The organism is Solimonas marina, assembly GCF_012241385.1.
GTDB lineage: Bacteria > Pseudomonadota > Gammaproteobacteria > Nevskiales > Nevskiaceae > Solimonas > Solimonas marina.
The window spans coordinates 1-56697 of record NZ_JAAVXB010000013.1; the positions used below are offsets into that span (position 1 = coordinate 1).

Consider the following 56697-nt stretch of genomic DNA (forward strand, 5'->3'; position numbering starts at 1 on the left):
CTGTCGGTGTGCCGCACATCGCTCTCCACCTCAACTCTACCCCCTCCCTCAGACACAAGCGGCGCAAGCCGCGACCAATGTGTCGCTCGCCCTGCCTGGGCAAAATCGAAAAACTGGAACCTCAGATCGAATCAAAAAAGCATCACCTTTCAAATCGCTTTTCAATCTGTGAAATCTGTGGTTCCCGCATTTTCCTCGAGTAACGCCGCCCCCTCATGAACTGGCCTGCAGGAAGCGGATCTCGCGCGCGGTCTCGATCGGGTTGGCGTCGGCGACCAGTTCGTTGAAGCGGTAGCTGGCGATGCGCGCGGCCTCGACGACGCCACTGGCGCGTTCGACGGCCACGGTGTTCGCAAGCCGAGACCAGCCCTGTGCGAGCAGCCGCTCGTAGCGCTCGACATCGCGCGCACACACCACCAGCGGAAAACCGAAGTGCATGCGATAGGCCTGCGCCAACGCGCGCACTTCATCGTGCTCGTCCTCACCCAGACTGCCGAGGCCGGCCTCGTCGTGATCGTCGATATAGGCGTTGCCTGCGTCGTCTTCGCTGCCGAGATCGGCATAGGCGTTGAGCAGTTCGAGCTGCTGCGCCTCGTCCCCCGACAGCAGCGCTTCCTGGAAGGCCGCACGCAGCGCGTTCGGGTCGGCATACGGGCGTTGCGCCCAGGCGCGTTCGAGCACCCACGGCGTCTGCTCGACGAGACCGCCGAAGGTCTGCGCGAATGCTTCGTACGGCATCGCGTTGACCTGTTCGAGCGTCACCAGCGCGTCGCCGGGACGGCCGGCGACGGCCGCATGGCGACCGCCGCCGAGGTGGAAGAACAAGGCATTGAGCAGAATTGCCGCCAGCGCACCGAGCGTGATGCCGCTGCCGAAGATGATCTGCAGCCAGTCCGGCATCGCACCGGCGACATACGGCTGCGCCGTCACCAGCATCGCCAGACCGAGACTGCTGCCGACGATGACGAGATTGCGATGATCGCTGAAGTCGACCTTGCCGAGCGTCTGAATGCCGACCACGGCGACCGCCGCGAACATCGCCAGCGCCGCACCGCCCAGCACCGGATGCGGAATACCGGCAACGATCGCCGCCGCCTTCGGCATCGAGCCGAGGATCAGCATGATCACACCGGCGGCGCAGACCACCCAGCGGCTCTTGATCTGCGTCAGCCGCACGAGGCCGACGTTCTCCGCGTAGCAGGTGTACGGAAACGAGTTGAGCACGCCGCCCAGCAGGGTCGCCAGACCGTCGGCACGCAGCGTGCGCGCGATGTCGTCGCGGCGAATGCGCTTGCGCACGATCTCGCCGGTCGCGTAAACGTCGCCGGTGCTCTCGACCATGGTGATCAGCATCACCACGATCATCGACACGATCGCCGTCACGCTGAACGTCGGCCAGCCGAAATAGAACGGCAGCGTATAGCCGAGCGCCGACGAGGTCTCGACCGCGTCGAAATGCGCGTCGCCGAGCAGCCACGCGACCAGCGTGCCGATGACCAGACCGGCGAGCACCGCGACCGTCGCCATGAAGCCGCGAAAGAAGCGCTGCATCGCGACGATCAGCGCCAGCGTGCCGAACGCGTATAGCAGATCCTTGAGCAGCACCGGGTTCTGGATCGCGTTCGGCCCCTTGCCGACCACCACATCGTTGGCGGCGACCGGCAGCAACGCCAGACCGATGATGAGGATCACCGAGCCGGTGACGACCGGCGGGAAAAAGCGCGCAAGGCGCGCGAAGTACGGCGCCGCGAAGAAGGTGAACAGGCCGCCGGCCAGCACCGCGCCATAGATCGCCAGCAAACCCGACGTGCCACCGCCACCGGCGACGCCGATGCTGATCATCGGACCCACTGCGGTAAACGTCACGCCTTGCAGCAGCGGCAGCCGCACGCCGATCTTCGGCCCGAGTCCGACCGACTGGATGATGGACGCGATGCCGCAGGTGAACAGATCGGCATTGATCAGATGGATCAGCTGTGCGGTCGAAAGGCCCAGTCCGCCGGCGACCAGGATCGGCACCAGCACCGCGCCGGCGTAGAACGCCAGCACGTGCTGCAGGCCATAGGCCGCCAGTTTCGGCAGCGGCAGGACTTCATCGACCGGGTGAATACGTTTCATTGCGGCTCCGCATGCCGTACGGCAAAAGATCGGAAGAGGCTCATGGCGTGCGGCCGGCAGCGTCCGTCGCTGGCTCCAGCGGCGCAAAATTCTTGCCGGAAGCATGATCGCCCTGCTTGAAATTGGGACCAATCAGCGTGCGCAGAAATGCCGGCGTCGCCCAGTCCGATGCACCGGCGTAACGCTCGACGAACGCCGCGCCCGCGCCGATGCGTACACGCTTCGGACTCCAGGCTGGCGTAACCACCGAGCCAACGAGCACGTACGGCGCACCGCTGCGCAACACGATGGCCTTCGTCGTATCGGCCGGAACCGCGACGAACGGCGTCTGCCCCGCAGCGACATCGTGCCCCATGACACGATGCTCGACGTGGCCATCCGGATAGAACAGATAGTAATCAGCCGGGCCGCCGTCGATCAGAACCTGATAGTCGTCGGAGGCGAGCCAGTGCAGGTGATTCTGCGGATCTTTCGGCGTCAGCAGGTAATAGATCGCATTGCTTGCCGGCGAGCGTCCGTCCGCGGCTCGGACTTCGACCCCAGACACGCGCAGCACGCGAAAGAACCCGCCTTCGCCATCCAGCGTCTGCAATCCGAGCTGACGTATCCACTGCGCCGCCGTCTGCGGCGGCCCGTCCGCATGTGCGGCGCCGCCCAGCGACAGGGCGGCGGCCAGCAGTGCCGCCGCCCCTTTCCTGCGCATCACGACGACGGCACGTGGTCGCGATACTGATCCCAGTGCTGGACGATTTCGTCGACGACCTTCGATCCGACCTTGTACGCCGCACCCGTCGCCATATCGAGCGCCGAATACCCCTCGCCCGGCGCACCGGCGTGATCTTCGAGCAGGCTTTCGGCGGCGGTCATGCCCGGCGGCTGCATCGAGTAGTTGCTGGCGGTACGCAGCACCATCAGGCGATTGAAATCGACCTTGCCGGTCGGCGTCAGGTAGGTCAGCGACTGCGCGGTGCCGGTGTCTTCCATCGCCGAGCTGACGAACTCGCCCTTGCCGTCTGTCCAGTACTTGACCCAGCGGTTGGCCCACTCGTTCATCAGCTTGCCGTGCCAGTAGGTCATCGCCGCCAGGTTGTCGCCCTTGAGCACGAACGGCGGCTTCTGCGCGTTCGGGAACCCCTTGTAGCGGGCCCGGCGCTGCTGCAGCACCGGGCTGTCGCCGAGGTCGACGTTCCTGGTCAGCTGATAGGCCCAATCGGTCAAACCGGCGTTCAGATGAAACACCTCGCCCATCGGCTCGGGCTTGGGCAGACCGTAGGGCTCCTTGGTCCCGAGCGGGAAATAACCGGTCGACCAGTCCTTGGGCATTTCGCGCGGGTCGATCTCATGCGCGAGATCGCCGTCGACCAACCATTCGGCCCAGGCGGCCGAACCGATCGACGCGTCTTCGGGGTCGAAGCCGGCAATGCCGGCAACCAGCCAGTAGGCATGCGACAGGTCGAAGCGCGGGTCCATACCCAGCTCCATGACCGCCGACGCCGAGTTGGCGGTGCCCATGCCGGTCACCATGCCCAGCACGCCGGTCTGCGGATTGAGGTACAGGTCGTGATGATGCGCGAAGGGAAAACGCTCATCGAGCTTCTGGCCCTCCTTCCAGTGCTGGAACTCGCCAGCCGTATCGCCACTGTCCTTGCCGATCTCGAACATCGACACCACCACCACCTTGACCGGAATCGGCTTCGGGGCGGCGGCGACCGCCTTGGCGTCCGACGCCGGCTTGGTGCAGGCCGACAGGCCGGCGACGACGACGAGTGCGACAGCAACGATACGAAACGGTGACTTCATCAGTAACTCCTTGCAGCCGGTCCGGACGGCGGCGCTGTCGCGCCCGCTCGCTACGCAACCGGCATCTCTCGATATTCAAAACGACAACGCCGCTGCCGGAATCTCCGTCAGCGGCGTCGCCGTTACCACCGGGAACCGACTTAGAACTTGTAGGCCAGCGACATCGTCCAGTTGCGCGGCAGCTCCGGCAGCACAACCGACGAACCGAACAGGTCCGGGAAGTTCGAGCGGAAGTACTTTTCGTTCGTCAGGTTCTTGCCCTGAAGACCGAACTTCCAGTGCTTGCTCTCATAGTTCGTACCCGCGTTGACCAGCGTGTACGACGGCAGCTTGACGGCCTTCGAGAAGCCCGAGTAGGTCGAATCGACATGGGTCATGCCGACCGTGCCGGTCAGGCCGTCGAGGATCGTGCCGTCGAAGCTGTAGATCAGGTAGATCGAGTAGACATTCTCCGGCACGCCCTGCTTGCGACCGTCGGTGGTCAGCACCAGGCCGTTGATGACACCGCCGTACATGTCCGCCGGATCGACGCCGGCCGGCAGGTCACCGGCACCGGCGAAGCTGAACTGCGAGCCGTTTTGCTTGGCGGTCTCGTTGTAGACCTTGGTGTTGCTGTAGTTCGCCGCGATGGCCAGGTTGTTGGTCAGCACCGCGCGCAACTCGGCTTCCCAGCCCTTGCCCAGCGTGGTGTTGTTGGTCACCGTGTTCTGCGCGCTGTAGTCGAGACGCTGCTGCCGGTAATGCGCGAACGACGCATAGATGCGGTCATCCCAGAAGCTGCCCTTGACGCCGATTTCGGTCAGCGTCGAGTTGGCGACGGCGTTCTTGCTGGCCACCGCGTCTGCCGGGATTTCACCGCCCTGACCGACGATCATGGTCGACTGCTTGGCGCGCGTGAAGTACGGGCTGATGCCGAGGACCGGGATGTCGTAGTTGGTGCTGAACGACCACGACCACGCGCCGTCGGTGTCCTTGTGCTTGTCGTTGTCCGTGCAGTCGACACCCGTGGTGCAGGTCGACGTCATGTGCAGCGAGTCGTAACGACCGCCACCGGTGAAATGCAGACTGTCGAAGAATGTGTAGTCCGCCATGCCGGCCAGGCCGTAGTCGAAGTAATCGCCCACCGTGCGCGACGACCACGGCTCGACCGTCGGGCCGTCACGCGTCGACAGCGTGCGGCGGTCGAAGGCCGAAGCCTGTTCGGTGATATCGCGACGATCGAAGTACTCATAGGCGAAGTTGTCGCCATGGCTGAACTTCTGGTGGCGCAACGACGGGCTGAACTGATAGGCCGACTTCAGCCAGTCGCCGACGTCCTTGTTGTAGGCGAGGATGATCTGATCCTCGAACGCCCAGGTGTCCGCCATCTGCGAGAAGCCGTAGGCGTTCTCGTTGTTGTTGTTGAGCGAATCGTAGAAGACCTTGTTGGTCAGCTTCAGATTGTCGGTGAAGCTGTGAATGATGTCGAAGTACAGCGTCTTGACCTGGTCGGTCAGGCTGTCTTCCGGTGCCACCAGAACCTGGCTGCCATTGATGTGCGCCGTACCCGGATTGACCAGCGCCATGTTCGGGTGGTTGGCCAGATCGGCGTTGACCGTGGCGGCGCTCTGTTCATTGACGGAGCCGAAGTTCACGTTCGGGTCGCTGCTGCCGAACGGATAGAAGATGCTGAGATTGGCGGCACCGGCCTCGGCCGCGGAAATCCGTCCGTCGCCGTTGGTGTCGATCGACGTCGGGTGGCCGGTCACGTACGTGCCGTGATCGATCAGATCCTGCGAAAGACGGTTCCAGCCGGCGACCTGGTTGCCTTCGTATTCCTGATACATGCCACCGAACTCGATGCGCGTCTTGTCGGTGAGATCGGCATCGAACGAAGCCTGGTAGATGCTCTGGTTGGTCGACGTGTTGTCGTAGTACGACCCGGCATTCTGCGCCTCGGCGTAGAGGTAGTAGCCGAAGGCCTGACCGAATACCTTGCCCGGGCCGCCGACTTCGCCGTGCAGGGTGTTGTTGTCCCAGCTGCCGCGCACCACACCGAACTCGCCGGCCGGCTTGGTCATGTACGCGCCGTCCTGCGCGCGCGCCGACTTCGGAATGAAGTTCAGATAGCCGCCGATCTTCGACGGACCGTAAATCGGCGACGCCGGGCCGCGGACGATGTCGATGCGATCCGACGCACCGATCGGCTGCGGATAGTTGCCGGGGTTGTCGACACGACGCACGCCACGGAAGTAGTTCTCGCCCGGCGTGCCGCGCACGTCGAGCGAGCCGGCCACGCCGAAGAACGACTGCGTGAACGAACCCGGCGTCAGCGCGACGATGTCGTTGATGTCGGTGATGTTGAACTTGGTCAGCATCTCCTGGCTGATCGACGTCACCGCGCGCGGCGTGTCCTTGATGCTCTTGTTGAAGCCGAACACCGAGTCGTTGGGCTCGGTCGGCAGGATGTTGACTTCACGGTTGACGCGCGACTTGACGATCACCTCGGCAATGCCGCTGTTGTCGGTGGCGGTCGTGGTGCTGCTGTCGTTCTGCGCCACCTGCACCGGTGCCGCGGCCGTTGCCGCCGCATCGTCGGCTGCCGCCGCGATGGCAGGCAGGCCCATGCCGCTGCCGAGCGCCATCAGCGCAATCGCCCGCATCTTGAAAGCCGGTTTCACACGTTTCATGCAACAGTCCCCTAGCAGAAGTCGAATCTCGAAAAAACGCCCGCGGTTCCGGCCACAGCGACAAGAAAGACAGGATTCGCACGAGTTGCGACATCCGCGTGACCGGCGGTCGATCAAACGGTTTCACTCCCTGTCTTCCCGCGACCCGGCGCGAGAACCCACCATTGCAGCTGGTCCAAACCTCTCCCGGAGGGATGGCTCACCCGATGCGGTTATCGCACCTCGCCGCTTGCTGCGAACGAGCGCACTGCCACCGCGAGCGGATCACCGTATGCAAAATTTCAGAAACATTGCATACAGACCTGAAGACACTGTGCGCAAAGGGCGTGCCATCGGCCGCCGACCCGCGCCGGGCCGTCAAATCCCCATTTCCGGGGGATATTCCGGGAAATCCCTCAGCACTCCGGACGGGGTCCGTGTAGATCGAGTGCATCGCAACGACACTTTTTGGCGCGCGTGCCCCGAGATATTGCATGCAATCTGAATATCGATTGCGTACGATCTGCCGGCCTTGCGTTCGTTAGCGCGTCGAGCTGCCGTCGGCAGGGGCCAAAGGCCGATTCATGAGCCGGACCATCAGTGCGTAGACGCCCTTGACGTCGACATCACGCACCACGGTTTCGCGCTGCTCGCCCAGATCGGGTTCATAGCCGGGCGACCACGACAGCGTGTCGCCATAACCCGGCCCGAACTGCGTATCGACGTCGACGTACAGCGACGCCGATTGCGCGATCAGCGTCGGATCGAGCCAGACCGCCACCGCCAGTTCGTCCCACAACGGAAAGCCCGGTTCGTTGTGCTTGAGCTGACGCGTCAACGGCGTGTCGGCGGCGGTCATGCGCTTGAGCAGCGCCGGCGTCAGCTCGGTCGCGGTCGACGGATCGGACGGCACCATCACGATCTTCTTCCACGGCGCGCGCAAGACGATGCTCGCCGCCTCCGGGTCGAAACGCATGTTGAACTCGCGACGTGGCGAATTGACGAACTCGCGCGCGAACTGCTGCGCCGAGACCGAGTCCAGGCGCTGCCGCGGGTTGAGGCTGCCGCCCATGTAGACCAGTTCCTTGGCCAGCGACGCGAACTGCGGATCGAGGCGCTGCGCCAGCGCCAGATTGGTCAGCGGTCCGGTGGCGACGATGCTGACCTGCCCCGGAAACTCGTGCACCTTGCGGATCAGGAAGTTCGCGGCGATCTCGGCCGACGGCCGGGTCGTCGGATTGCCTTCGGGCAAATCGGGCACGACGTCGGGGCCGTGATAGTGCGGCGGGCTTTGCTGGGTATCCTCGACCCACTTTTTCATCCACGCGCCCTTCCACACCAGCTTGCCGTACAGCGCTTCCCAGCGCTCGGTCAGCTTCTCGCTGTTGAGCAACGGATAGGTCGCGCCGGGCACGACGGGAATGTCGGTGCGACCGACGATCTCCAGCATGCGCAGCGCATGCGCGACTTCCTCGTCGCGCCAGGCGTTGCCGCTGACGATGGTGATGCCGAGCACGTCGACGTCCGGTGCCTGCAGCGCCATCAATTGCGCAGGATGAAAGCCGTCCAGATCGTCGTCGAGAATCACCAGGCGCTTGCCGTCGGCGGCCTGTGCCGTATGCACGGTCAAGGTCAACAGGACCAGCAACGACAGCACCGCTGCGCCGCACCCACCGATCCACCGCTTCGTCCCTGTCGCTCGCATCGTCGCCACTCCGTCAGAACTTCTGCTTGAGGACGTTCGTTTCGAACACGGCGCTGTCACGTTCCTGCAGCCACTGCAGACGGGCCTTGTCGTTGTCGCGCAGGAACGCGGCACAGCCGGCATCGGCATGCAGCGTCTTCAGGCTCGACGCGCAGACCTTCACCGGCGTATGGCCGTCGGCCTGCCACAGGCTGTCGCCGGCAATGAACGCATAGCTCAGGCCGTTGCGCGCAATCTGCTTGAGCGTCGGATAATCCAGCCCCTGCTCCTGTACGGCGCGGATGTACTCATAGGTCATGTCGCTGCGCGACACGCCCTCGTCGTCGGTCGACAACACCACCGGGACGCCGGCATGCAAATACAGCTGCAGCGGATGATCGTGTCCCTTGACGCCGAGGATCACATCGTTGCTGGTCAGATTGATTTCGACGGCGATGTGGTCGTGGGCCATCTTCGCCAGCAGCGCCGGCGCGTCGTCCTCGTAGGCGATATCGACGCCGTGGCCGATGCGCAGCGCACCGGCCGCCACCGCATCGCGAATATGAAAGCGCAGGTCGGCCTGCGGCACCAGCCCCAGCGTCAGCTCGCCGGCGTGCAAGGTCTTCTTCACCTGCGGCGCGCGCTGGCTGAAGAAGCGAAACATGTCCATGTGCACGCGGTAATCGGCCAGCGCCGTCGGATTGTCCTCGGGGTCGACGATGTTGATGCCGACGAAGCGCGGGTCGGCCTGCACCACCGCGTAGCCCAGCGCCATCTCGGCGAATGCGAACGGCTGCGGCTGCGCGCGATCGACGTAGCTCAGGTAACGGTACTGCACGCGGCAGGCCTCGTCGGCCTGCGGCGTGCCGCAGTGCAGTTCCCGCCGCACCAGCGCGTCGGCGGCATCGAACTCGGCACGTGCCTCGGCGACCAGTTGCGGCAACTGCCCTTCGATGCGCGCGTAATCGGCGGCGTAGTCGCCCGGCGTCCACGGCATTTTCGCCACCTTCGGCGCGAACACATACGCGTTGCTCGGGTTGACCATCAGCTCGACATAGCCGACATGATCCTGCGCGGCCTGGCGCAGCGTCGCGACTACCGTATCGCCGAGCCGCGTCGCGGCCAGCGGCATGAATTTGCCGAACACCGAAAAGAAACGATCGTGACCGGACAGATAGCCGACGCCTGGCACGAAGTTGCGCATCGACATCGCGTCGATGGCCTGTTCGTACAGCGCCGGATCCTTTTGCGACAGCCCATGCGCACTGACCTCGCCGGCCTTGCACGGCGGCGCGACCAGGCCCTTGTCGTCGAGCTTGACGCAGTAATTGTCTTCGTCGGCCCAACGCATGAAGTCTTCGGCGTAGACGCTGCCGACCAGATGGTTGTGCAGGTCGCCGCCCTTGGGCATCTGCTGCAGGAACACGCGCAAGCGCGCGGTCTGATCCTTGACTGCCGCCATACGCTTGGCGACCCGCGCTTCGCGATCGGCCGCATCGTCGGCATGCGCCAGTTCGGTGGCCAGCAGGCCGGCGGCGCACAGCGTCGCCAGCGCGACGCGCGCGACCCTGGCGGAACGGAATGGATTGGACATCGGGTTCTCCTTAGTTCGCCGCCGGCGTGCCGGGAATGTGATCGGCATAGCGGTCCCAGTGATCGAGGATTTCGTGCACGACCGGCGCGCCGACACGGTAGTTGGCCTCGTAGGCGGCGACCTGACCGGGCGCCTCGTCGCCGACCGTCGCCAGCGGATCGACGCCCGGCGGCGGCATCGACGGATTGCTGGCGGTGCGCAGCACCAGCACGCGATGGGGATCGACGAAGCCGAGCTTGCCGAACTTCTTCATCATCTCCGCCGCGTCCTGGCTTTCCATGTTGGTCATCACGAAGCGACCCTGGCCGCGCGTCCACAGCTTGACCCAGTCCTCCGCCCATTTCGTTCGCAGCGGGCCGTGCCAGTAACGCTTGGAACCCAGGGTTTCGCCGAGCAGCACGAACGGCGGCTTTTGTGCGTTCGGAAATCCCTTCCAGGCCTTGCGCTGTTCGGCCAGCGCCGGCGTATCCGGAATCTTCACGTTCTTGGTCAGCGCATACGCCCATTGCACGAACGACGGATTGATCGGATAGGCCATGCCCAGATCGTCCGGGCCGGTCGCCTCGCCGAAGCTGTTCGCATCGGTCGGCAGCGTGTCCGGCTTCATCGCGCCGATCGCGAACAGACCGTAAGGCCAGTCCTTGGGCAGCTCACGCGCGTCGATTTCACGCAGCTCGTCGCCGTCGACCACCCAGCGTGCCCAGGCCGCGCTGCCGACCGACGCGACGTGCGGATCGACACCGGAAATACCGGTGAACAGCCAGTAGGTCTTGCTCAAGTCGAAACGCGGATCGAGCACGAACGCTTCGAGATCGCGCAGCAACAAACCGTACAAGCCCTTGTCGTTGCGGCGCAGGCCACGCGTCATGCCGCGCACATCGCCGATCTTCTGATCGAGGTGTTCGCGCTCGACCCAGAACTGGTATTCGCCCGGTTTGTCGCCTTCGTCCGCACCGTTTTCGAAATTGGCGACGACCACCATGCGTACCGGAATGCGCGCCTCGGGCGGTGCCGGCGGCGGAATGGCCGGCTGCGCGGCACTCGCCGCGCTGCACAGCCCCAGCAACACCGCAAAGGCGAGCGCGCGCGAGAAAAACTTGGGCGACATCAGATTCTCCATTGCATCGACGCGACGCATCAGGGCGCCGCGCTGTGGTCCAGGAATGGGCGCAGCGCCGCCAGCCAGGCGTCCGGCTGCTCGGTCATCGGCACATGCGCACTGTCGGCAATCAGCTTGAGCTGCGAGCCGGCGATACCCGCCGCGTACCAGCGGCCGTCGGCGACCGGCACCAGTCCATCGTGCGCGCCCCACAGCAGCAGCGTCGGAATCCGGATCGCGTCGAGTTGACCGTCCACCGCTTCGTCGAGCAGCGCCGGATTGGTCGTCACCGAATGCACGGTCCAGCCATCGTCCTTGCCCAGTGCCCAGGCCAGGCCATCGCGAATGTCCTGCGCGCTGGCATGCTGCTGCGCGCGATAGAACACCGCGCCGATCGTCGCCTTCTGACCGGCCAGCGACAGCATCGGCGGCATCTTCACATTGGCCGGACGCGGCGCGAACAACTGCGCGAATGTCGAGCGACGGCCGGCGGCATCGCAGAGCACCAGCCGCGACGGCTTCGGCAACGCGAACGCCGGGTCGGCGGCGATGCCCTGCAACGCCTGAATCGTGTACTTCGCGGAAATCCAGCCGCCCAGCGATTCGCCGATCAGCGTGAAGTCGTGAATCTGCTTTTCACGCAAGAACTCGCCGAGCGTGTCGACCCACAGCTGGATGCTGTAGTCGACCATCGGCTTCGACGAGGCCCCGAAGCCGAGCTGATCGAGGGCGACGACGTGATGGTCCTTGGCCAGCTTCGGCATCACCGCGTGCCAGTCGCCGAATGCGCTGCTGCCGAGACCGTGCACGAGCACCACGGTCGGACCGCTGCCCATCTCGTAGTAATGAATGTCGGTGCCGAAGACCTTGATCGTTCGCCCATCCGGCAGGGCATCGGCATGCGCCAGCGGCGCGACCGCCAGCCACAACAGCGCCGCCAAGCGGCACATCATGCGCATCGTTATTCTCATACTCTGTGCTCTCTTGCTTCGTGCTGCGATGACACGGGCGCGCTTGTCGCCGACCGTGTACAACCGCGATGATCGGCGCCTACCAACTGCAAGCCGCCATGACCGACGATCTGATTCGCGCCCTGCCGAAAGCCGAGCTGCACCTGCATATCGAAGGCTCGCTGGAACCCGAAATGGTGTTCCGTCTGGCCGACCGGCACGGCGTCGCTCTCGCCTACGACAGCGTCGACGCCTTGCGCGCCGCCTACGACTTTCACGACCTGCAAAGCTTTCTCGACCTCTACTACGCCGGCGCCGACGTGCTGCGCGACGAGGCTGATTTCTACGACATGACGCGCGCCTACCTCGCGCGCGCCGCCGCCGACGGCGTCGTCCACAGCGAGATCTTCTTCGACCCACAGACGCATACCGCGCGCGGCATCGGCTTCGACGTGTTCATGCCGGGCATGCTGCGCGCGCTGGCCGACGGCGAGCGCGAACTCGGCGTCAGTGCCAAGCTGATCCTCTGCTTCCTGCGGCACCTGAGCGCCGACGACGCGATGGCGACGCTCGACGCCGCCCTGCCGTGGCGCGACGCGATCTGCGCTGTCGGCCTCGACTCGTCCGAGCGCGGCCATCCACCGTCGAAGTTCACCGCCGTCTTCGACCGCGCGCGCGCGCTCGGCCTGCTGACCGTCGCCCACGCCGGCGAAGAAGGCCCGCCGGCCTACATCGTCGAAGCGCTCGATCTGCTGAAAGTGCGCCGTATCGACCACGGCGTGCGCTGCGTCGAAGACGGCGCGCTGGTCGAACGACTGGCGCGCGAGCAGGTGCCGCTGACGGTCTGCCCGCTGTCGAACGTCAAGCTCTGCGTGTTCGAACGCGCCGCCGACCACAACCTCAAGACCCTGCTCGAACGCGGACTGTGCGTGACCGTCAATTCCGACGACCCGGCGTACTTTGGCGGCTACGTCGCCGACAACTACCGCGCGATGCAGACCGCGCTGTCGTTGTCCGACGCGCAGATCGTGCAACTGGCACGCAACAGCATCACCGCGTCGTTCGCCGACGACGATGCCAAGGCGCGCTGGCTGGCGCAGATCGACGAGGTCGCGCAGCGCTTCGGCGTTGCGGGCTGAGCGAACGGCGGTCGCGGCTTGCGCCGCTCCTACAGCAGCGGCCGCCGCTTTGTAGGAGCGGCGCAAGCCGCGACCTCCAAACGCCACCTGGCCGATGCAGCGCTGCATCATGCCGCCAGCATCTCGGCGAGCATGCACGCGACCACTGCCGTCGCCCGCTTCAGATCATTGAGCCGCAGCTTCTCGTCGGCCGCGTGGCCATTGGCCTCGCCCAGCGTGCGCGGACCGGCGCCGTAGAGCACGGTCGGAATGCCGGCCGCCGTGTAGTGGCGCGCGTCGGTGTACAGCGGCACGCCGTGTTCGATGATCGGCGTGCCGAACAGCGCCTCGCCGTTGCGCTGCAGCGACTCGGTCATTTTCTCGGCGCCCGGTAACTTGACCAGCGGCAGCGCCTGCAGCACGCGACGCACCTCGACGCGGATGCCCGGCAGGGTCGCTGCCGTGTCGCGAATCAGCGCGCGCAATTCGGTTTCGACGGCGTCGAACGATTCCTCGGGGATGATGCGGCGATCGAGGCGGAAGCTGACCAGGTCCGGCACTACATTGGTGTTGATGCCGCCGCGAATCAGGCCGATGTTGAGCGTCGGATGCGAGATACCCGGCGTCTGCGAGCGCGTCTTGGCGATTTCCGCGCGCATCGCGTAGAGCACGTTGAGCATCTTGTTCGCCGCTTCCAGCGCATCGACCCCGGACGACGGCATCGCCGCATGGCCCTGCTTGCCATGTACCGTGACCTCCAGATGCAGGCAGCCGTTGTGCGCCGTCGTCACCGCGTATGAAAACCCGGCGCTGAGCACGTAGTCCGGCTTGCTGATGCCCTGTTCGAGCAGACGCCGCGGACCGATGTCGCCGCCGGTTTCCTCGTCGTAGGTGAAATGCAGCTCGACGCTGCCCTTCAGCGGGTGCGACGCGGCGATTTTCTGCAATGCACGAAGCGCAAAGGTGTAGGTCGCGAAGTCCGACTTGCTGACGGCGACGCCACGGCCGTACATCGTCGGCCCGAACGTCGCGTCCTCGCGCACCGTGCCGCCGTACGGATCTTCGGTCCAGCCCAGCCCCGGTGGCACCACGTCGCCGTGTGCGTTCATCGCGATGCACGGTCCGCCGGCGGCAAAGGCCTGTCGCACGATCAGATTGGTCGCGGCGATCATGCCCACCGCCTCGACCTCGGCCTGCGGCACTCCGTCGGCTTCGACCGCATAGCCCATTGCTTCGAGCAAGGCCTTGGCCCTGGCCGCATGCGCGGCGCAGTCGCCCGGCGGATTGTCGCTGGGCACGCGCACCAGCTCGGCGAGAAAGGCGCAGGATTCGTCGAAGCTCGCATCGACCGCCGCGACGACGGCGGCCTGCAGATCGGAGAGCGGGGTGGCGGCTGAGGTCATGAACGGACTTCGTCGGCGAGGTTGGTGAGGAAACGCGAGAACGCCGCGGCGGCGATCGCCGCATCTTCCTCGCTCAAGGTTTCTTCCGGGTTATGGCTGACGCCGCCGGCGCCGCAGCGCACGAACAGCATGCCCATGTCGGTGAGGCTGGCGAGCATCATCGCGTCGTGCCCGGCGCCACTCGGCAGGTGACGCACATCGGGGTCGCCGCTGACCGCACGGATCGCGGCATCGAAGCGACGCTGCATCACCGGGGCGCACGGCACCGCGTCGGCGTGAACGATTTGCTCGTGGGTGATGCGCACGCGGCGGCGCGCACCGATCGAGGCGATTTCATCGAACACGGCCTGCACCGCGGCGTCGCGCAGCGCGTCGTCCGGCGCACGAATGTCGATCGTCAGCTCGCAACGCCCCGGCACGACATTGACCGCGCCGTTCGGCACATCGAGCTTGCCGACCGTGCCGACCAAGCCGGGCTGAACGCCGCAATGGCGCTCGACCGCCAGCACGATCTCGGCGGCGGCGGCAGCAGCGTCCTGACGCAGATTCATCGGCACCGTACCGGCGTGACCGGCGCGGCCCTCGACGCTGACACGGAAACGGCGGCTGCCGGCAATCGCCGTGACCACCCCGAGCGCGCGCCGCTCGTCGAGCAGCACCGGACCTTGCTCGATATGGACCTCGACATAGCCCAGCGTCTGCTGCGGATCGCGCGCCAGCGCGTCGATGTCGCCGGGATCGTGACCGGCGGCGCGCAAGGCCGCATCGAGCGTCACGCCATGTTCGTCGACGCGCGTCAGCAGTGCCGGATCGAAACGACCGGCGACGGCGCTGCTGCCGAGGAAGGTCGAGCGAAAACGCACGCCCTCCTCTTCCGAAAAGCCGATGATCTCGACGTCGAACGGCAGCGTCACGCCGGCGCGACGCAACCGGCCGAGCACAACGATCGGCAGCAGGATGCCGAGACGGCCGTCGTAGCGGCCGGCGTCGATGACGGTGTCGTAGTGCGAGCCGGTGATCAGGGTGCGCGCCGCCGGCGCGTCGCTCTTGCAGCGCCCGACGACATTGCCGATCGCATCGATCTGTGCGTCGAGGCCGGCCTGCAGCATCCAGTCGCGCAGCTTGCGCGCCGCCGCCTGATGCGCGTCCGACAAGTACGTGCAGACCAGCGCGTCCGGGTCCTCGCTGAACGCCGCCAGCGCATCGGCCATCGCCAGGATTTCGGCACCGGCCGGCTCGTCGAAGCGCTCGGCGAGGCGGAAGTCAGCGATGCGCGCGATCTCGGTCAGCGCCGTGCGCAGCTCGGCGTCGGCGTCGTGCGCCAGCCGCCGCCGCAGCTCGGAAACGATCTCGCCGCGTTGCCGGCCTTTCACCGAAATCACGAACGGAAAACCGAACTTCTGGCGATACGCGGCGTTCAGCGTCTGCAACTCGGTCAGTGCGTCGGCCGGCGCCTGCGTCAGACCGGCACCGGCCTGCTCGGACGTCGACGCGGCGGTCAACTCGCCACGCATCGCCGCGGCGCCGGCCAGCTCCGGATGTTCGCGAACCAGCGCCAGCTGCTGGTCGGCGCTGGCATCGAACATCGTCGCGCACAGCGCATCGAGCAATTCGAAACGCGTCGCGAACGGGCGCTTGGCAACGCTGCGCTCGGCGATCCACGGCGAGTGCTCGAAGATGCCGTCGAGCGCCGCGACGAAATCGGCGGCGGCGCACTGGTTGAGGGTGGCGAGCGCGATCACGACAGCGGCGCCGGAAAATGTTGCTGCCAATGCCGCGCGATATCGACGCGCCGGCAGACCCACACGTGTTGATGCGACAGCACGTAGTCGACGAAGCGCTGCAGCGCCGCGTAGCGCGCCGGCCGGCCGACGATGCGGCTGTGCAGGCCGACCGACAGCATCTTCGGCGCGTTCAGGCCGTTGGGATCGCCCTCGGCGTACAGCGTGTCGAACGCGTCCTTCAGGTAATCGAAGAACTGCGTGCCGGAATTGAAACCCTGCGCCGCGGCGAAGCGCATGTCATTGCTGTCCAGCGTATACGGCACGACCAGTTGCTGTACGGTGCCGGCCGCGGTCTCGACCGGCGTCCAGTACGGCAGATCGTCGGCGTAAGAATCGGCGTCATAAAGAAAGCCGCCATGTTCGACCACCAGCCGCCGCGTATTCGGGCTGTCGCGGCCGGTGTACCAACCGAGCGGCATCTCGCCGGTCAGCTCCTTCATCAACGCCACGGCTTCGTGCAGATGCGCGCGCTCGGTCGCTTCGTCGACCATCTGGTAGCTGATCCAGCGCAGGCCGTGACAGGCGATCTCGAAATCCAGCTCACGGGCAGCGGCGATCACGTCCGGCGTACGCGCCAGCGCCTTGGCCACCGCGAACAGCGTCAGCGGAATGCCGCGCGACTCGAACAGGCGCAGCACACGCCAGAAGCCGGCGCGCGAGCCGTACTCGTAGATCGACTCCATGCTCAGGTGCCGGTTCGGAAACGCCTGCGCGCCGATGATCTCGGACAAAAAGGTTTCCGACCCCGCATCGCCGTGCAGCACATTGTTCTCGCTGCCCTCCTCGACATTGAGCACGAACTGCACGGCGATGCGTGCCGCGCCCGGCCACTGCGGATGCGGTGGCCGCCGGCCGTAGCCGACCAGATCGCGCGGATAGGCGGCGGCCATGCTCAGTTCACCGCGCCGCCGAGCACGGCGAGCAGATCGACGCCCGGCGCCGGCGGCTCCTCGAGGCGCAGATCGGCCAGCACGTGTTCGAGGTGATGCAGCATCAGTTGCGCGGCATCGGCCTTGCGCTTTTCGAGTGCCGTCACCAGTTCCTGATGCTCGTCCGGCGGGCAGCAGACCGAGCCCGCTTCCTGATAGAGGGCAATGATCAGCGACGAGCGCGACACCAGCTCGCGCAGCAGTTCGAGCAGCGTCGCGTTGCCGGCGCACTCGGCGATGATCAGGTGGAAGTCGCCGGACAGGCGGATCGCGCTGCGACGATCGTTGCGCTTGGCCGCCACCTTCTCCTTCTGCAGATGATCGCGGATGCGCTGGATGTCGGCTCGCGTCGCACGCTCGACGAAGCGCTGCACGATGCCCGGTTCGAGCAGGCGTCGCGCCTCGAAGATGTCGAGCGCGTCCTGCACGGTCGGTGCGGCGACGATCGCACCGCGATTCGGCAGCAGGGTCACCAGCCGTTCACTGGCCAGTTTCTGCAGCACCTGTCGCACGCGCGTGCGCCCGAGCCCGAAGATCTCGCACAGGCGGTTTTCGACCAGGCGCGCGCCGGGCGGCAGGCTGTGGTCGATGATCGCCGCGTAGATGCGCTCGTACGCGACATCGATGCTGCCGGCTGCCACCGTCACCGGCGACAGATCCTCCTGCTTGCGCTTGCCGGACTTGCGCAGTCCCGGTTCGGCTTTGCTCATGATTCGTTCTGGTCGTGAATGACGGCTTCGTTGCCGCCGATATAGGTCTGTCGGACCGCGCGCTCATCGCCGAGCGTCATCAGCACCAATAATTTCTCGGACAACGTGCGGCACGCGCGCAGGCGCCGCGCCAGCAGCGGCGTCGCCTGCAGATCGACGGCGATGAAATCGGCCTCGCTGCCCGGCGCGAAGGTGCCGATGCGGTCCTGCAACTGCAGGATGCGGGCGTTGCCGAGCGTCGCCAGATAGAACGCGCGCAGCGGCGTCAGTCGCTGGCCCTTCATCTGCGCGACCTTGTAGGCCTCGCCCAGCGTGCGCAGCATCGAAAAGCTGGTGCCGCCGCCGACGTCGGTGGCGACACCGAAGCGCAAGCCGGCGGCGTCGCTGGCGTCGAAGTCGAACAGGCCGCTGCCGAGATACAGGTTCGACGTCGGCGAATGCGCGGCGCAGGCGCCGCAATCGGCCATGCGCCGGCGATCGGTTTGATCGAGATGGATGGCATGCGCGTAGACCGCGCGCTCGCGCAGCAAGCCGTAGTGGTCGTAGACGTCGAGATAGCTGCGCCGCTCCGGGAACAGCTCGCGCACCCAGGCGATCTCGCTCGGATTCTCGGCCAGATGGCTGTGGATGTAGGTGCTCGGATACTCGGCCGCGAGGCGACCGGCGGCAGCCAGTTGTTCGGGCGTCGAAGTCGGCGCGAAGCGCGGCGTGATCGCCACCGACAAGCGCTCCGTACCATGCCAGGCCTCGATCAATTCGCGCGTTTCGCGCGCGCCGTCGTCGGCGGTATCGCGAAGGTACTCCGGACAATTGCGGTCCATCAGCACCTTGCCGGCGATCATGCGCAGACCGCGCCGCGCGGCGGCGGCGAAGAAGGCATCGACCGAGGTCTTGTGCACGGTGCAGAACACCAGCGCGGTGGTCGTGCCGTTGCGCAGCAGCTCGTCGAGGAAGACCTCGGCGACCTCGCGGGCATAGGCCGGATCACCGAAGCGGCGCTCCACGGCGAACACATAGTCGTCGAGCCAGTCGAGCAACTGCCGGCCGCCGGAGCCGATGACCTCGGTCTGCGGAAAGTGAATGTGCGTGTCGATCAACCCCGGCATCAGCAGATCGCTGCCGTGGTCGATCAGGGTGATGTCGGCCGGCAGCGTCGCGAGCAACGCGTCGGCAGGGCCAACCGCCTGCACGCGACCGTGCTCGACGACCAGCAGACCGTCCTCGTGATGCACGACCTGCCCGCTGCCGTCACCGTCGCGAGGATCGTCGGTGAAATACAGAACCGCGCCGCGATGCGCCTGCAGGCTCGCGCTCATGCCTCGCCCCTCGCGCCGACTTCAGGTGCAGCTCCGCGCATGAGAGCACCTGCTCCCGCACCCGTTTGCGCTACGCGCAAAGCACCGTGTCGCATGCTCATGCTTCCACCCTCGCATCGACTTCAGGTGCGGCCGTGCGCATGAGAGAGCATGCGCCCGCACCCGTTTGCGCTACGCGCAAAACACCGTGTCGCATGCTCATGCTTCCACCCTCGCATCGACTTCAGGTGCAGCCGTTCGCATGAGAGAGCATGCTCCCGCACCCGTTTGCGCTGCGCGCAAAACACCGTGTCGCATGCTCATGGCGACGCACCCTGCCCTTGGTGGGCGATCCAGTCGAGTACGGTCTGGCGCTCGGTATCGGTCATCTGGGTGATGTTGCCGAGCGGCATCGCCCGACTGGCGAGCTGCTGACGGATCAGGGCCGCGTTGGTGCGCAGTTCGTCCGCGGTTTCCAGCGCGATGCCTTTCGGCGGCGCGGTGAAGCCGGCGAACTTCGGGTGTTGCGCGTGACACAGCACGCAGCGTTGCTCGACGATCTGCTGCACCGCCGCCAGCGTCGGCGTCGCGGCCGTGGGTTCACCGGTGCTCGCCGCGCTCGCATCGCCGGCCGCCGGCGCGGCGCTGATCGGCGCCGACGTCGGCGACGCCGGACGCAAGACGATGACGACGACGACGATGGCCGCCAGGCCGATCAGCATCGACCAGATCGGCGTCTTGCCGCCGCGCTCGTGTGCCTTGTGGCGCAGCACGAACCAGGCGCGAATCGCCGCGCCGGCGAAGGTCAGACCGATCAGCGCCGCGACCTTGTGCGGCGAACCCCAGGTCGTCGCGTAGTGGTTGCTGATCATCGTGAACAGCACCGGCAGCGTGAAATAGGTGTTGTGCACCGAACGCTGCTTGCCGCGCAGACCGTCGCGCGGATCGGGGTCGCGGCCTTCGCGCATCGCCGCCACCGAGCGCCGTTGGCCGGGGATGATGACGAAGAACACATTGGCAACCATCATCGTACCGAGCAGCGCGCCGAAGTGGATGTACGCGCCGCGGCCGCTGAACACCGAGCACAGGCCCCAGGCGGCCAGGCACAGCAGCACGGCCAGCACCGCGCCCAGCACACGGTCGTCGCGGCCCAGCGGCGAGCGGCACAGGCCGTCGTAGATCAGCCAGCCACCGACCAGGGTGCCGAGACCGATGGCGATCGCCTGCCACGGTGCCAGCGCCATCACCGACGGGTCGATCAGATACAGCGTCGGCGCGCCGTAATAGATCACGCAAAGCATGAAGAAGCCGGTCAGCCAGGTGCTGTAGGCCTCCCAGTAGAACCAGTGCAGATGCGCCGGCAGCTGCGCCGGAGCGACGCGGTATTTCTGCGAGTGGTAGAAGCCGCCGCCATGCACGGCCCACAGCTCGCCGGCGACGCCGCGCTCACGCGCCTTGGGGTCGGCCGGCGACAGCAGATGATTGTCGAGCCAGACGAAGTAGAACGACGCACCGATCCAGGCGATGCCGACGATGATGTGTGCCCAGCGTCCGAGCAGGTTCAGCCATTCGAGCAAATAGGCTTCCATGCGGGTCTTCTAAAGCTCCGGGTGGAAAGGCTTGCCGAGCGACGCCGGCTGGTTGAGCAGGATGGTCTGCCGGTCGCGGCAGATCAGGACCAGCACCACGACGGTCGCCGCATACGGCAGCATCGACAGGAATTCCGACGGCACATGCAGGCCGAAGCCCTGTGCGTAGAGCTGCAGCACCGTGACACCGCCGAACAGATAGGCGCCGGCCAGCACGCGTAGCGGCTTCCAGGTCGCGAACACGACCAGCGCCAGCGCGATCCAGCCTCGACCTGCCGACAGCCCCTCGACCCACATCGGCGTCAGCGCCGTCGACAGATACGCGCCGGCGATGCCGCTGCAGGCGCCGCCGAACAGCACCGCCGCATAGCGCACGCGCTGCACCGGATGGCCGATCGCGTGCGCGACCGCCGGCGATTCGCCGACCGCGCGCAACAGCAGGCCGCCGCGCGTGCGGCTCAAGAACCACTGCACGGCGACATACAGCGCGATCGACGCGTAGACCAGGATGTCGAAACGAAACAGGAGCGGCCCGAGTACCGGAATGTCGCTGAGCAGCGGAATCGACAGATGCGGCAGACCGGCGATCGGTTGACCGGCGAACGACTTGCCGAGGAAGGCCGACAGGCCGACGCCGAACAAGGTCAGCGCCAGACCGGTGGCGACCTGGTTGGTCTGCAATTGCAGGGTCAGCACCGCGAAGATCAGTGCCATCAGCACGCCGGCCAGCGCCGCCGCCAGATAGCCCAGGGTCAGGCTGCCGGTCGTCAGGCCGACGGCGAAGCCGGCGATCGCGCCGACCAGCATCGTGCCCTCGACGCCGAGGTTGAGCACGCCGGCACGCTCGGTCACCAGCTCACCGAGCGCGGCGAAGATCAGCGGCGTGGCCGCCGCCGTCGTGCTCGCCAGCATCGCGATCAAGGTCTCGACACTCATGCGGCGGCTCCGCTCGCCGCCGGCGCGCGGACCACGCGGCGCAGGCGATAGTTCACGAACGCGTCCATCGCCAGCAGATAGAACAGCAGCAGGCCCTGGAACAAACCGGTGATCGCCGACGGCAGGCCGAGGTCGATCTGCGCCTGTTCGCCGCCCAGATAAAGCAGCGACATCAGCAGCGCCGCGAGCACGATGCCGAAGGCGTTGAGACGGCCGACGAAGGCGACGATGATCGCCGCGAAGCCGTAGCCCGGCGACACCGTGGTCTGCAACTGACCGATCGGCCCGGCGACCTCGCCGATGCCGGCCAGGCCCGCGGTGGCGCCGCTGATCAGCAGCGCCAGCCAGACATTGCGCTTCTCGCTGAAGCCGGCGTACGCGGCCGCGGCCGGCGCCAGTCCCGCGACCTGCAGGCGATAGCCGGCGTGCGTCTTGTCGGTGAACAGCCACGACAGGCCGGCCAGCAGCAGCGCGAAGACAATGCCGAGATTGATGCGTGTGCCGTCGACCAGGATCGGCAGCAGCTCCCAGTCGTTGAACATCCGCGACTGCGGGAAATTGAAGCCGTCCGGGTCGCGCCACGGCCCGTGCACCAGATACGCGAGCAGCATCTGCGCGATGTAAACCAGCATCAGGCTGGTGAGAATCTCGCTGGTGCGAAAGCGCGTGCGCAGCAGCGCCGGAATCGCCGCCCAGGCCATGCCGCCGAGCACGCCGGCGATCAGCATCGCCGGCAATATCCAGTGCGACTCGGTATCGCCGAACGCCAGCGCCACACCGGTGCCGGCCAAGGCGCCGATCGTCAACTGGCCCTCGGCGCCGATGTTCCAGACATTGGCGCGAAAGCCGATCGCCAGGCCGATCGCGCACAACAGCAGCGGCGCGGTCTTCACCAGCAGCTCGCCGAGACCGTACAGCGACGTCAGCGGCTTGACGAAGAACACTGCGCAGGCCGCGAGCGGATCCTTGCCGAGCAGCGCGAACACCGCGAAGCCGGTGACGAACATCAGCAGCGCCGCGATCAGCGGCGCCAGCAGGCGCATGCGCGCCGACGGCAGTGGCCGTCGTTCAAGCCGCAGCATCGGCGGCCTCCTCGATCTCGATGAACGCGTCCAGCGCTTCGCCGACGAAGCCGCCCGCCATCCAGCGGCCGATCTCGGCGACGCTGGTTGCCTGCGGTTCGCGCAGCGGCGACAGCCGGCCACCGGCCAGCACCGCAATGCGGTCGCTGATCTCGAACAGCTCGTCCAGCTCTTCGGAAATCACCAGCAGCGCCGCGCCCTGATCGCGCAGATCGATCAGCGCCTGACGGATCAACTGTGCGGCGCCGACATCGACGCCCCAGGTCGGCTGCGCGACGATCAGCACCTTCGGCGCCAGCAGGATCTCGCGGCCGACGATGAATTTCTGCAGGTTACCGCCGGACAGACTGTTGGCCGGCGCCAGCTCGTCGCGGCATTTGACCGCGAAGCGCTCGATGATCTGTCGCGCGAACGTGCGCGCCGCGCCCATGCGCACGAAACCGCGGCGCACCAAGCCTTTCGGTGCGCCGGTCAGCAGCGCGTTCTGCGCCAGACTCATCGCCGGCACGGCGCCACGGCCGAGCCGCTCCTCCGGCACGAAGCCGAACCCGCGACGCCGACGCTGCGCCGGATCGAGATGGCCGACCGGATCGCCGGCCAGACGCACCATGCCGCGAGCGGTGCAGCGCGTTTCGCCGGACAAGGCGGCCAGCAATTCCTTCTGGCCGTTGCCGGAGACGCCGGCGATGCCGACGATCTCGCCGCCGCGCACGCGTAGGTCGATGCCCTGCAGCGCGACGCCGAACGGCTCACCGCTGTCCAGCGTCAGCTGGGTCAGTTCCAGCTCGATCTCCGCGGGCGCGCGCGGCTGCAGGCTGCATGCGGCCAGCTCGCGGCCGATCATCATCTGCGCCAGGCTGTCGTTGCTCTCGTCACGCGGCACCGCCTGACCGCCGGGCCGGCCGCCGCGCAACACGGTGGCGACATCGCACAGCTCGCGAATCTCGTCGAGCTTGTGGCTGATGTAGAGGATGCTGACGCCCTCGTCGGCCAGTCGTCGCAGCGTCACGAACAACTGCTGTACGGCCTGCGGCGTCAGCACCGAGGTCGGTTCGTCCATGATCAGCAGCTTCGGCTGCTGCAGCAGGCAGCGCACGATCTCCACCCGCTGGCGTTCGCCGACCGACATGCTGTGCACCAGCCGATCGGGATCGACCGGCAGCCCGTAACGCTGCGACACGTCGCGAATGCGCGGCGCCAGCGCCGCCGGCTTTTCATGCGCGTCGAGCGCCAGCGCGATGTTCTCGGCGACGCTCAGCGTCTCGAACAACGAGAAATGCTGGAACACCATGCCGATGCCCAGCGCCCTCGCCTGCGCCGGGCTGTCGATACGGATCTCGCGGCCTTCCCATTCGATGCGGCCTTCGTCCGGCCGCGTCACGCCGTAGACGATTTTCATCAGCGTGCTCTTGCCGGCGCCGTTCTCGCCGAGCAGCGCGTGAATCTCGCCGGGCTGCACGACCAGACCGACGCCGTCGTTGGCGACGACGCCGGGATAACGCTTGGTGATGCCGTGCAGCGCCAGGCGCGGTGGACTCATGACGCGCTTCGCTTCGCGGCGCAGCCGCTGCAACCCGTGTGATCGGGATTCGACGCGCAGTCGTCGGGAGCCGGCTTGCGCGCCGGCGGTTCCGGCAGCGTGTCGAGCAGTTGCGCGGCAATGCTGACGGCGATCGCCGCCGGCCACTTGCTGCGCGACGCGCCAAGGCCGACCGGACAGGTCAGCCGCGCGATGCGTTCGGGGGCAACGCCGTCGCGCGCCAGCCGCGAGCGAAAACGCGCGGCCTTGCTCTTCGAACCGATCAGACCGGCGAACGCGAAATCGTCGCGCGCGAGGATCGCACGGCACAGTTGGTAATCGAGTTCGTGATCGTGCGTCATCACCAGAAAGCGTGCGCCGGCCGGCGCTCGCGCGACGGTCGCCAGCGGATCGTCGGCGACCCACACGCGCGTGCTGCCGGCCAACATCGGCGGAAACAGTTCGGCGCGCGCGTCGACCCAGGTCAGCCGCAGCGGCAGTTCGGCGACGATGCGCGACAGGGCCTGACCGACGTGCCCGGCCCCGTACAGCCACAGCGGTGCGCCGGTCGCGAGGCGCTCGCGCAGCTCGACGCCATCGTCATGCCGCGACAGCACCGCGGCACCGGCGTCGTTGGCGGCGGCCGCCTGCCAGTCGCGACGCACCGCGCCACGCTGCAAGCGGCTGCGCAGTTCCAGTGCGCCCTGCTCGTGCAGCGCCATCGTCAGGTCGTCGAGCCACGCAATGTCGTCGCGTTCGTAGCGCTCGAACCACAGTTCGACGACGCCGCCGCAGCACTGGCCGAGTTCGGTGCCGAGTACATAGCGCTGCAGACGCGCGAGCGGTGCGCGCGGCGAGTCGAGCAGCGCGCGCGCAGTCTGCAGCGCCTGCCATTCGAGATGACCGCCGCCGATGGTGCCGAGCAAGCTGTCGGCACCGACCAGCATGCAGGCGCCCGGCTCGCGCGGCGCCGAACCGCGCACCACGGCGACGACGACGCGCACGCACGGCCCCTGGCGGCGCAGCAAGGCGGCCGCGGCGCGCGGCCAGTCGCCGAGCGCGAGCAGCGTCAGCGACGACGATTCGGCCTGGGCCAGTGCGCTCATGCCGCCCAGGCCTCGCCACGCAGCTTGCCGATCGCGCGCAACACCGCTTCCGGCGTCGCCGGCGCCGGCAGCGTGATCAGCTGGCCCGGCGTCGCACACGACGCCACCGCGTCGCGGATCGCATGCCAGACCGCGATGCCGAGCATCAGCGGCGGCTCGCCGACCGCCTTGGAGCGGTGAATGCTCGCCTCGCGGTTCGGGTGCTCAAGTAAATCAATGGTCGTACGCTCGGCCCAGTCGTAGGCGGTTGGAATCTTGTACGTCGACGGCGCATGCGTCTTCAGCTCGCCGCGCGCGTTCCACCACAGTTCTTCGGACGTCAGCCAGCCGGCGCCCTGCAGGAAACCGCCCTCGATCTGGCCGCGGTCGATGGCCGGATTCAGCGAGCGCCCGGCGTCGTGCAGGATGTCGACCTGCAGCAGCCGCGTCTCGCCGGTCAGCGTGTCGATCGCGACCTCGACGACCGCGGCGCCGTAGGCGAAGTAATAGAACGGCCGGCCGCGCAGATTGACGCGGTCCCAGTGAATTTTCGGCGTGCGGTAGAAGCCGGTCGCCGACAGCGGCACGCGCGCGAAATACGCGCCCTGCACCAGCTGCTGGAACGTCAGCGTCTTGAGCTCGCCGATGTGCACCTGACCGTTGTCGAAGCGCACGTCGGACGGCGCCACGCCGTACAAGCCGGCGGCGTGCTTTTCGAGACGGCGGCGGATGCGCCGCGCCGCATGCTGCGCAGCCTTGCCGTTGAGATCGGAGCCGCTCGACGCCGCGGTTGCCGAGGTGTTCGGCACCTTGCTGGTATCGGCGGCGGAGACGCGGATCGCCGACGTCGGAATCGACAGCTCGTGTGCGACCACCTGCAGCACCTTGGTGTACAGGCCCTGGCCCATCTCGGTGCCGCCGTGATTGAGCAGCACCGTGCCGTCGTTGTAGACGTGCAGCAGCGCGCCGGCCTGGTTGAAGTGCGTGGCGTTGAACGAAATGCCGAACTTGACCGGCGTCAGCGCCAGGCCGCGCTTGATCACCGGATTGCCGGCATTCCAGGCGGCGATTGCCGTACGACGTTCGTCGTAGCGGCTGCTGTCGACGAGGCGGTCAGTGATCAGATCGAGGATGTTGTCGTCGACGCGCTGGCCGTACGGCGTCTCGTCACGCTCGCCGATGCCGTAGAAATTGCGGCGACGAACCACGAGCGGATCGAGTCCCAGCGTGCGCGCGATGTCGTCGACGATCTGCTCGATGACCATCATGCCCTGCGGCCCGCCGAAGCCGCGGAACGCCGTGTTCGACACCGTATTGGTCTTGCAGCGGTGCGAAACGATCTCGACGTTTTCGAGAAAGTACGCATTGTCGACATGGCACAGCGCGCGATCGTTGACCGGCCCGGACAAGTCGGCCGAATAGCCGCAACGCGACGCCATCATCACCTTCAGCGCGGTGATGCGGCCGTCGGCCTCGAAGCCGACGTCGTAGTCGGCGATGAAATCGTGGCGCTTGCCGGTGGCCAGCATGTCGACGTCGCGGTCGAGGCGCAGCTTGACCGGCTTGCCGGTCTTCACCGCGAGGATCGCCGCCGCCGCCGCGATCAGGCCCGGCTGACTTTCCTTGCCGCCGAAGCCACCGCCCATGCGCCGGCACTGCACCGTCACCTCGTGCGCGTGGCGCGCGATGGCATGCGCGACGATGTGCTGGACTTCGGTCGGATGCTGCGTCGAACTCCAGATCAGCATGCCGCCGTCTTCCTGCGGCAGCGCGACGGCGACCTGGCCTTCCAGATAGAAATGATCCTGGCCGCCGATCGCCACATGGCCGTACAGCCGCCGCGGCGCCGCGTCGAGCGCCGCGTTCGGCGTACCGCGCAGCAGGCGCTGCGACGGCAGCACATGGTTGTCGCTGGCCACGGCGCTGCGGATATCGAGCACCGCCGGCAGCTCCTCGTAGGCGATCTTCGCCAGCGTCGCTGCGCGACGCGCGGTCAGTTCATCGCGCGCGGCGACCGCGAACAGCGGCTGCCCGGCGTATTGCACCAACGTGTCGGTGAAGATCGGATCGTCCTGCAGGATGCCGCCGTAGTTGTTCTCGCCCGGCACGTCGGCCGGCAACGCGACGTCGACCACACCGGGCAGTGCCAAAACCGCCGACAGATCGAGCGTAGTGATCTGCGCGTGTGCCTTGCTGCTGAGCGCGAAGGCCGCATGCAGCGTGCCGGCCGGCAGCGCCATGTCGTCGACGTATTGCGCACGGCCGGCAACGTGCAGATGCGCGCTTTCGTGGCGCTGCTCGCGACCGACCGGCGAACCCTCGGCCTGCAACTGCGATGACGGCTGCGACGCACCATTCATGCCGCCAACTCCGAGAGCCGCAGCGTCGGCGCCAAGCCGTCGATTTCGAGCCGGAAACGGCGCAGCAGATTGCCGGCGCTGTGCAGACGGTAGCCACTGCTGGCACGCATGTCGGACAGCGGCTGAAAGTCATCGGCCAGCGCGGCAACGGCGCGCTCGACGCTGGCCTCGTTCCACGGCTGACCGCGCAGCGCCGCTTCGGCGACCAGCGCGCGCTTGGGCGTCGCCGCCATACCGCCGAAGCCGAGCCGCACGTCGATCACCACGCCGCCGTCGATGCGGATCGCAAAGCCAGTGCAGACCGCCGAAATATCCTGGTCGTAACGCTTCGCGAGCTTGTAGCTCGCCAGCCGCCAGCCTTCGGCCAGCGACGGCACGACGATGGCCTGCACGAACTCGCCCGGCTGCAGCGCCTTCTGCTGGTAGCCGAGATAAAAGCGTTCGAGCGGCAGCCGGCGCACGGTGTCGCCGTGGCGCAGCTCGACTTCGGTGTCCAGCGCCAGCAGCGCCGGCATCGAATCGCCGATCGGCGAGCCGTTGGCGACGTTGCCGCCGAGCGTGCCGGAATTGCAGATCGGCAAGGACGCGAAGCGGCGTGCCAGCTCGTGCAGCGCCGGATAGCGCGCAACCAGCGCCGGCCAAGCCGCCGCCAACGACACGGCGGCGCCGATGCGCAGGCCGTCGTCGGTGTTCTCTATCGTTTTCAGCTCGGCGACTTCGCCGGTGTAGATCAGCGGCGGCAGGCTGCGCAGATGCTTGGTCACCCACAGACCGACATCGGTGCCGCCGCCCAGCAGCAGCGCATCCGGCTGCGCGGCGTAGCGCGCCGCCAACTCGGCCAGGCTGCGCGGCGCGTAGAAATCGTCGCGATCGAGCGCAGACTCGCGCTGCAGCGCGCGTAGTTGTTCGACGACGGCCGTCGTGTCGTCGGCCGGCGCCGGGTATTCGCCCATACGGCAGCCGGCCTCGATGATCGGCCGATAGCCCGTGCAGCGGCACAGATTGCCGGCCAAGGCATCGACGACCGTGTCGCGCTCGGGCTGTGGCTCGTGCTGGTACAGCGCATACAGCGACATCACAAAGCCTGGCGTACAGAAACCGCATTGCGAGCCGTGATGATCGACCATCGCCTGCTGCACCGGATGCAGGGTGCCGTCGGCGGCCGGCAGCCCGTCGGCGGTCTTGATCGCCTTGCCGTCGACGGTCGGCACGAAACGGATGCAGCTGTTGACGGCGCGATAGTGCAGCACGCCGTCGTCGCCCAGTTCGCCGAGCGCTACCGTACAGGCACCGCAATCGCCTTCGGCGCAGCCTTCCTTGACGGCATGGCAACCGGCGCTCTCGCGCAGGTATTGCAGCAGCGTCGTGGTCGCCGGCACGTCGGCCGCAACCGGCTTGCCATCGAGCAGGAAACGGACGGGTTCGGGGGAAAACGCCACGTCAGCTGCCTCGATACGTCGAATAGCTCCACGGCGACACCAGGAGCGGTACGTGATAGGACTGTTCGGCCGACGCAATACCGAAGCGGATCACCACGCGGTCAACGAACGGCGGCTCCGGCATCGTCGTGCCGCGCGCGCGGAAGTAATCGCCGGCCTCGAACACCAGCTCGTAAACGCCGACCGCCATCGTCGTACCATCGAGCAGCGGATGGTCGACACGCCCGTCATTGTTTGTATGCAATTCGACCAGCGGCGCGGCCAGATCGCCGTCGCGGTACAGCCGCACCGCCAGGCCCGCGGCCGGACAGCCGTTGGCGGTGTCGAGTACGTGTGTCGTCAGTTTTCCCATCAGCAACGAATCCCCGGCCGGCGCGCGCCCGCTACATCACGGCCGCGTATCTCCCAGCCTTGGAGCAAAGCGCGTGCCACGCATCATCAAACAGCGCAGAGCAAGCCCGTACAAGGCTTGCGCGCAATAATTGCATACGATCAAAATAATGATTGCATGCAATTCCGCGCTGCAATTGTGTGCGCGGCGCGCTAAAGCAGGGCACCACCAGCAAACCGAAGGCTGGCCGTCCAGCGCCCGATCACGCCTGTCCGCGGCGCGAGTTGCCGTCACAGCAGGCCTTGCATTGCGGGCAGCACGCGTGGCACAAGCCTTGCGGTTCCAGCAAACGCTGCACCCTACTATCGATTCGGTCGTCAGCGGGTTCGTCGTCCCGCAGCGCACCGAAATCCACGGAGAAATGGATGTCCGGTCTTCACACCTTGCGGCGCCTCACGCGCCTGCGCTCGACGCTGACGGCAGCCTTGTTTGCCGGCTTTTCCGCCTTCGCCTACGCCGCTGGCGCGCAGGCAGCGGAACCGCTCAAGGTCGCCTTCGTCTACATCGGCCCGGTCAACGACGCCGGCTGGAACGCGGCGCATGAAAAAGGCCGCATGGAGCTGCAGGCGGCGCTCGGCGATCAGGTCAAGACCAGCTACGTCGAGAACGTTTCCGAGGGCGCCGACGCCGAGCGCGTGATCCGCCAGCTCGCCGCCGACGGCAACAAGCTGATCTTTGCCACCTCGTTCGGCTACATGCAGGCCGCCCTGAAAGTGGCGCGCATGTTCCCGAAGACCGTGTTCATGCATGCCACCGGCTACAAGACCGCGAAGAATCTCGGCGTCTACGAGGCCAGCACCTACGAAGGCGCCTACCTGATGGGCGTGCTGGCCGGCGGCATGACCAAGAGCAACACGCTCGGCTATGTCGCGTCGTTTCCGATTCCCGAGGTGATTCGCAATGTCGACGCCTTCACGCTCGGCGCGCAGAGCGTCAATCCGAAGATCAAGACCAAGGTGATCTGGGTCAACACCTGGTACGACCCCGGCAAGGAACGACAGGCCGCCGAGACGCTGATCGCGCAAGGCGCCGACGCGCTGTGCCAGAACACCGATTCGCCGGCGACCGCGCAGGTCGCCGAGCAGAAAGGCGTCTACGCCTGCGGCTGGGACTCCGACATGAAGAAGTTCGCGCCCAAGGCGCAGCTGGCGGCGTCGGTAGTCGACTGGGGGCCGTTCTATATCAAGACCGCCAAGGACGTGATGGCGGGCACCTGGAAGAGCGGCGACACGCAATGGGGCGTCGCCGAAGGTATGGTCAAGGTCGAGTCGCTGCTGCCGACAATCCCGGCCACCACACGCAAAGCCTTCGACGCCAAGGAACAGGCGCTGCACGACGGCAGCTTCCAGGTCTTCCAGGGACCGATCAAGGATCAGAGCGGCGCGGTCAAGGTCACGGCCGGCAGCGCCCTCGACGAAACGCAGTTGCGCTCACTGAACTGGTATGTCGACGGCGTCGACGGCGCGCTGCCGAAGTAAGCCGGCGATGTTGGACCGGCCAGTCTTTTGTAGCCAACTCGGAGCCATAATTTCTGGCAAACGAGGAGGTTTCCATGAGCGGCAAGCGGTATCTGGATGAATACAAGATCGAAGCGGTCAAGCAGGTAACGGAGCGTGGCCATTCGGTGAAGGACGTGGCGGCGCGGCGCCACGACACACAGCCTTTACGAGTGGAAGCGCAAGTTCGGCCAGCCAGCAAGGCCGGCTACAACCATTCGTCGAGACATTGATGCGTCGTCATTCATCGTGCCTCTCCGTAAATCGCCGTCCGTCGTAGTTGCGCCTGGCGGCCACGAGCATCAGTCGTAGTCGGTGTCGATGGACAGGGTACGCCACGCATCAATGTCTTTACGGAAGGACACCAGCTTGCTCTCGGCAAGAAAATGGGCACGCGGGCCGAGTGGCAGATGCAGCGGTGGATTCTCAGAGTCGATCGCCTTGAGTATCACGGCCACCGCCTTGAGCGGATCGCCTGGCTGACGCCCGTCATTGCCTTCGCGATAGCTGCGGGCTGCGCCTCCGGTCGCCGAGTAGTCGTCGATCTGCCGCTTGGCGACAGCGATTGAACGACCCAAGAACTCTGTGCGGAACGGGCCAGGCTCGACGATCAACACGCGGATACCCATAGGCGCCACTTCCTGTGCGAGTGCTTCTGACAGGCCTTCGACCGCGAACTTCGTCGCGTTGTAGTAGCCATGCCCGCCGATGCCAACGATGCCGGCACCAGACGACAGGTTCACGACCCTCCCCCCGCCCGTGCGCCGCATTAACTGCAATGCCGCACGTGTTGTCTCGATCAGGCCGAACAGGTTCACATCGAAAAGCGGGCGATACTCCTCTGGAGTCGCCTCTTCAATGGCCCCCATGAATCCGTGACCGGCGTTGTTGACCAGCACGTCCAATCTGCCGAACACCTCGGCAGTCAATGCGACAGCAGCATGTATTGCCTCCGAGTTAGTGACATCCAGGGCGGCAACGCGCAGCGTTTCAGGGTATCGATCTGCCAGGTCGCGCAGCGTTTCGGGATTGCGCGCCGTCGCCACGACGTTGTCGCCGCGTGCCGCTGCCTGCTGAGCCAGATGCCGACCGAAGCCGCCCGAGCATCCTGTAATTAACCAAGTCTTTGTCATGCGTTTCTCCTTTGGCTCAAACTTGAGACTCTGTACGTTCGATGATCCACTTCAGCACCGGCGCCAACGCAGCATCGGAGTTCTTCTCGTAGATCAACCCGTGCCCGTTGCCGTGCACGCCGAGGTCAGGAAGATGCAACAACTCCGCTGAGGCTCCTGCCGCATTGAGGAAGTTCGCCGTTGGCGGACTGGCTGCTGCAAATGCCGAGGCTTCGGCTGTGACGATCAGGATCGGCAAACCGACCAGCGCGGGCAGTCGCAAACTGCCAGGTGCCGCCTTGCGAACAACGTGGGCACTGGTCACGGGCGGCTCGAAGCGCAGCGGCGCCGCTGTCACGCCCCAGTGCATCGCTCCGATATTGGGAATATCTGCAAACGGCGGCCCCATCGGTTCGATGGCGGCGATTGCCTTCACGAGGTCGGGACGGCGATCTGCGACCAGCCAGCCATCCGGGCCTGAGGCGGAATGTGTGACGAGGATGGCCGGCCCTATGCGATCGAGCAGCGTTGCCATGCGGTCGGCGTCAAGCGTCTGCGACAGTTCCAGGTCGGCAGGCAATGGCCCGTAACCCGCGATGAATTCGTCCATCGCTTGAGCATCGTCCGGCGCGAAGGGCCATTGCGTGTGCCGCGCATCATCGCCGGGAAAGTAAATACGCTGTCCTCCCTCGTACGAGAAAGGAGGCCCCATTTCCCCGAGCGTGCGCACATGAAACGGCGACCGGCCATGCCCGGGTCGATCAACCACCAGCACCGCATAACCGGCTTCCACGAAACGCTGCGCCCAACCTGGCCGGCCGTCCGGCGTGTCAAACCACTCTGTTCCCTGAAAACCGCCACCATGCATCAACACGATCGGATACGGCCTTATCACCTTTTCGGACGCTTCCCATTCCACGTACATGGGGCCGCGCTGATACGTCAGACCGTCATGCTCGACCCGGTCACCCGAAATCCAGAAGTGGCCACGACGTAGCGTTCTCACGGACGCGTTCATCCATGATGCAAAGGATTTTTGATCTTTCATGTTTCCTGGCGCTTCCAGCTTAGTCCTGCTGCCAATGCCAGCGACGCGCCTACGGCCAATGAGGCCACAGCAAAGCCGAGCCGCACGTCCTGGGCACTTGCACCATCAGGCGCGATCATGATGAACAGGCCGCCGAACAAGGCGACGCTTACTGCAGCGCTGATCTGCAAGGTGGCGTTTACCAAGCCCGAAGCCAGCCCCGCCCAACGTGTCTCGACATGGTCCACGTTCAAGCGCACCAGCGCAGGAAGGGCGATACCTTGCCCGGCGCCAGTCAGGAACAAGGGCAACGCAAGCCACGACGACGCACCGGCGAAAGCCAGCGCTGCGACCATGACCAGACCGAGCACTTCCAGAATCATGCCGAACCCGGCGGTGCGTGAACCCATTCGCGGGGCGATGTGCGGGCCGCACAGCGGGCCAACGAAGAGCCCGATGCCGAGCGGCAGGATGGCCAAGCCGGCTGCCAATGCATCGTGGCCAAGGCCGGCCTGTTCGTACACGGCGAACACCAGGAAGAACGCAGCGAGCGCATAGAAGAAGAACGTCGATGCCAAGCTGCGTCGCAACCCACGCACGGCCAGAAGCGAGGGCAGAACCAGAGGTGTTCTGCCGGCGCGCTCCTGTGTCTTTTCATACTGCCAGAAGCCCCCTAACAACGGCATGCTCAGAATCAGCGGCGTTATGCACCACCACGGCCAGTGGTGTTCCTGCCCTTCGATCAGCGGAACCACGAGCGCCAGCAAGCCAGCCGCTAGCAGCAACGCCCCTGGCACGTCCAGACGAGCCGAACGCTCGGCCCGGTTTTCACGCAGCAGCATCATTGCAGCAGGGACGGCAGCGATGATGATGGGAAGGTTGATCAAAAAGACGCCACGCCACCCCAGCCCCCACGGACTGGTCGAAACCAGCACCCCACCCAGCAGTTGACCGCCTACGGAAGCCAGGCCGAACGTCGCACCGTACAGGCTCAGCGCGCGATTCTTCTCGCTTGCCGGAAAGATGGCGTGTATCGAGGCCAATGATTGCGGCGCCATGATCGCTGCCGATATCCCTTGCAGCAGCCGACCGACGACAAGCATGCCCGGCGACGGTGCCAGGCCACACAATGCCGAAGCGACGCCAAAGCCGAGCATGCCAGCGATGAAGACGCGCTTGCGGCCATAGAGATCACCTAGACGACCGCCCAGGATCAGGGTGACGGCATAGGCCGCGGCGTACACCGAGATCACCAACTGCGAGACGTCAGCAGATGCGTGCAGCCCCTCCCGCACGGCAGGTAGAGCCACGTTGACGATGAAGAAATCCAACGGTGGCAAGAGCGTGCCAGTCAGCAGGACAATCAGGGCGAGCCAGCGGCGGGAGTCAAGCGCTGCTGTCCTGGTGGTTTGAGTCAACGTAATCATCACGTACGAGTCTTCAAAGCGCAGTCACTCGAGCACGCAGCGGAGCAATGGCGGTGAAACGCGGGACATCGGCCATTACAGCGGAGCGCTCGGGTGACGCAAATGCGGCTTCGAATGCTCCCTCATCGCGAAAGACACATTCACAGAGGGCAAGAGTTCCTTCCTGCTCGGTCGCCGGGAAGAACGCTTTCAGGCTGAGCAGTCCGTACTGCCCCCACGCCTTCATGGTCAACGGGAGGTGAACCCCAACGTAGTAGTCGCGATCGAAACGATCTTGTGGCGCCCCCTGATAGGTCACATAGACAACAACGGGCTGAGCTTCAGTATTCATGTCTTGAGATTCCAAATGAGAGTGGCCCGAAGTGGGCAGACCGTCGGCCCGCAAGGGGGCATTCGTTACGGACAGAAGGATCGCCAAAACATTATTGTTCGCATACTGGCATTGCTGTACATTTCATTTACATTTTTGTACGGCCGTGCATAGCATGGAATGGAACGACGTTCGCATTTTCCTTGCAGTAGCCCGCAGTGGATCCTTCGGCGAGGCCGCCCGGGTGCTGGACGTGAGCCATCCGACAGTGGGGCGCCGAATTAAGGTGCTTGAGGACGAAGCCAAGCAATCGCTCTTTCGTCGGACCAAGGACGGACTCATGCTCACGGATGCCGGGGACACCGTGCTGGCGCTGGCGGAATCCATGGAGGATTCGGCGCTGTCCATAGAAAGGCGTCTGACCGGCAACAACCAACGCCTCGAAGGGATCCTGCGTATCTCGTCAGCGGACTGGTTTGCCGGCTATGTCCTGGCTCCGGTGCTGGCCGAGTTGACGCGCCGTCATCCCGCTGTCGTGCCGGAAGTCATTGCAAGCCATCGATTACTCGATCTCTCGCGTCGCGAGGCCGATATCGCCTTTCGCATCGTGCCATTCAGTGAGCCGGATATTGTTCAGCGCCGCCTGATGCGGATGCCATACGGTCTCTATGCATCGGCGGCAACCAGACAAGCGTTACAGAACGATCCAGCATCCGTGGGCCTCGTTCTCATGAATACCGCACAGTCGCACTTCCCCGACGTGGCCTGGGTGCTGGAGAGGTTTCCGCTTTCCCGGCGTGCCTTCACAAGCACGAACCGAACGGTCCAGGCACAGATGTGCCTCAAAGGTATGGGTATCGCGGTGCTGCCAAGGCCGCTTGGCGATGCAATTTCCGGACTACAGCGCATCGACACGCCGGATCAACCTCCGACGCGGGATATATGGGTCGGCTATCACCACGACCTGCGGCACATGGATCGCTTGCGGGCGATGCTGGATATCGCCGACATGATGCTGTCGGATTCCATGACTACAGCGCAATGATCTGCATGCCTCCAAATCCATGCCTAAGCGCTGGATCGGCGAACGTCGCTATGAAGAACCAGCGGCGGTGGGAAAGGCGTTGAGCATTTCAATGGCCTCCACATGGGCCTCCACATGATTTTCTGGAGGCTCCCAATACCTACGCCAGTGATGCGCATGGCTCCATAGCCAAGCCTGTTGACCTCGAGGTCGCCAATATCAAATGTACCGGCCTGTTTGGCATTCAACGAAGAATTGACCATCCTTTGTATTCCTTATTTCAAATATCTCCGCAGCGCTTATCGCGCGCTGCGGAGCATTGATGGAAAACAAGGCGGCAGCTATATCTAGCTATGCAATAGAAAGAGCGGCACGCACCCCCATGCGCGCCGCCCTCTTCGTTTCCGGACGCCGCCGCCCCCGCGGCATCACCGGCCCCGCCCCCGGACTTGCATCCAAGGCACCGCCACCCCGACGCTCGAGCCGCTGACTCGCGGCCGCGAGTGCGCCCTCAAGGTCGGCCGCTCCACTGGAGCATCCCCCGACGTCCCCGATGGCCTGTCGCGATGACAGACCGACCACACATCTCGATCAGTGCGCCGCGCGGCGCCGATAGGCGAGCGGGCTGACGCCGCTCCAACGGCGAAATGCACGACTGAAGGCGCTCGGCTCGGAATAGCCGAGCTGATAGCCGATCTCGGTCAGCGTCATCCCGCCATGACGCAGATAGCGGCATGCCACCTCGTAACGCAACTGTTCGACCAGCTGCTGAAAGTTGAGCTGCACGCCTTGCAGGCGCCGCTGCAAGGTGCGCTCGCTGTAACCGAGCTTGGCGGCGATCACATCGATCGTCACCCCGCCGTCCGGCAGCGCACCGAGGATGCGCCGCTTCAGCTCGAGCAGCAGTAGGCCATCCTGCCCGACTGCCATTTCCGGTTCGTCGAACCGGACCGAAACCGCTTCCGTCATTCCCAACATGAACCCCACTCCCGTCGACATCGTTGTCGACCCCCGTAGCTGACCCGTCCATCTTGCATTTTCTGTGCCGACCAGACGGTATAGTAATTATGCCATTTTCGTCCACTTCGGGGCGCCGCTGTCGCAAACTGTCAAGCGATTGCGGGCGTGATGCACTAGGTTTGAGCAAATGACCAAGAAGACTGTCAAGAAGGCCGCCACCAAGGCCGCCGCGCCGCGCGGCCGTCCCAGCTCACGGGAGTCGATGCTCGATGCCGCCGAAGCCGTCGTCGTCCAGCAAGGCGCGGTGCGGCTGACGCTGGACGCCGTGGCCAAGCAGGCCGGCGTCAGCAAGGGCGGGGTCATGTATCACTTCCCGAGCAAGGAAGCGCTGCTGCAGGCACTGGTCACACGGGCGATGGAGCGCTCTTACATCGCACGCACCCGCCTGCAGCCGGACAGCCCGGCACCGGGCGACATCCTGCGCGCCTACGTCCAGGCTTCGGTCGGCGACCCGCTCGGCAATCTGCGCGTCAGCAGCGCACTGCTCGCAGTGGTCGCGAGCGATCCGACGCTGATGGCGCCGGTCCGTGAATTCTTCAGCAAGCGCCTGCCGTCGATCGCCCCGGGCGTTCCGTTCGAGCGCGCGGCGATCGTACATCTTGCAACGGAGGGCCTATGGCTGATGGATCTGTTCGGCGCCAGTCCTTTTACAAAGAAGCAGCGCACTCAGGTAGTCAAACTGTTGGGCGAGCTGGCCGGCAACGGCGGCACGCTGCCGTGAACGGCGTCGCCCTGCCCGACTACGCGACGCTGGCCGCCGCGCTGGAGGGCCAGAGTCTGCCAGCGGCGGTCCTCGACCTGGACCGCCTCGAAGCCAATGCGATGGCGATGCTGCGCCGCGCCGGCCGCCTGCCGATCCGCCTCGGCAGCAAGTCGATCCGCTGCACGGCGGTGATGAAGCACGTGCAGGCGCTGGACGCACGCTTTCAGGGCCTGCTCTGCTATTCGGCCCGCGAAGCGGCGTGGCTGGCCACGCAAGGGTTCGACGATCTGCTGGTCGCCTATCCGACCGTCATCGAAGCCGACCTCATCGCCGCCGCCGAAGCGGTGCGCGGCGGCGTAACGGTGACGCTGATGATCGACGATGCACGGCAGATCGACATCGCCCAACGCGTCGCCCACGAGCACGGCGTCTGCCTGCCGTTGGCGATCGATATCGACATGTCCAGCGATTTTCCGGGCCTTTATTTCGGCGTGCGCCGCTCGCCGGTCAAGAATGCCGAACAGGCCGTGCTGCTGGCGCGCCGCATCGCCGCCAGCAACGGCACGCTGCGCCTGCGCGGTGTCATGGGTTATGAAGGCCAGATCGCCGGCCTGCAGGATGCGGTGCCGGGGCAGCGCATCAAGAACCAGCTGGTGCGCTGGTTCAAGAAGCGCTCGATTCCGGAACTGACGCAGCGCCGCCAGGCGGTCGTCGACGCCCTCTATGCCGCTGGCTTCACGCTCGAATTCGTCAACGGCGGTGGCACCGGCAGCCTCGAAAGCACCGCGTCCGACCGCTCGGTGACCGAAGCGGCTGCCGGCTCGGGCCTGTACTCGCCGACGCTGTTCGATCACTTCGGCCACTTCCGTCACGCACCGTCGCTGTACTTCGCGCTGCCGGTCGTGCGCCAGCCGCTGCCGGATGTCGTGACCTGCTCCGGCGGCGGCTATATCGCGTCGGGCCCGACCGGCCCGGACCGCGTGCCGCAACCGTTTCTGCCGGACGGCCTGAAGCTGCTGCCGCTCGAAGGCGCCGGCGAGGTGCAAACGCCTGTGCAGGTGCCGGACGGCGTCTCGCTGCCGCTCGGCGCGCCGGTGTTCTTCCGCCATGCCAAGGCCGGCGAACTGTGCGAGCGCTTCGAGCGCGTGTTGCTGCTGCGCGGCGGTCGCATCGTCGGCGAGGAGCCGACGTACCGCGGCCAGGGCCAGTGCTTCTTCTGAGCCGCCGCGCACGCATGCACGATCGTCTCGACACGAACTGGCTCTGAGCAATGCAGCTGCACGATCGCACCATCCTGATCACCGGCGCATCGTCAGGCATCGGCCGCTGCGTCGCCGAGCGGCTCGCCGGCGAGCGCAATCGTCTAATCATTTCCGCGCGTCGTGACCGCGAGCTGCAGGCCGTGGCCCGGCAGGTCCGTGAGCGCGGCGGCCAATGCCTGGCGCTCGCCGCCGATGCGCTCGACGAGTCCGCCGCCGCCGCGGTCGTTGCCCGCGCCGCCGAGCACTTCGGCCGCATCGACGCGGCGCTGCTCAATATCGGCGAAGGGCCGGCCTATCACATGGGCAAGGCCAGCGCCGCCGACATCCGTCGGTGCATGCGCCTCAACTACGACGTCACCGTGAACTATCTGGCGCCGCTGATCGCGCACATGAAGGAACACGGCGGCGGTCTGATCGCACATACCAACTCGCTGGCCGGCCTGCTCGGTGTGCCGATGCAAGGCCCCTACTCGGCGGCCAAGGCTGCGGTGCACGTGCTGTTCGACACCTGCCGCACCGAGCTGCGCCGCGAGCGCATCCGTTTCGTCTGCACCTATCCCGGCTTCATCGCCACCGAACGCGTCGCCGGCGACGGCATCCCGGCGCCGTTTGAAATCTCGCCCGAGCGCTGCGCCGCGTACATCATCCGCGCCATGGAGCGTGAAACGCGCGACGCGCCGTTCCCCTGGCGCACGGCCTGGCTGACGCGTCTGTTGCGCCTGTTGCCCAAACCCCTGGCCGGACGCGCGATGCTCGGCTTTGCGCCGGCCGATTATGGTTAACACCTCTATCAGGACCCTACGACATGAGTACGTCTCAAAACGCCCCGGTTCCGGTCGGCAGCACGACCTGGCGTAACTGGTCCGGCTCCGTCGAGTGCCGGCCCGAACGCGTGCTGGCGCCGCGCACCATCACCGAGCTGCAGCAGACCGTGGCACGCGTCAACGCCGCCGACGGCAAGCTGCGCGTTGCCGGCAGCGGCCATTCATTCGTGCCGCTGGTCGAAACCGACGCTACGCTGCTGACCTTGGACGCCATCGCCGGCGTCGAGCGCATCGAGAACAACATCGCGTCCATTCTTGGCGGCACCACGCTCAAGCCGCTCGGCCACGAGCTGCGCGACCGCGGCTACGGCATGATGAATCTCGGCGACATCAACAAGCAGGCAATCGCCGGCGCGGTGTCGACCGGCACGCATGGCACCGGCATCACGCTCGGCTCGATCTCCACGCAGGTCGCCGGCATGACGCTGGTGACGCCGGACGGCAGCCTGCGCGAATGCTCGGAAACCAAAGACCCGGACCTGTTCGCTGCCGCGCGCGTGTCGATGGGCGCGCTCGGCGTCATTGCCAAGATGGACATCAAGCTGCAGCCGGGCTATCGCCTGAAGCTGACCAAGCAGCCGATGCACCTTGACGACTGTCTGGCGCGTGCGCCGGAGCTGGCGCGCAGCTATCGCCATTTCGAGTTCTACTGGGTGCCGCACACGCGCGGCACGCTGGTCAAGCTGATGGAGCCGACGCAGGAGCCGGAGTCGAACACCAAGCTGACCGGACTGCTCGAACTGATCCTCGAAAACGGCGCGCTGGGCCTGCTGTCGCGCATGGCCCGCGCACGTCCGCAATGGACGCCGAAGATCGCCGGCATCATCGCCAGCTCGATCGGCGGCGATTCGAGCACCATGGTCGCCGACTGCCATCGCGCGTTCTCGTCGGTACGACTGGTGCGCTTCAACGAGATGGAATACGAGCTGCCGGCCGAGAACGGCCCGGCGGCGCTGCGCGAGTTCGCCGAGTTTGTCGACAAGAAAAAGATCCAGGTGCATTTCCCGGTCGAATACCGCTACGTCAAAGGCGACGACATCTGGCTCTCGCCGTTCTACGGCCGTGACTCGGCGGCCATTTCCGTGCATCAATATCAGGGCATGGACTATCGCGAATACTTCAGCGGAGCCGAAGCCATCTTCCGCAATCACGGCGGCCGCCCGCACTGGGGCAAGATGCACACGCTGACCGCGCGCGATCTGGAACCGCTCTATCCGCGCTGGAACGATTTCCTCAAACTGCGCGCCGAGATCGACCCCAAGGGCATGTTCATCAATCCGTGGCTACAAAAAATCTTCGGGCTCTGACGCGATGAAAGGGGCCGCCCTGCGGGTGCTGCTGATCTACAGCGCATTCAACGCGCTGATGCAGTTCGAGTGGCTGCGCTTCGCGCCGATCACCAACGCCACCGCCGAACAGTACAGCGTCACCGTCGGCGCGGTCGGCTGGCTGTCGTTGGCCTTCCCGCTGCTGTTCCTGCCGCTGGCCCTGCCGGCCGGCGCGCTGATCGACCGCTGGCCGGTACGGCGCAGCCTGCGCGCCGTGGCGCTGATCATGCTCGTCGGCTGCGTGCTGCGCGTGGCCGTGCCCGGCTTCACCGGCCTGCTGATCGGCCAGCTCGCCATCGCCGTCGCGCAGCCGGTCGTCATGGCACTGATTGCGCGGCTGGCACGCGTCTGGTTCCCACCGGAACAGCACCTGCAAGCCACCAGCATCGGCACGCTGGCGCTGTTCGTCGGCCTGGCGCTGGCCTTCGTCGTGCTGCCGCCGACCGCCAGCCTGTCGATTGCTTCGGCGCAGCGCGTCGACGTGCTGGTGATGCTGGTTTTCGCCGTCGCCTGCTTCGTGCTGGTGCCGGCCGATCCGGCGCACGACGACACCGCCGGCACCGCCGTTGCGCCGAAAGCCGCACGCGTGCTGCTGCAACCGGCGCTGCTGGTGCTGTTCGCGCTGATCTTCCTCGGCAACGGTTACTTCAACGCCATCTTCACCTGGCTGGAACCGATGCTCGGCGCCAGCGGCATCGACGCCGAACACGCCGGCTACGTGGCGTTGGCGATGCTGGCCGGCGGCGTCGCCGGCATGGCCATCGTGCCGGCGATCGCCACGCTGCGCACCCACCTGCGCCCAACCATCGCCACCGCCGCGCTGCTCAGCGTGCCGCTGACCATGCTGCTGACGCACGGCCGCTCGACCGGCCTGCTGTGCGGCGTCGGTGTGATCCTCGGCGCGATGATGCTGGCACCGCTGCCGCTGCTGGTCGATACCACCGCCGATCTCGCCGGCGAAGCGCACGCCGGCCTGGCCGTCAGCACCTTCTGGCTGGCCGGCAACGCCGGCGCCGCAGCGATTATCTACGGCTTCTCGCAACTCGCCGACCGCAGCCTCTGGGACTGGGCCGGGATCGCGCTGTCACTGCTGCTGGCCGGCGAAGCGGTTCTGACCATCGGCCTGCGGCCGCGACGCTGAGTTCGATACCCAGCGACGCGTCGCCCACCTACCGCATGCACCCGCTTGGCGGGCACCGACGCACAGCGTCGCGGCTCGCGCCGCACCTACAAAGGCGCTGCAGCGCGTGTTACGGTTCCCCCGAACCGTTCATGCCGAGTGCGGCCGCAAGGCCGTGTATCGAGGCAGGCCGCAGGCCGCGACCTGCATCACACCGCGTACCGGAAACAGCTCACTCGATCGCCCCGTAGGTGCCGTGCGAGCCGCGACCTAACGAGCCCACTGCGCACAGCGTCGCGGCTTGCGCCACTCCTACAAAAGCCCACAAGGCGTCATGCGGTTCTCCCGGACCGTTCATGCCGAGTGCCGCGCGCAGCGCAGTGTATCGAGGCACACCGCAGGCCCCGACCTGCATCACCTCCACATCGGGAACAGCTCAATCGATCACCCCGCAGCAGCGGTGCAAGCCGCGGCCCGACGAGGCCGTCGCGCGCACAGCGTCGCGGCTCGCGCCACTCCGACAAAAGCCGTCAGGGCGTCTTGCGGCTCCCCCGGACCGTTCATGCCGAGTGCCGCGCGCAGCGCGGTGTATCGAGGCACACCGCAGGCCCCGACCCGCATCACCTCCACATCGGGAACAGCTCAATCGATCACCCCGCAGCAGCGGTGCAAGCCGCGGCCCGACGAGGCCGTCGCGCGCACAGCGTCGCGGCTCGCGCCACTCCTACAAAAGCCGTCAGGGCGTCTCGCGGTTCTCCCGAACCGTTCATGCCGAGTGCGGCCGCAAGGCCGTGTATCGAGGCACGCCCGCGCCTCCCGTAAAATCGCGCCCATGAACACCCCGCAAGATTCAATGCTCGGCCGCGAGGTCGCCTACCCCTCGCACTACGCGCCGGACCTGCTGTTTCCGATTCCACGTGCCGTCGCGCGTGCCGAAATCGGCCTCGACGCCGCGACGCTGCCGTTCACCGGACATGACCGCTGGCATGCCTACGAGCTGAGCTGGCTCAATCGCCGCGGCATGCCGCAGGTCGGCACCGCAACGCTGACCGTGCCTGCCGCGGCGCCGAACCTGATCGAGTCGAAGTCGCTGAAGCTGTATCTGAACTCGCTGAACGCCGAACGCTTCGACGACGAGGCCGCCGTTTACGCCCGCATCGCGTCCGACCTGTCGGCGCGCAGCGGCGCCGAGGTCACGGTGCACCCGGGCCTGCCGCCGTTCGCCACGCAAGCCGGCGCCCTGCTCGACACGCTGGACCTCGACGTCGACGACTACGGACCGCCGAATCCGTCGCACCTGAGCGCCACGGCCGGCGACAACGCCAACGAAACACTGGTCTCGCACCTGCTCAAATCGAACTGCCCCGTCACCGGCCAGCCCGACTGGGGCACCGTCGTGCTGCGCTACGAAGGTCCGCGCATCGACCCTGCCGGCCTGCTGCGCTACCTCATCAGCTTTCGTGAACACTCGGGCTTTCACGAGCAGTGCGTCGAACGCATCTTTGCCGACGTGCTCGCGCGCTGCGCGCCGCAGCGCCTGTCGGTGGAAGCGCGCTACACCCGCCGCGGTGGCCTCGACATCAACCCGTGGCGAATCACGCCGGGCTGGGACGGCGGCATCAGCCTGCCGACGCGCGAACTACGCCAATAGTCGGCTGATCGCGCGCCTCACCGCGCGGTGGCGAGCGCGTCGGTCGGCGTATCAGCTGACGCTTCGACCCGGCGGCACATGACGGAATCGCGGTGAATATCGGCGCCCACCTGGAAGCGCTGCTCGCCCACCACCTCGAAACCGTGCTTGCGGTAGAACGCAAGACCACGGTCGTTCTGCACGGAGACGCTCAGCCACAGAACATCGCAGCCCTGATCCACCGCATCCTGAAGCGCGCGCGCCATGAGCGCCTGCGCCAAACCGGAGCCGTGATACGGCTGCAGCACGTAAAGACGCTGCAATCCCAGGGGTCGCATGGCCGAAACTTCCGCTGGCGCGCGCTCCTCACTCAGCATCAAATAACCGACAACAGCATCGTCGGCTTCGGCAACGAAAACCCGCTTCGTTGAACACGCCAGATGTGCCTCAAAGCGAGCCGCAGTCAGCTCCTCCGCGATATAGGCGTCGAGGTCCGCTTGCGGCGTGGACGGCGGGCACGCAAGCGCAAACGTCGCAGCGCTGATCTGCGCCAACCGAGGCGCATCCGATACCACTGCCGCTCTGATCTTCATCCTTAATCACATCCCATCCTGAATATCGGCCAGCACTGAACCGGCACGCGGCCCGGACACAGGCACCACCTGGACGCGCTGGCCAGATGCCGACGCGCAGCCCGAATGCGTAGCCGCGAATGCTAACCGTGCGGCGATGGCTGCAGATGCTAGTCTGCGATCGACCACCTCACGGAGCGGCGCATGCTCAAACCCTTGTTCGCCAGCATGACGCTGGCCGTCGCAAGCATCACAGCCGCCGCCGAACGCCCGAGCGACGTCGCAACGCCGAACACGGCGGCCAGCACTGTGTTTCACGAATGGCTCAGCGCCTTCAACTCCGGGCAACGCAGCGCCATCCAGACCTTCTATGCCACGCGGCTGGACGATCCCGACCCCGCGTTCCAATACGAAAACGCCGAGGACACCTGCGGTTTCGACGTCGTCCGCATCGAAGCGCAAACACCGCGCAGCCTGCGTGTCCTGCTTGCCGAAAAGTGCTTTCCGGCGCTGCAAAGCCTCGACCTCGAACTCGGCGCGCCGGGCACGCAAAAGCTGAAGACCTTCGAGCTGCGCCCGTATCAGCTCCCGCCCCAACGCGTCATTGCCGCGCTGTCCAGCATCGCCGACCGCCTCGCCCAGCGTGACCAGTTCGCCGGCACGCTGATGATCGCGCATGGCAGCGCCGCACCGTGGACCAGGAGCTGGGGCGACATCGACGGCGACGCCAAGCAGCCGATCACCGCCGATACCCCGATGTTCCTCGCGTCGGCCGGCAAGATGTTCACCGCCGTCGCCGTGCTGCAACTGGTGAACGCCGGCAAGATCGACCTCGACGCGCCGTTCGGCCGCTACCTCACGAATTACCCGAACCGGGAAATGGCCAAGGCGACGATCCGCCAACTACTCGAACATCGCGGCGGTACCGGCGACATCGGCATCCTCGGCCGCGACGACGGCGCCAATCGGCAGTGGGTCCGCAGCATCGACGACATCATCAAGCTCAACGGCGCACGCGGCCCGGACTTCCCGCCCGGCAGCAAGGCCGAATACTCCAACTACGGCTTCATCCTGCTCGGCGCCGTCATCGAGAAAGTCACCGGCCAACGCTATGACGACTACATCGCCGAACACATCTTCAAACCGGCCGGCATGAGCCGCGCCGGCTTCCCGGACCTCGATCACCTGCAAGGCGTTGCCCTCGGCAAGACCACCTTCTACGGCGCCACACCGACGATGGTGTCCAACCGCGACGTCCTGCCCTGGCGCGGCGCCTCGGCCGGCGGCGGCGTTGCCAGCGCCAACGACATGCGCAAATTCTTCGACGCCTTGCGCGCCGGAAAACTACTGCCCGCCAAACTGCTGAAACTGGCCACCACCGCCGGCGACACCCCGTGGTACGGCCTCGGCTTCGTCGTCAACAGCGGCAAACACGCCAGTTGGGGGCACGGCGGCAACTCCTACGGCATGGACGTCGCCACGCACTACTACCCCGGTATCGACACCACCTTCATCTGCCTCGGCACCCGAGATCAGGTTTGCAACCGCCTCATCTATGCCTGGTATTTCAGGGTGTTTGGGGTTACGGAGTAGAACCCGTCGGACAAGGATCGCCACTGTGCCCTCGCCTTGCCCAAAACTGACGTAGCGCGACTGGCTGGATTTATCCCGCCAGTCGCGCCCATTACATGGTGGCGGGCTGAGCGACCTGTTGGTCACCGAGCAACTGTGCCGACATGCGGCGAGCTTGCTCTATGCAAAACGCCAACGCCTCCTGCTCATTAGCGCCGCGACATGAAACGATTCGGCCCCATTTGTCTTTGCCTTCTGCCAACCACGCCATATTGGATGTTTCCTCAACGCGGAAATACCACCCGGAAAATGCGCCTTCGATCGGGTGTGAGCGCAATAGCTCGAATCGTGGGGTCGCTTCAACGATGCATTTCACTTTGAAGCCCAGGCAGTATGACTTACGCGAACCAAGGCGCTGACCTCCGCGAAGGCTGTATCTCGGGTTGGCGTGGTGCCAGAACCGCAGGAGCGAGTAAGGACTACGCTCATCGGTCGGTTTCCTTCAGCGGAGGTCAGCATGGCAAACGATAGCACCGTCTTTGTAGGGCTGGATGTTCACAAGGATTCGATCGTGGCGGCGTATGCCGTCGGTTCCGGCCAAGTCCAGAGTATCGGCAATATCGGCGTCCGGGAATGTGATCTGGATCGCTTTTGCAAGCGGATGCAGAGTAAGTACAGTAGGGCGGGATTTATCCCGCCGCCATGCAGTGGGCGCGACTGGCGGGATAAATCCCGCCCTACAGCGCTGATCTCCATGAGGACCGTAACGCGGGTTAGCGTATTGCCAGCCCTCGCCTTGCCCAAAATGACGTAGCGCGACTGGCGGGATGAATCCCGCCCTACGGCGCTAAAAAGTACGTGACACGTACGTATTAGTTTGCATTACGTACTAAATGAATTTAGAGTGTCCGCCATGAGGACGCCCGACACCAACCTAAAACGCAACATTCCTGAGCCGAAGATCGTCGACGGACTTGTGCAACTTTCCACCCTTGTCCAGGCTGTGCTGGCAAGGGCTGCCGACAGTTTCGATCTCTCGGTGCTCCAGGGGCGGCTGCTTGGCGTGCTGCGCGACCGCGAACCGACGATGGCCCAGTTGCGGCTACTGCTCAACCTAGATAAGTCCAGCACCACCGGTCTGATCGACCGGGCCGAGCGACGCGGGTTGGTCTGCCGCAGCCCGGTTCTGGAGGACGGCCGATCGTTCCGGGTCACGCTCACCAACGAAGGTCGCAAGCTCGCCGCAGCATTGGTGGCAAAGGTCAGCGCTCAAGTCGGCGAGCTCACCGATGATCTCAGCGACACCAATCGCCACCGTCTCTCCTTGCTTGCCGATGCGATCGTGCAGCGTCACGCCGCCGCGCACGGCATTGATCTATCCACGACGATTACGCCGCCCGATGCAGTACACGGCCAACGCCCGCAGAAAGGTAAACATCAATGACCTTCAGCAATGAAACATCCTCGGCAACCGCAGCGACCTCATCACGGCAAGGCAAGCGCGTGGCCGTGATCATCGGCAGCACGCGCCCCACCCGCATCTGCCCTGGCATCGCCCGCTGGGTTCGCGACGCCGCGCAGGCCGAAAGCCCGCTGCAGTACGACTTGATCGACCTGGCGGAAATCAACCTGCCCTTCCTCGACGAACCGCTCAAAGCTGCCCTCGGTCAGTACCAGCACGAGCACACCCGTGCCTGGAGCCGACTCGTCAGTGGCTATGACGCTTTCATCTTCGTGTTCCCCCAATACAACTGGGGCTACCCGGCGCCGCTGAAGAACGCGCTCGACTTCCTGTACCGTGAGTGGCACGGCAAGCCCGTCAGCTACGTCACCTACGGCACCCACGGCGGCAACAAAGGCGCCGATCAGATCCGCGGCGTCCTCGCAGGGTTGAAGATGCGGGAACTCAACCAACACCTAGAAGTGGTCATCACCGACAAGGACGTCGATGACGATTGGCAGTTGCGCGATCTCGATGCGGTCATGCACCCCTATTGCACTGCAGCCTTACGCATTGATGCTCAGATGGTCGAGGCCCTAGAAAGCATGCATCAATAACCGGGCATCAATAACAGCAATAACAAGGGTAACAAGTACAGTAGGGCGGGATTTATCCCGCCGCCATGCAATGGGCGCGACTGGCGGGATGAATCCCGCCCTACGGTGCTCAACATATTGCGCCGAGGGAACAAGCCCACCACACACGAGCGTGATCTTCCCATCGGATTCCTCCATGACCAGCGCGGCGGTTCCCTTGGCGTTCGTTACCATCACATGTGGTCTGCCCCCACGTTCTTCCTTCCTGGTTGGGCCTAAGCTGGCACATGCGAGAAGGCTAGAGCTCTGAAGACAATTCGGAACTCGGCGGATGAAGCAAAAAGCATTCTTAGTTCAGTGCCCGTAGGTACAACCTCCCACTCCCAATACCCAAGATCACCCAACTCTGACTCCACGTATTCCTCCTGGGGAAACGCCTGCTCAAACGCAGTTACACCAGAGAAGTGTAGTGAGTAGCGAATCTTCTCGTTGAATGCCTGGTTCCAGCCAAGAAGCTGGAGAGACACGGTTCCTTTAGAAAAGTCGCTTTGAATTCGTTTCACCTCAGCATCGTGCAGCGTGTGCTCTCGATCCAGCGCCAATGCGGCCTCTGGCAGTTGGTTCGTGACTGACGATAAGTAGCTCCTGTAAGCGACGGCAACATCACGCTCTCCGCCGCTTCGCCACCACTCCGAAGTGAAATACCTCATGACTTAGTCCCGAACGCAATTTAGATGACAGGGATTGTCCGATACAAAAGTCGGTATGCTTGATAACTCCGTCACAGTCAGCATAAGTGCTTGGTGTCATTGCCCGCGCTCCGGTTCCTGGCGCACGCCATGTCGAATAAAGGGACACGGCGCACGTCGTTCATGGCGCTGGACACCTATGACAGAAACGTACTGCTGACCAGATACGCGGTGTAGCTGATGTAGCAGACGAGCAGGATGGCGCCTTCCAGCCGGTTGATGCGGCCGGGGCCGCGGAAGCCGTAGCCGAAGACGAACAGGGTCAGGGTGAGGCCGGCCATGACCAGCATGTCGCGGCTCATGACGCTGGGGTCGACGGCCAGTGGGTGGATGCTGCCGGCGATGCCGACCACGGCCAGGGTGTTGAACAGGTTGGAGCCGAGGACGTTGCCGAGCGCGAGGTCGTGTTCACCTTTGCGCGTGGCGATGATCGACGAGGCCAGTTCCGGCAGCGAGGTGCCGACGGCGACGATGGTCAGGCCGATGATGAGGTCGCTGACGCCGAAGTCGCGGGCGATTTCGACCGCGCCCCAGACGAGGATGCGCGAGCTGACGATCAGCAGGATCAGGCCGACGATCAGCCAGACAATGGCGCTGCGCAGCGGCGCGGTCTGTTCGCTCAACTCCCCTTCGATCTGCGCGCTCAGCTCCGGCTCCTTGCTGCGCAGTCCCTGCCAGATGGTCCAGCCCATCAGTCCGGCGAACACCAGCAGCAGAACGACGGCATCGGCACGGCTCAGCATGCCGTCGTGCAGTTGCCAGGCGGCCAGCGCGGTGACGGCGGCCAGGATCGGCAGCTCCTTGCGCAGAATCTGCGAGTGCACGGCAATCGGACTGATGACGGCGGTCAGACCGAGGATCAGGGCGATATTGGTGATGTTGGAGCCGTAGGCGTTGCCGAGGGCGATGCCCGGATTGCCCTGCAGCGCGGCGAGCGCGGACACGACCATTTCCGGCGCCGAGGTGCCGAAGCCGACGATGACCATGCCGATCAGCAGCGGCGGCATGCCGAAGTGTCGCGCGGTGGCGGCGGCGCCGTCGACGAAGCGGTCCGCGCTCCAGACCAGAAGCGCCAATCCCACGATTACGGCTGCGGATGCCACGAGCATGTCGATCGAAAGCCTTGCGTTTGCCGGGACGGTCCGGCGGCTTCGATGGTAGCGGTGCGGCGGGGGTTTTGTTGGGTGGGGCAGACTTGTCTGATGCGGGCAGCTTCGCGCCTTCGGCGCGCCCACCTCCCCCAGCCCCTCCCCCCGCAGGCGGGCGAAGGGGAGTTTGAAGCCCTCTCCGCCTTGATGGCGGAGAGGTGGGTCAGGCTCAGACGCCGGAGCGCGCGGCCTGTTTGCGGGCGGCGCTGGTGACGAGGCGCTGATGCGCGGCTGGCAGCATGCGCACCATGACGTCGAACAGCTTGGCGTCCGGGCCGACCAGAACACGACGCTTGTTGCCCTGCACGGCCTTGAGGATGATCAGCGCGGCGCGGTTGGCGGTGGTGATGAACAGCTTGTCGAAGTTGTCCTTGGCAGACTTTTCATCTTTGGCCAACACGCCTTCGAGGCTCTTGGTCATGCGCGCGGACTGCGCGATGCCGGTCTTGATGCCGCCCGGATGGACGCTGGTGAGGCTGACCGGCGCGCGGGTCAGTTCCAGTTCCTGGCGCAGGCATTCGTTGAAGCCGCGCACGGCGAACTTGCTGGCGTTGTAGCAGCCGTTGCCGGGCACCGCGAACAGGCCGAAGACGCTGGACGTGTTGATGACGTGGCCGTCACCGGACGCGCGCAGATGCGGCAGGAAGGCCTTGCTGCCGTAGACCACGCCCCAGAAGTTGATATTCATGATCCACTCGAAGTCTTCATACGAGACGCCCTCGAGTGTGGCGCCGAGGGCGACGCCGGCGTTGTTGAACACCAGGTTGACCTTGCCGTGGTCGGCGACGACCTGATCGGCCCAGGCGTAGACGGCTTCGCGGTTGGCGACATCCAGCGACTGCGCGGTGACGCGCACGCTGTAGGCCTTGAGCTGCTCGACCGTCTCGGCCAGGCCATTTTCGTTGACGTCGCTGATGGCGACGTGACAGCCCTGCTTGGCCAGCTCGATCGCCAGCTCGCGACCCATGCCGGAACCGGCGCCGGTGATGGCGGCGACCTTGTCGTGGAACGATTTCACTGCTTCCCCTTCGTTGTTATCGGTGATGCGCGTCAAGCGCGGGCCTTGGTGGCCCTGGCGGTTTCGAGCTGATAGTCGGCCGGCCGGAAATGCCGGGTCTTGTTGCGGAACATGAACGTGAAGCCCGGCCAGATCGTGGTGTTGCGGCCGCGTGCGTCGAGATACCAGCTCTTGCAGCCGCCGGAATTCCAGACCGCGCTGCCGACGTCGCCCTGCACCTTGTCGTTGAACTGGCGCTGCACGTCGGCACGCACGTCGACGGCGGCGATCTTCTTGCGGCGCATCTGCTTGAGGCAGTCCACTACGTAGTTGATCTGCGATTCGATCATGTACACCTGCGAGGTGTGGCCGAGGCCGGTGTTCGGCCCCATGAGCATGAAGAAATTCGGGAAGCCGTGCACGGTGGCGCCCAGATAGGCTTCGACGCCCTTCTCGCTCCAGGTGTCCCACAGATCCTTGCCGCCGCGGCCAAAGATGGCGCCGCGCGGAATCGGGTCCTGCACCGTGAAGCCGGTGCCGAGAATGATGGCATCGACCTCGCGCGCCCGGCCGTCGGCGGTGATGACAGCATTGCCGCGGATTTCGGTGACGTCGTCGGTGACGACGTCGACATGCGGCTGCGTCAGCGACGGGTAGTAGTCGTTGGAGATCAGCACGCGCTTGCAGCCGATGGTGTAATTCGGCGTCAGCTTCCGGCGCAGCTCGGGGTCTTTGACCTGGCGCTTGATGTGGCCCTTGGCGGCGCGCTGCACGAACTCCATCAGCTTCGGGTGGATGACGAAGCCGAGCACGCGCGTTTCCAGCATGGTGTACAGGCCGGCACGCATCAGCTTCTGCGTGAACGGCAGCAGGCGGAACAGCTTGCGCTCGAACGCGCCGATCTCGCGGTCCGGCTTCGGCAAAATCCACGGCGGCGTGCGCTGGAACAGATCCAGATGCGCCACCTTGGGCACCACCTGCGGCACGAACTGGATGGCGCTGGCGCCGGTACCGATCACGGCGACGCGCTTGCCGCTCAGGTCGTAGTCGTGATCCCACTGCGCGGAATGAAACATCTTGCCCTGGAAATCGGCCAGGCCCGGAATCTTCGGATAGGCCGGATTGCTCAGCGCGCCCATGCCGGACACCAGCACGCGGCCGATGAACTGGCGGCCGTCCTCGCTGCGCACGCGCCAGACCGCGGCGGCCTCGTCCCAGCGCGCGTCGACGATGTTGGCGCCGAAGCGGGTATTGGCCACTAGCTGGTACTTGTCGGCCACGCCCTGCAGATAGCGCTCGATCTCCGGCTGGCGCGCGAACATGCGCGTCCAGCCCGGGTTCTGCTCGAACGAGAACGAATACAGGTGCGACTGCACATCGCAGGCGCAGCCCGGATAGCGGTTGTCGCGCCAGGTGCCGCCGACGCTGTCGGCGCGCTCAAGGATCTCGAAATCCTCGATGCCGGCCTGCTTCAAACGCACTGCCAGCCCCAGCCCCGAAAAGCCGCTGCCGATGATCAGGACCGACTTGACGGGCTCTCCACCTTTGTAATTCGCATCGAATGCCATTGCCGTTCTCAGTTTGACAACCAGTGTTGTCACATTACTTTTGACAACAGTTCATGTCAACATTGGCGAATGACAAGTTCAAAGGCCCCTGCCCGCGGCCGCCGTTTCCGCGGGCTCGACACCAAGGAGCGCCAGCGCCAGCGCCGCGAGCAACTGGTCGCCGCCGGTCTGGAGATGTTCGGCACGCGCGGCTATCACAGCGTCGGTGTGCGGGAGATCTGCGCCGAGGCCAAGCTCACCGAGCGCTATTTCTACGAGTCATTCAGCAATCGTGAGGCGCTGTTCCAGGCGGTCTACAACCACGGCATCGACACGATTCGCGCGGCGGTGATGCAGAGCATCATGCAAAGCGGTGCGGCGAGCGGCGCCGGCCGCGACATGCGCGCCGTGGCCCGTACCACGATCCGCGCCTTCCTCAGCAAGCTGCGCGACGATCCGCGCCTGTCGCGGGTGCTGATGATGGATTCGATGACGGTCAGCTCCGACGTCGGCCTGCAGTCGCAGATCGCCACGCAGAGCTTTGCCGACCTGATCGGCGGCATGATCCGCTCGGCCTATCCCGAGCTGCCGCAACTGGGCATCGACGGTCAGTTGCTCGCCGACGGCCTGATCGGCTCCACGGTCTACCTGGCCATTCACTGGACCGTGCACGACTTCGCCAAGCCGCTCGACGTCATCGTCGACCACTGCGTCTTGCTCTACGATGCGGTGATCGCCGAGAGCGAGCGACGACTCGCAACGCTACAGCCCGCCGACTGAACGCTGGCACAGAACAAAAAGCATCACGGGGGATACATCATGAAAGTGCTGTTCGGGCTCATCGTGTTCGCGTTTGCGATCGCGATTCTTTATGTCGCCGCCGATCATTGGGCGCCCAAGCCGATGTCACGCGTCAATCTGCAGTTGATCCACTGGATCGACGGCGTACAGCGCAAGACGCTGCAGATTCCCGGCTACACCATCAGCTATCTCGACGGCGGCAGCGGCGAGCCGCTGGTCATGGTGCACGGCATCGGCGCCGACAAGGACAACTGGTCGCAGGTGATGCCGTTCCTGCGCGGCCACGGCCGACTGATCGCGCTCGATCTGCCCGGCTTCGGCGAGAGCAGCAAGCCGGACGACGGTGACTACTCCATCGACGCGCAGGCCAAATACCTCGGCGAATTTCTTGACGCATTGAAACTGCCGCGCGCGCACCTGGCCGGCAATTCGATGGGCGGCGCCGTGGTGCTGGAATTTGCGCGCCTGCATCCGGAGCGCGTGCAAAGCCTGTGGCTGCTCGACCCGGCCGGCGTCGGCGGCGCCAAGGAATCGGAAATGTTCCGCGCGTACCGTGAGGACGGCAAGATGCTGCTGTTCGCGAAGACGCCCGACGACTTCGTCAAGGTCATGCACCTGGCGATGAACCAGCCGCCGGTGCTGCCGTACAGCGTCACGCACGAGCTGGCGATCGCCGCCGCGAACAACTATGCGCTGCACACGCGCATCTTCCGTGAGCTGACCGCCACCACGCCGCATCTGGAAACCGACGTGGCCGGCCTGGCGACGCCGACGCTGATCGTCTGGGGCGAGCAGGATCACGTGCTCGATCCCAGCGGTGCGCCGCTGCTGCACGAAGCGCTGCCGAACTCGCAGGTGGTGTTGATGCCCGGCATCGGCCACATGCCGATGCTCGAAGCGCCGCGCCAGGCAGCGCGCGACTATCTGGCGTTTCGCGACAGCCTGCCGCTGGTGCCGGCGCGTTGAACGGGAGTGAGCACATGAACGAATTTCCGAGCAAGCTGGTCGAGGCCAATGGCTTGCGCCTGCACGTCACCGATGTCGGCAGCGGCACGCCGGTGGTGTTGCTGCATGGCTTCCCGGACACCCGCCGTGTCTGGCGCCGGCAGGTCCAGCCGCTGGTCGATGCCGGCTATCGCGTCATCGTCCCCGACCAGCGCGGCTGCGGCGACAGCGACATGCCGACCGCCGTCAGCGCCTACCGCCTCGACAAGCTGGCCGACGACATCGCCGCCTTGCTCGACGCGCTGGGCATCAGCGAACCCGCGCATCTGGTCGGCCACGACTGGGGCGCGATGGTCGGCTGGAAACTCGCCGTCGATCACGCGCCGCGCTTCGCCAGCTTCATGGTGATGTCGGTCGGTCATCCGCTCGAATACCGACGCAGCATCGAACAGCAGTTGCGCGCCTGGTATATCGGCGTCTTCCTGCTACGTGGCTTCTCCGAACGTCTGCTGCGCGCCGGCGACTGGCGTGCGCTGCGCAAACTCAGCCTCGACGCCGAGGACGCCGACGCGCGCGTTGCCGCGCTGGCGCGCCCCGGCCGTCTGACCGCCGGCCTGAGCTGGTACCGCGCCAATGCCATGTCGATCCTGACGCAGCCGTTCGCAAAGACCTCGCTCCCGGTGTTCGGCCTGTGGAGCGACGGCGACTTCGCGCTGGCCGAAGGCCAGATGCGCAACTCGCAGCGCCAGGTTACCGGCCCGTGGCGCTATCAGCGCATCGAAAAGGCCTCGCACTGGCTGCAGCTCGAAAGCGCCGACACGATCAACGCGCTGATGCTGGAGTGGTTCGCGTCACCGCGTGCTTGAGCGCGGCGCCGGTCCCATCGCGGACCGGCGCCACATCGACGCCGCTCAGGCTCAGAAATTGATGACCGTGCGCAGCGCAAAGACCACGTCGTCCTGATTGCGGCTGCTGCCGCTCGGGTCGTGGATCAGTTGCAGCTCGGGCGTGGTGTACAGCGACGGCAGCAACTGCAGACGATAGAACATCGAGTACGAGCGCTCGGAGCCTTGCACGTCGAGCGGCGTCATGCCGTCGGGCAGGTCCGCGTTGTACAGCGCCTCTCCAGCCGACAGGTGACTGTTGACGTGAATGCGCGCGGCGCCGATGCCGACCAGATCGTCCGGCCGCGCCGCGAACGGCCCGTGATAAACCAGCGCCACCGAGGTCTGCTGATCGACGGTCGCCGTGTGCGCGTCCGGCAGCATCCAGTACACCTCCGCCGTCAGGCCGCGCTTGGAACCCGGCGCCGGTGCGGTGAGCTGCTGCACGATGGACATGAAGAAGCCGAATTCGTGACCGCGCTTGAGCGCCGGGTCGCCGGTCTGCAGGCGGTTGCCGCCGTTCTCGTCGAGCACCACGTCGTCGAGACTCGAGGTTTCGTACCAGCCGCCGATCTTGTACTGGCCCGGCAGGCCGTTGAGCGTCGGCTGCCAGCCGAACTCATAAGGCAGCAGCGCGCCGATGGTGCCGTGCGGACTGCCGAAGTTCAGGCCTTGGCTGTTCTTCAGCCAGCTCGGGTTGACCTGGTAGATGCCGACCGCACCGTAGAACGACGGGCTGAAGGCGTAACGGCCGTAGGCCGCCCACTGGCTGACCGGGTTGTTGTAGGCGGTCGACACCAGGTTGCCGATCTGCGAGCCGCAGAACGGCAGCAGCATGAACTCGCACGGGAAGTCGCCAAACTCGTCGCCGACCGCCAGACGGCCGAGCTTGAGCCGCAGATCGCCGCCGAGCAGATCCTGTTGCAGGTAGAACTGCGACAGGCGCGTGACGCTGCCACGGCCGTAGATGGCCTGTGACGGCATGATCTCGTTGAGCTCGGCTTGCTGATTCAGGCCGTCGCCGTTGCGGTTGGTGAACTTCACGCGAAACGACGCCCCGTGCCAGCCGAACAGGGTCTGCAGGTTCAGCGTCGAGGCGATCGAACCTTCGGCGGCGTAGGCGTACTTCGTCGACGTACCGCCTTGCAGATTGGTGGCGAATTCGGAGAAGTAGACGATGTCGAAGTCGATGCCGGCGTCGTGCAATTGCGTGCGCGCGCCGCCCCAGTCACCGCTCAGGTCGGCATCGGAAGGGTCGTCGGCGAAGGCCGGCGCGGCCGCGAGCGTACAGGCCCACAGCACCAGCGTGGCACACGCACGCGCGAGGCGCGACGTGGTCTTGAATGCATTCATGCTTGCCTCTCCTCAAATGTTGTCGGTCTTTTTGCGGTCCGGCAGGCACAGCCCGTCCGCCACGGGCGCAATGCGCCCGCGTCTTCGTCGATCGTTTGAATCGGGTGGCGGCCGAACGCCGCCACCGTGCGGGCCGGGCGCTATGCCCGGCCGCTGGTTTTCAGCCCGCCGTCAGTGCGAAACCGGCGGCACCTTTTCCCGGTTGCCGAGCCAGCTCGGCAGCTTGATGCGATAGATCTTGAACGGCGGCTGCACGGCGTCCTTGCCGCCCGGTCC

49 protein-coding genes and 3 pseudogenes (1 of these 52 only partly in view) are annotated in these 56697 nt (G+C 65.6%); 18 read left to right on the top strand and 34 right to left on the bottom strand.

The features are described from left to right. The coding region (locus tag G7Y82_RS21225) for a hypothetical protein (RefSeq protein WP_206370835.1) at nt 1–203 on the top strand (203 nt) is incomplete at its 5' end. A gap of 10 nt (nt 204–213) precedes the next feature. Here G7Y82_RS21225 and G7Y82_RS18075 read toward each other — a convergent pair. From G7Y82_RS18075 to G7Y82_RS18110, 8 genes are all read right to left on the bottom strand, one after another. Next, on the bottom strand, nt 214–2118 hold the full coding sequence (locus G7Y82_RS18075) for a solute carrier family 23 protein (RefSeq protein ID WP_168149554.1): 1905 nt from the start codon (nt 2116–2118) through the stop codon (nt 214–216). Between the two features lie 40 nt (nt 2119–2158). Then, nucleotides 2159–2821, bottom strand: a complete 663-nt coding sequence (locus G7Y82_RS18080; protein WP_240954406.1) for a cupin domain-containing protein — start codon at nt 2819–2821, stop codon at nt 2159–2161. After that, nucleotides 2821–3918 (bottom strand): purine nucleoside permease, encoded by a 1098-nt coding sequence (locus tag G7Y82_RS18085; protein WP_168149556.1) that lies wholly within the window; start codon nt 3916–3918, stop codon nt 2821–2823. Before G7Y82_RS18085 ends, G7Y82_RS18080 begins: the two co-directional genes overlap by 1 nt. 140 nt (nt 3919–4058) lie before the next feature. After that, the gene (locus G7Y82_RS18090) at nt 4059–6587 is read right to left on the bottom strand and encodes a TonB-dependent siderophore receptor (RefSeq protein ID WP_240954402.1); all 2529 of its coding nucleotides are present in this window, start codon (nt 6585–6587) and stop codon (nt 4059–4061) included. A 520-nt stretch (nt 6588–7107) separates the two neighbouring features. Next, nucleotides 7108–8271, bottom strand: a complete 1164-nt coding sequence (locus G7Y82_RS18095; protein WP_168149557.1) for a nucleoside hydrolase — start codon at nt 8269–8271, stop codon at nt 7108–7110. A 13-nt stretch (nt 8272–8284) separates the two neighbouring features. Beyond that, nucleotides 8285–9844, bottom strand: a complete 1560-nt coding sequence (locus G7Y82_RS18100) for an adenosine deaminase family protein (protein WP_168149558.1) — start codon at nt 9842–9844, stop codon at nt 8285–8287. Nucleotides 9845–9854: 10 nt separating this feature from the next. Continuing rightward, nucleotides 9855–10952, bottom strand: coding sequence for a purine-nucleoside phosphorylase (locus G7Y82_RS18105; RefSeq protein WP_168149559.1), 1098 nt, complete (start codon nt 10950–10952; stop codon nt 9855–9857). A gap of 29 nt (nt 10953–10981) precedes the next feature. After that, nucleotides 10982–11902 (bottom strand): alpha/beta fold hydrolase, encoded by a 921-nt coding sequence (locus G7Y82_RS18110; RefSeq protein ID WP_240954403.1) that lies wholly within the window; start codon nt 11900–11902, stop codon nt 10982–10984. A 110-nt stretch (nt 11903–12012) separates the two neighbouring features. On the opposite strand from G7Y82_RS18110, the gene G7Y82_RS18115 reads away from it, so the two are divergent. Further along, on the top strand, nt 12013–13032 hold the full coding sequence (locus G7Y82_RS18115; RefSeq protein ID WP_168149561.1) for an adenosine deaminase: 1020 nt from the start codon (nt 12013–12015) through the stop codon (nt 13030–13032). A gap of 107 nt (nt 13033–13139) precedes the next feature. Here the strand turns inward: G7Y82_RS18115 and G7Y82_RS18120 are convergent, their stop codons facing one another. From G7Y82_RS18120 to uraH, 13 genes are all read right to left on the bottom strand, one after another. Then, complete coding sequence (locus tag G7Y82_RS18120; protein ID WP_168149562.1) at nt 13140–14414, bottom strand: M20/M25/M40 family metallo-hydrolase; 1275 nt, start codon at nt 14412–14414, stop codon at nt 13140–13142. Beyond that, entirely contained in the window at nt 14411–16156 is a 1746-nt protein-coding gene (locus tag G7Y82_RS18125; RefSeq protein WP_168149563.1) for an allantoate amidohydrolase, read from the bottom strand. Before G7Y82_RS18125 ends, G7Y82_RS18120 begins: the two co-directional genes overlap by 4 nt. Beyond that, on the bottom strand, nt 16153–17088 hold the full coding sequence (gene puuE / locus G7Y82_RS18130) for an allantoinase PuuE (protein WP_168149564.1): 936 nt from the start codon (nt 17086–17088) through the stop codon (nt 16153–16155). The genes G7Y82_RS18125 and puuE overlap by 4 nt, the downstream gene beginning before the upstream one ends. A 2-nt stretch (nt 17089–17090) precedes the next feature. Beyond that, nucleotides 17091–17837, bottom strand: a complete 747-nt coding sequence (locus G7Y82_RS18135) for a GntR family transcriptional regulator (protein WP_168149565.1) — start codon at nt 17835–17837, stop codon at nt 17091–17093. Further along, nucleotides 17834–19153, bottom strand: a complete 1320-nt coding sequence (guaD, locus tag G7Y82_RS18140) for a guanine deaminase (RefSeq protein WP_168149566.1) — start codon at nt 19151–19153, stop codon at nt 17834–17836. Before guaD ends, G7Y82_RS18135 begins: the two co-directional genes overlap by 4 nt. Nucleotides 19154–19452: 299 nt before the next feature. Beyond that, entirely contained in the window at nt 19453–20721 is a 1269-nt protein-coding gene (locus G7Y82_RS18145; protein ID WP_168149567.1) for a urate hydroxylase PuuD, read from the bottom strand. A 9-nt stretch (nt 20722–20730) separates the two neighbouring features. Then, entirely contained in the window at nt 20731–21657 is a 927-nt protein-coding gene (locus G7Y82_RS18150) for an ABC transporter permease (RefSeq protein WP_168149568.1), read from the bottom strand. Further along, on the bottom strand, nt 21654–22739 hold the full coding sequence (locus tag G7Y82_RS18155) for an ABC transporter permease (protein WP_168149569.1): 1086 nt from the start codon (nt 22737–22739) through the stop codon (nt 21654–21656). Before G7Y82_RS18155 ends, G7Y82_RS18150 begins: the two co-directional genes overlap by 4 nt. Continuing rightward, entirely contained in the window at nt 22726–24279 is a 1554-nt protein-coding gene (locus G7Y82_RS18160) for an ABC transporter ATP-binding protein (RefSeq protein ID WP_168149570.1), read from the bottom strand. Before G7Y82_RS18160 ends, G7Y82_RS18155 begins: the two co-directional genes overlap by 14 nt. Further along, nucleotides 24276–25364: a xanthine dehydrogenase accessory protein XdhC gene (gene xdhC / locus G7Y82_RS18165; RefSeq protein ID WP_168149571.1), complete on the bottom strand. Its 1089-nt coding sequence runs from the start codon at nt 25362–25364 to the stop codon at nt 24276–24278. Before xdhC ends, G7Y82_RS18160 begins: the two co-directional genes overlap by 4 nt. Continuing rightward, the gene (xdhB, locus tag G7Y82_RS18170; protein WP_168149572.1) at nt 25361–27703 is read right to left on the bottom strand and encodes a xanthine dehydrogenase molybdopterin binding subunit; all 2343 of its coding nucleotides are present in this window, start codon (nt 27701–27703) and stop codon (nt 25361–25363) included. The genes xdhC and xdhB overlap by 4 nt, the downstream gene beginning before the upstream one ends. Beyond that, entirely contained in the window at nt 27700–29142 is a 1443-nt protein-coding gene (xdhA, locus tag G7Y82_RS18175; protein ID WP_168149573.1) for a xanthine dehydrogenase small subunit, read from the bottom strand. Before xdhA ends, xdhB begins: the two co-directional genes overlap by 4 nt. A 1-nt stretch (nt 29143) precedes the next feature. Beyond that, nucleotides 29144–29494: a hydroxyisourate hydrolase gene (gene uraH, locus G7Y82_RS18180; protein WP_168149574.1), complete on the bottom strand. Its 351-nt coding sequence runs from the start codon at nt 29492–29494 to the stop codon at nt 29144–29146. Nucleotides 29495–29898: 404 nt separating this feature from the next. Between uraH and G7Y82_RS18185 the strand changes: the two genes are divergently transcribed. Continuing rightward, on the top strand, nt 29899–31011 hold the full coding sequence (locus G7Y82_RS18185) for a BMP family ABC transporter substrate-binding protein (protein ID WP_168149575.1): 1113 nt from the start codon (nt 29899–29901) through the stop codon (nt 31009–31011). Between the two features lie 74 nt (nt 31012–31085). Then, nucleotides 31086–31221: pseudogene (locus G7Y82_RS18190) on the top strand (transposase); the annotation flags it as partial. A gap of 110 nt (nt 31222–31331) precedes the next feature. On the opposite strand, the gene G7Y82_RS18195 reads toward G7Y82_RS18190, so the two are convergent. Genes G7Y82_RS18195 through G7Y82_RS18210 form a run of 4 tightly spaced genes read right to left on the bottom strand, consistent with a single transcriptional unit; the run spans nt 31332 to nt 34926 of the window. Further along, entirely contained in the window at nt 31332–32162 is an 831-nt protein-coding gene (locus G7Y82_RS18195) for an oxidoreductase (RefSeq protein WP_168149576.1), read from the bottom strand. Between the two features lie 16 nt (nt 32163–32178). Beyond that, nucleotides 32179–33189: an alpha/beta hydrolase gene (locus tag G7Y82_RS18200; RefSeq protein ID WP_206370841.1), complete on the bottom strand. Its 1011-nt coding sequence runs from the start codon at nt 33187–33189 to the stop codon at nt 32179–32181. Then, nucleotides 33186–34595: an MFS transporter gene (locus tag G7Y82_RS18205; protein WP_168149577.1), complete on the bottom strand. Its 1410-nt coding sequence runs from the start codon at nt 34593–34595 to the stop codon at nt 33186–33188. The genes G7Y82_RS18200 and G7Y82_RS18205 overlap by 4 nt, the downstream gene beginning before the upstream one ends. A gap of 13 nt (nt 34596–34608) precedes the next feature. Then, a complete protein-coding gene (locus G7Y82_RS18210) occupies nt 34609–34926 on the bottom strand; it encodes an EthD family reductase (protein ID WP_168149578.1) in 318 nt (105 codons plus the stop codon). Nucleotides 34927–35080: 154 nt separating this feature from the next. On the opposite strand from G7Y82_RS18210, the gene G7Y82_RS18215 reads away from it, so the two are divergent. Next, the gene (locus G7Y82_RS18215; RefSeq protein ID WP_168149579.1) at nt 35081–35950 is read left to right on the top strand and encodes a LysR family transcriptional regulator; all 870 of its coding nucleotides are present in this window, start codon (nt 35081–35083) and stop codon (nt 35948–35950) included. A gap of 105 nt (nt 35951–36055) precedes the next feature. Here G7Y82_RS18215 and G7Y82_RS22015 read toward each other — a convergent pair. Together G7Y82_RS22015 and G7Y82_RS18220 are read right to left on the bottom strand one after the other, a co-directional pair. Continuing rightward, a pseudogene (locus G7Y82_RS22015) lies at nt 36056–36192 on the bottom strand (oxidoreductase); the annotation flags it as partial. Nucleotides 36193–36520: 328 nt separating this feature from the next. Then, nucleotides 36521–36907, bottom strand: a complete 387-nt coding sequence (locus G7Y82_RS18220) for a helix-turn-helix transcriptional regulator (protein WP_168149580.1) — start codon at nt 36905–36907, stop codon at nt 36521–36523. Nucleotides 36908–37076: 169 nt separating this feature from the next. On the opposite strand from G7Y82_RS18220, the gene G7Y82_RS18225 reads away from it, so the two are divergent. From G7Y82_RS18225 to queF, 6 genes are all read left to right on the top strand, one after another. Further along, nucleotides 37077–37670, top strand: a complete 594-nt coding sequence (locus G7Y82_RS18225; RefSeq protein WP_240954404.1) for a TetR/AcrR family transcriptional regulator — start codon at nt 37077–37079, stop codon at nt 37668–37670. Beyond that, nucleotides 37667–38872 carry an amino acid deaminase/aldolase gene (locus G7Y82_RS18230; RefSeq protein ID WP_366515696.1) on the top strand — a complete coding sequence of 402 codons (1206 nt, stop codon included), beginning with the start codon at nt 37667–37669 and terminating at the stop codon, nt 38870–38872. Before G7Y82_RS18225 ends, G7Y82_RS18230 begins: the two co-directional genes overlap by 4 nt. Nucleotides 38873–38922: 50 nt before the next feature. Further along, nucleotides 38923–39696, top strand: coding sequence for an SDR family NAD(P)-dependent oxidoreductase (locus G7Y82_RS18235; protein WP_168149582.1), 774 nt, complete (start codon nt 38923–38925; stop codon nt 39694–39696). A gap of 23 nt (nt 39697–39719) precedes the next feature. Continuing rightward, complete coding sequence (locus G7Y82_RS18240) at nt 39720–41045, top strand: D-arabinono-1,4-lactone oxidase (protein ID WP_168149583.1); 1326 nt, start codon at nt 39720–39722, stop codon at nt 41043–41045. Nucleotides 41046–41049: 4 nt separating this feature from the next. Further along, nucleotides 41050–42207, top strand: coding sequence for an MFS transporter (locus tag G7Y82_RS18245; RefSeq protein ID WP_168149584.1), 1158 nt, complete (start codon nt 41050–41052; stop codon nt 42205–42207). Nucleotides 42208–43018: 811 nt separating this feature from the next. After that, complete coding sequence (gene queF, locus G7Y82_RS18250; protein WP_168149585.1) at nt 43019–43837, top strand: NADPH-dependent 7-cyano-7-deazaguanine reductase QueF; 819 nt, start codon at nt 43019–43021, stop codon at nt 43835–43837. A gap of 17 nt (nt 43838–43854) precedes the next feature. Here queF and G7Y82_RS18255 read toward each other — a convergent pair whose 3' ends face one another. Beyond that, nucleotides 43855–44409: a GNAT family N-acetyltransferase gene (locus G7Y82_RS18255; protein WP_366515697.1), complete on the bottom strand. Its 555-nt coding sequence runs from the start codon at nt 44407–44409 to the stop codon at nt 43855–43857. 183 nt (nt 44410–44592) lie between these two features. On the opposite strand from G7Y82_RS18255, the gene G7Y82_RS18260 reads away from it, so the two are divergent. The 4 genes and pseudogenes from G7Y82_RS18260 to G7Y82_RS18270 all read left to right on the top strand — a co-directional run bounded on the left by G7Y82_RS18260 (nt 44593) and on the right by G7Y82_RS18270 (nt 48018). Continuing rightward, nucleotides 44593–45981, top strand: coding sequence for a serine hydrolase domain-containing protein (locus G7Y82_RS18260; protein ID WP_168149587.1), 1389 nt, complete (start codon nt 44593–44595; stop codon nt 45979–45981). Between the two features lie 496 nt (nt 45982–46477). Beyond that, a pseudogene (locus G7Y82_RS21950) lies at nt 46478–46642 on the top strand (IS110 family transposase); the annotation flags it as partial. A 231-nt stretch (nt 46643–46873) separates the two neighbouring features. Then, nucleotides 46874–47404 carry a MarR family winged helix-turn-helix transcriptional regulator gene (locus G7Y82_RS18265; protein WP_168149588.1) on the top strand — a complete coding sequence of 177 codons (531 nt, stop codon included), beginning with the start codon at nt 46874–46876 and terminating at the stop codon, nt 47402–47404. After that, entirely contained in the window at nt 47401–48018 is a 618-nt protein-coding gene (locus tag G7Y82_RS18270) for an NADPH-dependent FMN reductase (protein ID WP_168149589.1), read from the top strand. Before G7Y82_RS18265 ends, G7Y82_RS18270 begins: the two co-directional genes overlap by 4 nt. Before the next feature lie 254 nt (nt 48019–48272). Here G7Y82_RS18270 and G7Y82_RS18275 read toward each other — a convergent pair whose 3' ends face one another. The 4 genes from G7Y82_RS18275 to G7Y82_RS18290 all read right to left on the bottom strand — a co-directional run bounded on the left by G7Y82_RS18275 (nt 48273) and on the right by G7Y82_RS18290 (nt 52459). After that, complete coding sequence (locus G7Y82_RS18275) at nt 48273–48707, bottom strand: DUF4085 family protein (protein WP_168149590.1); 435 nt, start codon at nt 48705–48707, stop codon at nt 48273–48275. A 176-nt stretch (nt 48708–48883) separates the two neighbouring features. Then, nucleotides 48884–49855 (bottom strand): calcium/sodium antiporter, encoded by a 972-nt coding sequence (locus tag G7Y82_RS18280; RefSeq protein ID WP_168149591.1) that lies wholly within the window; start codon nt 49853–49855, stop codon nt 48884–48886. A 208-nt stretch (nt 49856–50063) separates the two neighbouring features. After that, complete coding sequence (locus tag G7Y82_RS18285; protein WP_168149592.1) at nt 50064–50912, bottom strand: SDR family NAD(P)-dependent oxidoreductase; 849 nt, start codon at nt 50910–50912, stop codon at nt 50064–50066. A gap of 32 nt (nt 50913–50944) precedes the next feature. Then, complete coding sequence (locus G7Y82_RS18290; RefSeq protein ID WP_168149593.1) at nt 50945–52459, bottom strand: flavin-containing monooxygenase; 1515 nt, start codon at nt 52457–52459, stop codon at nt 50945–50947. A gap of 69 nt (nt 52460–52528) precedes the next feature. On the opposite strand from G7Y82_RS18290, the gene G7Y82_RS18295 reads away from it, so the two are divergent. From G7Y82_RS18295 to G7Y82_RS18305, 3 genes are read left to right on the top strand one after another with little or no spacing between them, the layout of a single operon-like run. Continuing rightward, nucleotides 52529–53218, top strand: coding sequence for a TetR/AcrR family transcriptional regulator (locus tag G7Y82_RS18295; protein ID WP_168149594.1), 690 nt, complete (start codon nt 52529–52531; stop codon nt 53216–53218). Nucleotides 53219–53257: 39 nt separating this feature from the next. Further along, nucleotides 53258–54205, top strand: coding sequence for an alpha/beta fold hydrolase (locus G7Y82_RS18300; RefSeq protein ID WP_168149595.1), 948 nt, complete (start codon nt 53258–53260; stop codon nt 54203–54205). A 14-nt stretch (nt 54206–54219) separates the two neighbouring features. Then, entirely contained in the window at nt 54220–55050 is an 831-nt protein-coding gene (locus tag G7Y82_RS18305) for an alpha/beta fold hydrolase (RefSeq protein WP_168149596.1), read from the top strand. A 51-nt stretch (nt 55051–55101) separates the two neighbouring features. Here G7Y82_RS18305 and G7Y82_RS18310 read toward each other — a convergent pair whose 3' ends face one another. After that, nucleotides 55102–56421, bottom strand: coding sequence for a carbohydrate porin (locus tag G7Y82_RS18310; RefSeq protein WP_168149597.1), 1320 nt, complete (start codon nt 56419–56421; stop codon nt 55102–55104). A 171-nt stretch (nt 56422–56592) separates the two neighbouring features. Next, nucleotides 56593–56697, bottom strand: partial view of an L-dopachrome tautomerase-related protein gene (locus tag G7Y82_RS18315; RefSeq protein ID WP_206370843.1) — the final stretch only. Its footprint extends 1059 nt past the window's final position; the window shows 105 of its 1164 coding nt (coding positions 1060–1164); the start codon falls outside the window, past its right edge — the gene reads right to left on this strand; the stop codon is at nt 56593–56595.

What these genes read in the sequence shown, in the direction of transcription:
- G7Y82_RS18100 (WP_168149558.1), bottom strand. Translation starts at nt 9,844, where the DNA reads ATGTCCAATCCATTCCGTTCCGCCAGGGTCGCGCGCGTCGCGCTGGCG.
- G7Y82_RS18305 (WP_168149596.1), top strand. Translation starts at nt 54,220, where the DNA reads ATGAACGAATTTCCGAGCAAGCTGGTCGAGGCCAATGGCTTGCGCCTG.
- G7Y82_RS18310 (WP_168149597.1), bottom strand. Translation starts at nt 56,421, where the DNA reads ATGAATGCATTCAAGACCACGTCGCGCCTCGCGCGTGCGTGTGCCACG.
- G7Y82_RS18205 (WP_168149577.1), bottom strand. Translation starts at nt 34,595, where the DNA reads ATGATTACGTTGACTCAAACCACCAGGACAGCAGCGCTTGACTCCCGC.
- G7Y82_RS18080 (WP_240954406.1), bottom strand. Translation starts at nt 2,821, where the DNA reads ATGCGCAGGAAAGGGGCGGCGGCACTGCTGGCCGCCGCCCTGTCGCTG.
- G7Y82_RS18095 (WP_168149557.1), bottom strand. Translation starts at nt 8,271, where the DNA reads ATGCGAGCGACAGGGACGAAGCGGTGGATCGGTGGGTGCGGCGCAGCG.
- G7Y82_RS18290 (WP_168149593.1), bottom strand. Translation starts at nt 52,459, where the DNA reads ATGGCATTCGATGCGAATTACAAAGGTGGAGAGCCCGTCAAGTCGGTC.
- G7Y82_RS18255 (WP_366515697.1), bottom strand. Translation starts at nt 44,409, where the DNA reads ATGAAGATCAGAGCGGCAGTGGTATCGGATGCGCCTCGGTTGGCGCAG.
- uraH (WP_168149574.1), bottom strand. Translation starts at nt 29,494, where the DNA reads ATGGGAAAACTGACGACACACGTACTCGACACCGCCAACGGCTGTCCG.
- G7Y82_RS18235 (WP_168149582.1), top strand. Translation starts at nt 38,923, where the DNA reads ATGCAGCTGCACGATCGCACCATCCTGATCACCGGCGCATCGTCAGGC.
- G7Y82_RS18110 (WP_240954403.1), bottom strand. Translation starts at nt 11,902, where the DNA reads ATGCGCATGATGTGCCGCTTGGCGGCGCTGTTGTGGCTGGCGGTCGCG.
- G7Y82_RS18075 (WP_168149554.1), bottom strand. Translation starts at nt 2,118, where the DNA reads ATGAAACGTATTCACCCGGTCGATGAAGTCCTGCCGCTGCCGAAACTG.
- G7Y82_RS18160 (WP_168149570.1), bottom strand. Translation starts at nt 24,279, where the DNA reads ATGAGTCCACCGCGCCTGGCGCTGCACGGCATCACCAAGCGTTATCCC.
- G7Y82_RS18215 (WP_168149579.1), top strand. Translation starts at nt 35,081, where the DNA reads ATGGAATGGAACGACGTTCGCATTTTCCTTGCAGTAGCCCGCAGTGGA.
- G7Y82_RS18085 (WP_168149556.1), bottom strand. Translation starts at nt 3,918, where the DNA reads ATGAAGTCACCGTTTCGTATCGTTGCTGTCGCACTCGTCGTCGTCGCC.
- G7Y82_RS18275 (WP_168149590.1), bottom strand. Translation starts at nt 48,707, where the DNA reads ATGAGGTATTTCACTTCGGAGTGGTGGCGAAGCGGCGGAGAGCGTGAT.
- G7Y82_RS18210 (WP_168149578.1), bottom strand. Translation starts at nt 34,926, where the DNA reads ATGAATACTGAAGCTCAGCCCGTTGTTGTCTATGTGACCTATCAGGGG.
- puuE (WP_168149564.1), bottom strand. Translation starts at nt 17,088, where the DNA reads ATGGCCGCCGCCTATCCGCGCGATCTGGTCGGCTACGGCCGGCGGCCA.
- G7Y82_RS18245 (WP_168149584.1), top strand. Translation starts at nt 41,050, where the DNA reads ATGAAAGGGGCCGCCCTGCGGGTGCTGCTGATCTACAGCGCATTCAAC.
- G7Y82_RS18120 (WP_168149562.1), bottom strand. Translation starts at nt 14,414, where the DNA reads ATGACCTCAGCCGCCACCCCGCTCTCCGATCTGCAGGCCGCCGTCGTC.
- G7Y82_RS18145 (WP_168149567.1), bottom strand. Translation starts at nt 20,721, where the DNA reads ATGGAAGCCTATTTGCTCGAATGGCTGAACCTGCTCGGACGCTGGGCA.
- G7Y82_RS18105 (WP_168149559.1), bottom strand. Translation starts at nt 10,952, where the DNA reads ATGTCGCCCAAGTTTTTCTCGCGCGCGCTCGCCTTTGCGGTGTTGCTG.
- G7Y82_RS18300 (WP_168149595.1), top strand. Translation starts at nt 53,258, where the DNA reads ATGAAAGTGCTGTTCGGGCTCATCGTGTTCGCGTTTGCGATCGCGATT.
- G7Y82_RS18220 (WP_168149580.1), bottom strand. Translation starts at nt 36,907, where the DNA reads ATGTTGGGAATGACGGAAGCGGTTTCGGTCCGGTTCGACGAACCGGAA.
- G7Y82_RS18225 (WP_240954404.1), top strand. Translation starts at nt 37,077, where the DNA reads ATGACCAAGAAGACTGTCAAGAAGGCCGCCACCAAGGCCGCCGCGCCG.
- guaD (WP_168149566.1), bottom strand. Translation starts at nt 19,153, where the DNA reads ATGAGCGCGAGCCTGCAGGCGCATCGCGGCGCGGTTCTGTATTTCACC.
- G7Y82_RS18295 (WP_168149594.1), top strand. Translation starts at nt 52,529, where the DNA reads ATGACAAGTTCAAAGGCCCCTGCCCGCGGCCGCCGTTTCCGCGGGCTC.
- xdhB (WP_168149572.1), bottom strand. Translation starts at nt 27,703, where the DNA reads ATGAATGGTGCGTCGCAGCCGTCATCGCAGTTGCAGGCCGAGGGTTCG.
- G7Y82_RS18195 (WP_168149576.1), bottom strand. Translation starts at nt 32,162, where the DNA reads ATGACAAAGACTTGGTTAATTACAGGATGCTCGGGCGGCTTCGGTCGG.
- G7Y82_RS18115 (WP_168149561.1), top strand. Translation starts at nt 12,013, where the DNA reads ATGACCGACGATCTGATTCGCGCCCTGCCGAAAGCCGAGCTGCACCTG.
- G7Y82_RS18090 (WP_240954402.1), bottom strand. Translation starts at nt 6,587, where the DNA reads ATGAAACGTGTGAAACCGGCTTTCAAGATGCGGGCGATTGCGCTGATG.
- G7Y82_RS18200 (WP_206370841.1), bottom strand. Translation starts at nt 33,189, where the DNA reads ATGAAAGATCAAAAATCCTTTGCATCATGGATGAACGCGTCCGTGAGA.
- G7Y82_RS18185 (WP_168149575.1), top strand. Translation starts at nt 29,899, where the DNA reads ATGTCCGGTCTTCACACCTTGCGGCGCCTCACGCGCCTGCGCTCGACG.
- G7Y82_RS18270 (WP_168149589.1), top strand. Translation starts at nt 47,401, where the DNA reads ATGACCTTCAGCAATGAAACATCCTCGGCAACCGCAGCGACCTCATCA.
- G7Y82_RS18265 (WP_168149588.1), top strand. Translation starts at nt 46,874, where the DNA reads ATGAGGACGCCCGACACCAACCTAAAACGCAACATTCCTGAGCCGAAG.
- G7Y82_RS18240 (WP_168149583.1), top strand. Translation starts at nt 39,720, where the DNA reads ATGAGTACGTCTCAAAACGCCCCGGTTCCGGTCGGCAGCACGACCTGG.
- G7Y82_RS18135 (WP_168149565.1), bottom strand. Translation starts at nt 17,837, where the DNA reads ATGAGCAAAGCCGAACCGGGACTGCGCAAGTCCGGCAAGCGCAAGCAG.
- xdhC (WP_168149571.1), bottom strand. Translation starts at nt 25,364, where the DNA reads ATGAGCGCACTGGCCCAGGCCGAATCGTCGTCGCTGACGCTGCTCGCG.
- G7Y82_RS18150 (WP_168149568.1), bottom strand. Translation starts at nt 21,657, where the DNA reads ATGAGTGTCGAGACCTTGATCGCGATGCTGGCGAGCACGACGGCGGCG.
- G7Y82_RS18280 (WP_168149591.1), bottom strand. Translation starts at nt 49,855, where the DNA reads ATGCTCGTGGCATCCGCAGCCGTAATCGTGGGATTGGCGCTTCTGGTC.
- queF (WP_168149585.1), top strand. Translation starts at nt 43,019, where the DNA reads ATGAACACCCCGCAAGATTCAATGCTCGGCCGCGAGGTCGCCTACCCC.
- G7Y82_RS18155 (WP_168149569.1), bottom strand. Translation starts at nt 22,739, where the DNA reads ATGCTGCGGCTTGAACGACGGCCACTGCCGTCGGCGCGCATGCGCCTG.
- G7Y82_RS18260 (WP_168149587.1), top strand. Translation starts at nt 44,593, where the DNA reads ATGCTCAAACCCTTGTTCGCCAGCATGACGCTGGCCGTCGCAAGCATC.